The 57,008-nt window shown below is 43.2% G+C and carries 59 protein-coding genes and 1 tRNA gene (1 of these 60 running past the window's edge); 31 read left to right on the top strand and 29 right to left on the bottom strand.

Going from position 1 to position 57,008, the window contains the following annotated elements; genetic code table 11:
- From tamB to G5S32_RS01605, 3 genes are all read left to right on the top strand, one after another.
- A protein-coding gene (tamB, locus tag G5S32_RS01595) for an autotransporter assembly complex protein TamB (protein WP_165310172.1) crosses the window boundary here: on the top strand, positions 1 to 20 show its end. Its footprint begins 3,745 nt before the window's first position; 20 of the gene's 3,765 nt are visible here — the last part of the coding sequence; its start codon lies off the left edge, out of view; the stop codon is at positions 18 to 20.
- Between the two features lie 27 nt (positions 21 to 47).
- Complete coding sequence (locus tag G5S32_RS01600; RefSeq protein ID WP_165310173.1) at positions 48 to 395, top strand: gamma-glutamylcyclotransferase family protein; 348 nt, start codon at positions 48 to 50, stop codon at positions 393 to 395.
- A gap of 93 nt (positions 396 to 488) precedes the next feature.
- Positions 489 to 818 (top strand): DUF2799 domain-containing protein, encoded by a 330-nt coding sequence (locus G5S32_RS01605; RefSeq protein ID WP_165310174.1) that lies wholly within the window; start codon positions 489 to 491, stop codon positions 816 to 818.
- Between the two features lie 66 nt (positions 819 to 884).
- Here the strand turns inward: G5S32_RS01605 and ppa are convergent, their stop codons facing one another.
- On the bottom strand, positions 885 to 1,415 hold the full coding sequence (ppa, locus tag G5S32_RS01610) for an inorganic diphosphatase (protein WP_165310175.1): 531 nt from the start codon (positions 1,413 to 1,415) through the stop codon (positions 885 to 887).
- 256 nt (positions 1,416 to 1,671) lie between these two features.
- Entirely contained in the window at positions 1,672 to 2,682 is a 1,011-nt protein-coding gene (fbp, locus tag G5S32_RS01615) for a class 1 fructose-bisphosphatase (RefSeq protein WP_165310176.1), read from the bottom strand.
- 262 nt (positions 2,683 to 2,944) lie between these two features.
- Here fbp and mpl point away from each other — a divergent pair, with 262 nt between their 5' ends.
- From mpl to thiQ, 5 genes are all read left to right on the top strand, one after another.
- Positions 2,945 to 4,303: a UDP-N-acetylmuramate:L-alanyl-gamma-D-glutamyl-meso-diaminopimelate ligase gene (gene mpl, locus G5S32_RS01620; RefSeq protein WP_165310177.1), complete on the top strand. Its 1,359-nt coding sequence runs from the start codon at positions 2,945 to 2,947 to the stop codon at positions 4,301 to 4,303.
- Positions 4,304 to 4,317: 14 nt separating this feature from the next.
- Complete coding sequence (locus G5S32_RS01625; protein WP_165310178.1) at positions 4,318 to 4,938, top strand: flavin prenyltransferase UbiX; 621 nt, start codon at positions 4,318 to 4,320, stop codon at positions 4,936 to 4,938.
- Positions 4,939 to 5,184: 246 nt separating this feature from the next.
- Complete coding sequence (gene thiB, locus G5S32_RS01630; protein WP_165310179.1) at positions 5,185 to 6,192, top strand: thiamine ABC transporter substrate binding subunit; 1,008 nt, start codon at positions 5,185 to 5,187, stop codon at positions 6,190 to 6,192.
- Between the two features lie 28 nt (positions 6,193 to 6,220).
- Entirely contained in the window at positions 6,221 to 7,819 is a 1,599-nt protein-coding gene (thiP, locus tag G5S32_RS01635) for a thiamine/thiamine pyrophosphate ABC transporter permease ThiP (protein WP_165312693.1), read from the top strand.
- Positions 7,813 to 8,517: a thiamine ABC transporter ATP-binding protein gene (thiQ, locus tag G5S32_RS01640; RefSeq protein ID WP_165310180.1), complete on the top strand. Its 705-nt coding sequence runs from the start codon at positions 7,813 to 7,815 to the stop codon at positions 8,515 to 8,517. The genes thiP and thiQ overlap by 7 nt, the downstream gene beginning before the upstream one ends.
- A gap of 55 nt (positions 8,518 to 8,572) precedes the next feature.
- Here thiQ and yjgA read toward each other — a convergent pair whose 3' ends face one another.
- Positions 8,573 to 9,103: a ribosome biogenesis factor YjgA gene (gene yjgA / locus G5S32_RS01645; protein ID WP_165310181.1), complete on the bottom strand. Its 531-nt coding sequence runs from the start codon at positions 9,101 to 9,103 to the stop codon at positions 8,573 to 8,575.
- Between the two features lie 317 nt (positions 9,104 to 9,420).
- Between yjgA and pmbA the strand changes: the two genes are divergently transcribed.
- On the top strand, positions 9,421 to 10,764 hold the full coding sequence (gene pmbA, locus G5S32_RS01650) for a metalloprotease PmbA (protein ID WP_165310182.1): 1,344 nt from the start codon (positions 9,421 to 9,423) through the stop codon (positions 10,762 to 10,764).
- 256 nt (positions 10,765 to 11,020) lie between these two features.
- Here pmbA and mgtE read toward each other — a convergent pair whose 3' ends face one another.
- The 12 genes from mgtE to G5S32_RS01710 form a co-directional block, all read right to left on the bottom strand.
- On the bottom strand, positions 11,021 to 12,376 hold the full coding sequence (mgtE, locus tag G5S32_RS01655; RefSeq protein ID WP_165310183.1) for a magnesium transporter: 1,356 nt from the start codon (positions 12,374 to 12,376) through the stop codon (positions 11,021 to 11,023).
- Between the two features lie 227 nt (positions 12,377 to 12,603).
- Positions 12,604 to 12,882 (bottom strand): HPr family phosphocarrier protein, encoded by a 279-nt coding sequence (locus tag G5S32_RS01660; RefSeq protein WP_165310184.1) that lies wholly within the window; start codon positions 12,880 to 12,882, stop codon positions 12,604 to 12,606.
- A gap of 10 nt (positions 12,883 to 12,892) precedes the next feature.
- Positions 12,893 to 13,753 (bottom strand): RNase adapter RapZ, encoded by an 861-nt coding sequence (gene rapZ, locus G5S32_RS01665; RefSeq protein WP_165310185.1) that lies wholly within the window; start codon positions 13,751 to 13,753, stop codon positions 12,893 to 12,895.
- 9 nt (positions 13,754 to 13,762) lie between these two features.
- Positions 13,763 to 14,230, bottom strand: a complete 468-nt coding sequence (gene ptsN, locus G5S32_RS01670; protein ID WP_165310186.1) for a PTS IIA-like nitrogen regulatory protein PtsN — start codon at positions 14,228 to 14,230, stop codon at positions 13,763 to 13,765.
- A gap of 2 nt (positions 14,231 to 14,232) precedes the next feature.
- Positions 14,233 to 14,520 carry a ribosome hibernation promoting factor gene (gene hpf, locus G5S32_RS01675; RefSeq protein WP_165310187.1) on the bottom strand — a complete coding sequence of 96 codons (288 nt, stop codon included), beginning with the start codon at positions 14,518 to 14,520 and terminating at the stop codon, positions 14,233 to 14,235.
- Between the two features lie 23 nt (positions 14,521 to 14,543).
- Positions 14,544 to 16,007: an RNA polymerase factor sigma-54 gene (locus G5S32_RS01680; RefSeq protein WP_165310188.1), complete on the bottom strand. Its 1,464-nt coding sequence runs from the start codon at positions 16,005 to 16,007 to the stop codon at positions 14,544 to 14,546.
- A gap of 44 nt (positions 16,008 to 16,051) precedes the next feature.
- Positions 16,052 to 16,777, bottom strand: coding sequence for an LPS export ABC transporter ATP-binding protein (gene lptB / locus G5S32_RS01685; RefSeq protein ID WP_165310189.1), 726 nt, complete (start codon positions 16,775 to 16,777; stop codon positions 16,052 to 16,054).
- Positions 16,778 to 16,779: 2 nt separating this feature from the next.
- Positions 16,780 to 17,277 carry a lipopolysaccharide transport periplasmic protein LptA gene (lptA, locus tag G5S32_RS01690; RefSeq protein ID WP_165310190.1) on the bottom strand — a complete coding sequence of 166 codons (498 nt, stop codon included), beginning with the start codon at positions 17,275 to 17,277 and terminating at the stop codon, positions 16,780 to 16,782.
- Entirely contained in the window at positions 17,258 to 17,821 is a 564-nt protein-coding gene (gene lptC, locus G5S32_RS01695) for an LPS export ABC transporter periplasmic protein LptC (protein ID WP_165310191.1), read from the bottom strand. Before lptC ends, lptA begins: the two co-directional genes overlap by 20 nt.
- A complete protein-coding gene (kdsC, locus tag G5S32_RS01700; RefSeq protein ID WP_165310192.1) occupies positions 17,818 to 18,375 on the bottom strand; it encodes a 3-deoxy-manno-octulosonate-8-phosphatase KdsC in 558 nt (185 codons plus the stop codon). The genes lptC and kdsC overlap by 4 nt, the downstream gene beginning before the upstream one ends.
- On the bottom strand, positions 18,375 to 19,349 hold the full coding sequence (gene kdsD / locus G5S32_RS01705; protein ID WP_165310193.1) for an arabinose-5-phosphate isomerase KdsD: 975 nt from the start codon (positions 19,347 to 19,349) through the stop codon (positions 18,375 to 18,377). The genes kdsC and kdsD overlap by 1 nt, the downstream gene beginning before the upstream one ends.
- Before the next feature lie 12 nt (positions 19,350 to 19,361).
- Positions 19,362 to 20,327, bottom strand: a complete 966-nt coding sequence (locus tag G5S32_RS01710; RefSeq protein ID WP_165310194.1) for a calcium/sodium antiporter — start codon at positions 20,325 to 20,327, stop codon at positions 19,362 to 19,364.
- A 326-nt stretch (positions 20,328 to 20,653) separates the two neighbouring features.
- Here G5S32_RS01710 and mlaF point away from each other — a divergent pair, with 326 nt between their 5' ends.
- The 8 genes from mlaF to G5S32_RS01750 all read left to right on the top strand — a co-directional run bounded on the left by mlaF (position 20,654) and on the right by G5S32_RS01750 (position 26,053).
- Positions 20,654 to 21,457 (top strand): phospholipid ABC transporter ATP-binding protein MlaF, encoded by an 804-nt coding sequence (gene mlaF / locus G5S32_RS01715; protein ID WP_165310195.1) that lies wholly within the window; start codon positions 20,654 to 20,656, stop codon positions 21,455 to 21,457.
- Positions 21,447 to 22,238, top strand: a complete 792-nt coding sequence (gene mlaE, locus G5S32_RS01720) for a lipid asymmetry maintenance ABC transporter permease subunit MlaE (protein WP_165310196.1) — start codon at positions 21,447 to 21,449, stop codon at positions 22,236 to 22,238. The genes mlaF and mlaE overlap by 11 nt, the downstream gene beginning before the upstream one ends.
- 2 nt (positions 22,239 to 22,240) lie before the next feature.
- Entirely contained in the window at positions 22,241 to 22,729 is a 489-nt protein-coding gene (mlaD, locus tag G5S32_RS01725) for an outer membrane lipid asymmetry maintenance protein MlaD (protein ID WP_165310197.1), read from the top strand.
- Between the two features lie 18 nt (positions 22,730 to 22,747).
- On the top strand, positions 22,748 to 23,371 hold the full coding sequence (locus tag G5S32_RS01730; protein WP_246201072.1) for an MlaC/ttg2D family ABC transporter substrate-binding protein: 624 nt from the start codon (positions 22,748 to 22,750) through the stop codon (positions 23,369 to 23,371).
- Complete coding sequence (locus G5S32_RS01735; protein ID WP_165310199.1) at positions 23,368 to 23,685, top strand: STAS domain-containing protein; 318 nt, start codon at positions 23,368 to 23,370, stop codon at positions 23,683 to 23,685. The genes G5S32_RS01730 and G5S32_RS01735 overlap by 4 nt, the downstream gene beginning before the upstream one ends.
- A gap of 3 nt (positions 23,686 to 23,688) precedes the next feature.
- A complete protein-coding gene (gene ibaG / locus G5S32_RS01740) occupies positions 23,689 to 23,943 on the top strand; it encodes a BolA family iron metabolism protein IbaG (protein WP_042485365.1) in 255 nt (84 codons plus the stop codon).
- A gap of 9 nt (positions 23,944 to 23,952) precedes the next feature.
- Entirely contained in the window at positions 23,953 to 25,218 is a 1,266-nt protein-coding gene (gene murA, locus G5S32_RS01745; protein WP_165310200.1) for a UDP-N-acetylglucosamine 1-carboxyvinyltransferase, read from the top strand.
- Positions 25,219 to 25,327: 109 nt separating this feature from the next.
- Positions 25,328 to 26,053: a 1-acylglycerol-3-phosphate O-acyltransferase gene (locus G5S32_RS01750; RefSeq protein ID WP_165310201.1), complete on the top strand. Its 726-nt coding sequence runs from the start codon at positions 25,328 to 25,330 to the stop codon at positions 26,051 to 26,053.
- A gap of 74 nt (positions 26,054 to 26,127) precedes the next feature.
- Here the strand turns inward: G5S32_RS01750 and G5S32_RS01755 are convergent, their stop codons facing one another.
- From G5S32_RS01755 to G5S32_RS01775, 5 genes are all read right to left on the bottom strand, one after another.
- On the bottom strand, positions 26,128 to 26,517 hold the full coding sequence (locus G5S32_RS01755; protein WP_165310202.1) for a RidA family protein: 390 nt from the start codon (positions 26,515 to 26,517) through the stop codon (positions 26,128 to 26,130).
- Positions 26,518 to 26,662: 145 nt separating this feature from the next.
- Entirely contained in the window at positions 26,663 to 27,130 is a 468-nt protein-coding gene (pyrI, locus tag G5S32_RS01760; protein ID WP_165310203.1) for an aspartate carbamoyltransferase regulatory subunit, read from the bottom strand.
- A 12-nt stretch (positions 27,131 to 27,142) separates the two neighbouring features.
- On the bottom strand, positions 27,143 to 28,072 hold the full coding sequence (gene pyrB / locus G5S32_RS01765; RefSeq protein ID WP_165310204.1) for an aspartate carbamoyltransferase: 930 nt from the start codon (positions 28,070 to 28,072) through the stop codon (positions 27,143 to 27,145).
- Positions 28,073 to 28,320: 248 nt separating this feature from the next.
- On the bottom strand, positions 28,321 to 29,325 hold the full coding sequence (gene argF / locus G5S32_RS01770; RefSeq protein WP_165310205.1) for an ornithine carbamoyltransferase: 1,005 nt from the start codon (positions 29,323 to 29,325) through the stop codon (positions 28,321 to 28,323).
- 116 nt (positions 29,326 to 29,441) lie between these two features.
- On the bottom strand, positions 29,442 to 30,818 hold the full coding sequence (locus tag G5S32_RS01775) for a PhoH family protein (protein ID WP_165310206.1): 1,377 nt from the start codon (positions 30,816 to 30,818) through the stop codon (positions 29,442 to 29,444).
- A 422-nt stretch (positions 30,819 to 31,240) separates the two neighbouring features.
- Between G5S32_RS01775 and rapA the strand changes: the two genes are divergently transcribed.
- Positions 31,241 to 34,150, top strand: a complete 2,910-nt coding sequence (rapA, locus tag G5S32_RS01780; RefSeq protein ID WP_165310207.1) for an RNA polymerase-associated protein RapA — start codon at positions 31,241 to 31,243, stop codon at positions 34,148 to 34,150.
- A gap of 298 nt (positions 34,151 to 34,448) precedes the next feature.
- On the opposite strand, the gene G5S32_RS01785 is transcribed toward rapA, so the two are convergent.
- A complete protein-coding gene (locus G5S32_RS01785) occupies positions 34,449 to 35,723 on the bottom strand; it encodes an Nramp family divalent metal transporter (protein ID WP_165310208.1) in 1,275 nt (424 codons plus the stop codon).
- A gap of 269 nt (positions 35,724 to 35,992) precedes the next feature.
- Between G5S32_RS01785 and G5S32_RS01790 the strand changes: the two genes are divergently transcribed.
- The gene (locus tag G5S32_RS01790; RefSeq protein WP_165310209.1) at positions 35,993 to 36,730 is read left to right on the top strand and encodes a pseudouridine synthase; all 738 of its coding nucleotides are present in this window, start codon (positions 35,993 to 35,995) and stop codon (positions 36,728 to 36,730) included.
- A 30-nt stretch (positions 36,731 to 36,760) separates the two neighbouring features.
- A complete protein-coding gene (locus G5S32_RS01795; RefSeq protein WP_165310210.1) occupies positions 36,761 to 37,723 on the top strand; it encodes a D-2-hydroxyacid dehydrogenase in 963 nt (320 codons plus the stop codon).
- A gap of 60 nt (positions 37,724 to 37,783) precedes the next feature.
- On the opposite strand, the gene G5S32_RS01800 is transcribed toward G5S32_RS01795, so the two are convergent.
- The 3 genes from G5S32_RS01800 to pepA all read right to left on the bottom strand — a co-directional run bounded on the left by G5S32_RS01800 (position 37,784) and on the right by pepA (position 42,794).
- A complete protein-coding gene (locus G5S32_RS01800) occupies positions 37,784 to 40,645 on the bottom strand; it encodes a valine--tRNA ligase (protein ID WP_165310211.1) in 2,862 nt (953 codons plus the stop codon).
- Between the two features lie 127 nt (positions 40,646 to 40,772).
- A complete protein-coding gene (locus tag G5S32_RS01805; RefSeq protein WP_165310212.1) occupies positions 40,773 to 41,222 on the bottom strand; it encodes a DNA polymerase III subunit chi in 450 nt (149 codons plus the stop codon).
- Between the two features lie 63 nt (positions 41,223 to 41,285).
- Positions 41,286 to 42,794, bottom strand: a complete 1,509-nt coding sequence (pepA, locus tag G5S32_RS01810; protein ID WP_165310213.1) for a leucyl aminopeptidase — start codon at positions 42,792 to 42,794, stop codon at positions 41,286 to 41,288.
- A 191-nt stretch (positions 42,795 to 42,985) separates the two neighbouring features.
- Here pepA and lptF point away from each other — a divergent pair, with 191 nt between their 5' ends.
- Both lptF and lptG read left to right on the top strand, forming a co-directional pair.
- Positions 42,986 to 44,089 carry an LPS export ABC transporter permease LptF gene (gene lptF, locus G5S32_RS01815; protein ID WP_165310214.1) on the top strand — a complete coding sequence of 368 codons (1,104 nt, stop codon included), beginning with the start codon at positions 42,986 to 42,988 and terminating at the stop codon, positions 44,087 to 44,089.
- 3 nt (positions 44,090 to 44,092) lie between these two features.
- Positions 44,093 to 45,163 (top strand): LPS export ABC transporter permease LptG, encoded by a 1,071-nt coding sequence (gene lptG, locus G5S32_RS01820; RefSeq protein ID WP_165310215.1) that lies wholly within the window; start codon positions 44,093 to 44,095, stop codon positions 45,161 to 45,163.
- Positions 45,164 to 45,213: 50 nt separating this feature from the next.
- Here the strand turns inward: lptG and G5S32_RS01825 are convergent, their stop codons facing one another.
- Positions 45,214 to 45,687, bottom strand: coding sequence for an RDD family protein (locus tag G5S32_RS01825; RefSeq protein WP_165310216.1), 474 nt, complete (start codon positions 45,685 to 45,687; stop codon positions 45,214 to 45,216).
- Positions 45,688 to 45,876: 189 nt separating this feature from the next.
- On the opposite strand from G5S32_RS01825, the gene G5S32_RS01830 reads away from it, so the two are divergent.
- Both G5S32_RS01830 and G5S32_RS01835 read left to right on the top strand, forming a co-directional pair.
- A tRNA-Leu gene (locus G5S32_RS01830) sits at positions 45,877 to 45,961 on the top strand.
- A 400-nt stretch (positions 45,962 to 46,361) separates the two neighbouring features.
- Positions 46,362 to 47,921, top strand: coding sequence for an ATP-dependent nuclease (locus G5S32_RS01835; RefSeq protein WP_165310217.1), 1,560 nt, complete (start codon positions 46,362 to 46,364; stop codon positions 47,919 to 47,921).
- A gap of 55 nt (positions 47,922 to 47,976) precedes the next feature.
- On the opposite strand, the gene G5S32_RS01840 is transcribed toward G5S32_RS01835, so the two are convergent.
- On the bottom strand, positions 47,977 to 49,530 hold the full coding sequence (locus G5S32_RS01840; protein ID WP_165310218.1) for a helix-turn-helix domain-containing protein: 1,554 nt from the start codon (positions 49,528 to 49,530) through the stop codon (positions 47,977 to 47,979).
- 431 nt (positions 49,531 to 49,961) lie between these two features.
- On the opposite strand from G5S32_RS01840, the gene G5S32_RS01845 reads away from it, so the two are divergent.
- The 4 genes from G5S32_RS01845 to G5S32_RS01860 all read left to right on the top strand — a co-directional run bounded on the left by G5S32_RS01845 (position 49,962) and on the right by G5S32_RS01860 (position 52,764).
- Positions 49,962 to 51,200, top strand: a complete 1,239-nt coding sequence (locus G5S32_RS01845; RefSeq protein ID WP_165310219.1) for an integrase family protein — start codon at positions 49,962 to 49,964, stop codon at positions 51,198 to 51,200.
- A 102-nt stretch (positions 51,201 to 51,302) separates the two neighbouring features.
- The gene (locus tag G5S32_RS01850; protein ID WP_020329565.1) at positions 51,303 to 51,686 is read left to right on the top strand and encodes a hypothetical protein; all 384 of its coding nucleotides are present in this window, start codon (positions 51,303 to 51,305) and stop codon (positions 51,684 to 51,686) included.
- A gap of 44 nt (positions 51,687 to 51,730) precedes the next feature.
- Positions 51,731 to 52,231: a hypothetical protein gene (locus G5S32_RS01855; protein ID WP_165310220.1), complete on the top strand. Its 501-nt coding sequence runs from the start codon at positions 51,731 to 51,733 to the stop codon at positions 52,229 to 52,231.
- A 101-nt stretch (positions 52,232 to 52,332) separates the two neighbouring features.
- Positions 52,333 to 52,764 (top strand): DUF2787 domain-containing protein, encoded by a 432-nt coding sequence (locus G5S32_RS01860; RefSeq protein ID WP_165310221.1) that lies wholly within the window; start codon positions 52,333 to 52,335, stop codon positions 52,762 to 52,764.
- 538 nt (positions 52,765 to 53,302) lie between these two features.
- Here G5S32_RS01860 and G5S32_RS01865 read toward each other — a convergent pair.
- From G5S32_RS01865 to G5S32_RS01870, 3 genes are all read right to left on the bottom strand, one after another.
- Positions 53,303 to 53,770 carry a hypothetical protein gene (locus G5S32_RS01865; RefSeq protein WP_165310222.1) on the bottom strand — a complete coding sequence of 156 codons (468 nt, stop codon included), beginning with the start codon at positions 53,768 to 53,770 and terminating at the stop codon, positions 53,303 to 53,305.
- 196 nt (positions 53,771 to 53,966) lie between these two features.
- Positions 53,967 to 54,092: a hypothetical protein gene (locus G5S32_RS21625; RefSeq protein WP_281347258.1), complete on the bottom strand. Its 126-nt coding sequence runs from the start codon at positions 54,090 to 54,092 to the stop codon at positions 53,967 to 53,969.
- 298 nt (positions 54,093 to 54,390) lie between these two features.
- Positions 54,391 to 55,272, bottom strand: a complete 882-nt coding sequence (locus tag G5S32_RS01870) for a helix-turn-helix transcriptional regulator (RefSeq protein WP_165310223.1) — start codon at positions 55,270 to 55,272, stop codon at positions 54,391 to 54,393.
- A 269-nt stretch (positions 55,273 to 55,541) separates the two neighbouring features.
- Between G5S32_RS01870 and G5S32_RS01875 the strand changes: the two genes are divergently transcribed.
- From G5S32_RS01875 to G5S32_RS01885, 3 genes are all read left to right on the top strand, one after another.
- Complete coding sequence (locus G5S32_RS01875) at positions 55,542 to 55,787, top strand: hypothetical protein (RefSeq protein ID WP_165310224.1); 246 nt, start codon at positions 55,542 to 55,544, stop codon at positions 55,785 to 55,787.
- A gap of 146 nt (positions 55,788 to 55,933) precedes the next feature.
- A complete protein-coding gene (locus G5S32_RS01880) occupies positions 55,934 to 56,131 on the top strand; it encodes a hypothetical protein (protein WP_165310225.1) in 198 nt (65 codons plus the stop codon).
- 561 nt (positions 56,132 to 56,692) lie between these two features.
- Entirely contained in the window at positions 56,693 to 56,992 is a 300-nt protein-coding gene (locus G5S32_RS01885; RefSeq protein ID WP_165310226.1) for a hypothetical protein, read from the top strand.
- The last annotated feature ends 16 nt before the right edge of the window (positions 56,993 to 57,008 follow it).

Below are 57,008 nucleotides of genomic sequence, written 5' to 3' on the forward strand. Positions count from 1 at the left end.
ATCAATTTGAGTTGAATTAAGGTTTGTTAAAACCAAAGGAGAAGGAAGTGCAACATTTAGTTTTTGTTTATGGCACTTTACGTCAAGGAGAAAGCAATCATAGCTTTTTGGTTAACAGTCAATTGTTGGGACAATTTGTTACCAAGCCAGAGTACGCACTTTACGATCTCGGTCCATATCCGGGTCTAGTGGGTGGGCACCATACTATTTCTGGGGAAGTTTATCTGATTGATGAAGAGACATTGGCAAAGTTAGATATTTTGGAAGATGTTCCTGTGGAATATCGCCGAGATACTATTGAAACCCCTTTTGGTACTGCGTGGATATATATTTACCAAGATGCGACTTCACAAGAAGCACTCATCGACTCCGGAGATTGGTGTCAACGAGTGTAAAGTAAAGCTTTACTCTTTTTTACAGTAACTGTACGGAAAAATACATTAGCAAGGGCTAATATATAGATGGTTACTTGATAAAGGAGATATCTTATGAAAGGGCTATGGTTAGTATTGATTGCTGTTGCTGTTATTGCTGGTTGTAGCACGCCACCTAACTCTGCGGGGAGTTGGCTTGTGAATGGTTATGAAGATGGTGTGACTGGCCGCACACAAATCACAAAGGTGAGTAGCAAGTATCAAGCAAGCTACCTTGAAGGTTATGAACTTGGTCGCCAAGAATACTGTGAACAAGATGCGTTTGAGCTTGGTAAATTACGCCGTCCTTATCGAGGCGTTTGTGACGAGTTAGATCCTGAGTTCCGAGCAGCTTACGTTGAAGGTACTTGGTGGGATCACGGAACAGATATTTTTTCTGATTAATGTACGTGCTCAGGCAAATAAAAAGCCAGCGACAAGCTGGCTTTTTCTATTACTCTCTTCGGACGCTTATTTTTGTTGAGCGCGTTCGTAAGAAGCTTTGATCTCTTCACGAGCAGCCGCTGCGTCTTCCCAACCTTCAACCTTAACCCATTTACCTGCTTCAAGGTCTTTGTAACGCTCGAAGAAGTGAGTGATTTGTGCTTTTAGAAGCTCAGGTAGGTCGTTTACATCTTGAATGTGGTTGTATTCTTTAGATAACTTTTCATGCGGTACCGCAATGACTTTCGCGTCTTCACCAGACTCATCGCTCATTTTTAGTACGCCAACTGGTCGGCAGCGAATGACTGAACCAGGCATTAGAGGGAATGGTGTTGGTACCAATACGTCTACTGGGTCACCATCTAGAGATAGTGTGTGGTTCACGTAACCGTAGTTACATGGGTAGAACATTGGTGCAGACATGAAACGGTCTACGAATACAGCGCCAGAATCTTTGTCTACTTCGTATTTGATTGGATCTGCGTTAGCTGGGATTTCGATGATAACGTAGATATCGTCAGGAAGAGATTTGCCTGCTGGCACATTGTTTAAGCTCATTAAAGGTTTCCTTTTCGTTAGCCGGACTTCAAGAATCAAGACTTATTGTTATACATGTTATGCGTGGGCTATAAACGGCCACTGCATTGCAAAGGCTAGAGTTTACCCGCAAATGCGGCGATCCCCAAGCAAACCTAAGTCTAATTGATGCAATTGTAGGTTAAAAATTGTGTAATTGACTGATGAAAGAGAGATAAAAAAAGCGCCAATGTGCGGCGCTTTTCTGTAATTGATTGCTTTTTGTAAGCGATAGGTATCAGTCTGGGTAATTCTCTAGAAACTCTTCGACTTTGTTAACCATATTAGGACTACCAACAAAGAAAGGTACACGTTGGTGTAGTTCAGTTGGTTTGAGATCCAGAATACGATTTTTACCATCAGAGGCGATACCGCCAGCTTGTTCCATCAAGAATGCAATAGGATTGCATTCGTAAAGAAGTCGGAGTTTACCTTTAGGGTGGCTTTCAGTACTAGGGTACATGTAGATACCGCCTTTCAACAGGTTGCGGTGGAAGTCTGCTACCAAAGAACCGATATAACGAGATGTGTATGGGCGATTGTCTTCAGGTACATTTTCTTGACAGAACTTAATGTATTTTTTCACGCCTGTAGGGAAACGAATGTAATTACCTTCGTTGATTGAATAAATCTTGCCGTTTTCAGGAATACGCATGTTCTCGTGCGACAAACAGAAAGAACCAATCGAAGGATCGTAGGTAAAGCCATTCACACCATTGCCTGTTGTGTATACCAACATGGTTGAAGAACCGTAGATAACATAACCGGCTGCTACTTGCTTGTGACCTGGTTGTAGGAAATCTTCAGCGGTAGGCGGCCCACCAACTGGAGATATGCGACGATAGATAGAAAAGATAGTACCTACTGACACGTTTACATCGATGTTCGAAGATCCATCCAGTGGATCCATCAGTACTACGTATTTTGCATTTTTGTTGAGTTCTTTATTGAACGCAACAGCTTCATCTTCTTCTTCACTTGCTACGCCACAAACTTGGTCACGTGCTTCTAACGCTGCTTTGAATTTATCGTTAGCATAAACATCCAGCTTTTGCTGTTCTTCACCTTGCACGTTGTCTTGACCAGAAGCACCGGTAATATCAGCAAGACCAGCCTTGTTAATCTCGCGGTTTACAATCTTTGCCGCTAGACGAATTGAAGCCAGTAAGGAGGATAGTTCACCACTTGCATGGGGAAAGTCGTGTTGTTTCTCAACAATGAACTCACCAAGGGTGCGCATCTCAGACATGTAATTTCCTTAACACTCTATTTTCGGGGGGATTTTTGTGGGGCTGTGAGGTGTTCTCTCACGGAACTTCATTTTGACACATGCGCCCGCCAAGAGTTTAGGTCTTTAATCTTTTTACGGGTACTGAAGTAACTGATTGAGTTCTCATTTTTTATGTCGAGTTATTACAAAATTACATTGCCCTGATCTGTGATGCTCGCTTTTACAACGTGAATCAGGATAATGGAAGACAATACAATAAAGCGTGAAGAGATTAAGCTCTATGCATATTCATATCTTAGGAATTTGTGGCACATTCATGGGTGGCGTAGCGATGTTAGCCCGTCAATTAGGCCACAAAGTTACTGGTAGCGATGCCAATGTTTACCCGCCAATGAGTACTATGCTCGAATCACAAGGCATAGAAATTATTGAAGGTTTTGATACAACACAATTTGAGCCAAAGCCTGATCTGGTGGTGGTTGGCAATGCAATGAGCCGTGGAAATCCGTGTGTTGAATATGTGCTTAACAACAACCTACGCTATGTTTCTGGACCTCAGTGGCTACAAGAGTTTCTTCTTCATGACCGTTGGGTATTAGCTGTATCGGGAACACACGGTAAAACCACCACATCCAGTATGCTGACATGGGTACTTGAACACTGTGGGTATCAACCTGGCTTCCTTGTTGGTGGTGTGTTGGGGAACTTCGGCATCTCAGCTCGTTTGGGAGAAAGCATGTTTTTCGTTGTGGAAGCTGATGAATATGACAGTGCTTTTTTCGACAAGCGTTCTAAGTTTGTTCATTACCACCCGAGAACGTTAGTTATGAATAATCTTGAGTTCGATCATGCTGACATCTTCGACAATCTTGAAGCGATAAAGCGTCAATTTCATCATTTAGTAAGAACTGTACCAGGTAATGGTCGTATCTTTGCACCACTGCAAGATGAAGCATTGAAAGATGTTTTACAGCGTGGTTGTTGGAGTGAAACTGAGTTCACTGGCGAAAATGCAGACTGGCAAGCAGAAAAAATCACCAAAGATGGTTCTCAATTTCATGTTCTGTACAAAGATACACGCGTCGGCACGGTGAAATGGGATTTAGTGGGCGACCATAACGTCAGTAACGCACTGATGACGGTTGCAGCGGCACGACATGTGGGGGTGACTCCAGATCTGGCATGTGACGCATTAGGGCATTTTGTGAATACCAAACGTCGTTTAGAGTTGAAAGGTGAAGAGTCTGGTGTGGCTGTGTATGATGATTTTGCTCATCATCCGACAGCAATAGAACTCACTTTGGACGGATTACGTAACAAAATGGGTGATAAGAAAATCATCGCGGTATTGGAACCTCGATCAGCCACTATGAAGCTTGGTGTGCACAAAGAAACTCTCGCGCAGTCACTGCATACAGCGGATTCGGTTTATTTATTCCAGCCAGCAACGATTCCTTGGTCAGTACAAGATGTGGCAGACCAGTGTGCTCAATCTGCTCAGGTTAGCGATAATATTGATGAGTTCGTTGCGATGATTTGTACTGAGGCACAAGCGGGCGACCAAATTCTGGTGATGAGTAACGGTGGCTTTAATGGTATTCACGATAAGCTACTTGCCGCACTAAAAGCAAAACAGTAAAGAGTTTGAACCATATGAAGCCGACTAAAGCCATTACCTTAGCTTGGACTGGAGCTTCAGGTGCGCCTTATGGTATGCGTCTGTTGCAGTGCTTGCTTGCAGCAGATTACACCGTGTATCTGCTGATCTCCTCTGCTGCGCGTGTTGTGTTGGCAACTGAGCATAATCTCAAATTGCCTAGTGGGCCTGATGCTGCGAGAGCTGCGTTGGTTGAACATCTGCAGTGTGATGCGGATAAATTGGTTGTTTGTGGCAAAGAGGATTGGTTCTCTCCGGTTGCATCTGGTTCAGCGGCGCCCAAACAGATGATTGTTTGTCCTTGTTCAACGGGTAGTGTTGCAGCTATTGCTCACGGCATGTCTGATAATCTTATTGAGCGAGCGGCTGATGTGGTAATGAAAGAGCGCGGACAACTGTTGTTAGTGGTTCGGGAAACCCCATTTTCTACTTTGCATCTAGAGAACATGCACAAGCTGTCACAAATGGGAGTGACCATTATGCCTGCCGCTCCGGGTTTTTATCATCAGCCGAAATCCATTGATGATCTGATTGATTTCATGGTCGCTCGTATTTTGGATCATTTAGGCATTGAGCAAACTCTTATACCACGTTGGGGGTATGAACAACGTAGTTAACGTACAAGTAGCATCTCTTTTCATTTACATTTACAATCCACCTTACTCACGGGGGGCTAACCATTCATCAAATGAGTGGCGCTGAGATCAAGCTGAGCTTGGGACCCGCAGTCCATTATTATTTTAATAGTGGTATTTACCTGAACCAGATAATGCTGGCGTAGGAATTGAGTTGGGAATGTTATAATCGAATCACGGATTATTCTTGTCCTCCCTCAAGCCTGTCAGCTCTGAGGAGAGCGAGCCTTGAACATCAAACTTTCTGCCATTGCTTTGGCAACTTTATCCTTTACTACAATATCAACGAGTGCAGCCTTCGCTGCTGATAACACTCTCACTGTCTATACCTATGACTCATTCGCTGCAGAATGGGGGCCGGGTCCTGCTATTGAAAAAGCATTTGAAGCACAATGTGGATGCGATTTGAATTTTGTCGCTCTGGATGATGGCGTTTCTATTTTGAACCGTCTGCGTTTAGAGGGCGATAAAACCAAAGCAGACATCGTATTAGGTTTAGATAACAACCTTATGGTCGAAGCGAAACAAGCGGGTTTGTTAGCTCCACATGCAGTGGACACCAAATCACTTCAAGTACCAAATGGTTGGAACGACGACACTTTTGTTCCTTTTGACTATGGTTACTTCGCTTTTGTTTACAACAAAGATAAGCTGGCTAATCCACCAAAAAGCCTAAAAGAGTTAGTTGAAAGCCGAGATGACCTAACAGTTATTTATCAAGACCCGCGTACTTCAACGCCAGGCCAAGGTTTGCTACTTTGGATGAAATCTGTCTATGGCGATAAAGCTACTGATGCATGGAAACAGTTAGCGAAGAAAACGGTAACGGTAACCAAGGGTTGGTCTGAGTCATATTCGATGTTCCTGAAAGGTGAGTCAGATTTGGTGTTGTCGTACACCACGTCTCCGGCTTACCACCTGATTGCGGAAAATGACGCACGTTTTGCTACCGCAGATTTTGCAGAAGGTCACTACATGCAGGTTGAGGTTGCGGCTAAGGTTAAGAGCAGTCAACATCAAAAACTAGCAGATGAGTTTATGAGTTTTATCCTTAGTAATGATTTCCAATCGGTGATTCCAACAGGGAACTGGATGTATCCAGTAACCAAGACTGAGTTACCAGAAGGTTTTGAGTCTTTATCTGTACCTCAGAAATCTTTAAGTTTTAGCGCAGCCGAAGTAGCGAAAGAGCGTAAAGTTTGGATTCGTGAATGGCAAAATGCTCTAACTTTCTAACGTATACGTTTTTAAGGTTTAAGTGAGTTTGAACACTGTTCCTAAAATTGGTATTGGGGTCGCGATAGCCGTCGCGACCTTTGTCATTTCTGCACTTTGCGCTTTGCTTCTCCATGCACCTAGCCTGAACTTTGTGCAGGTTTGGCAGGATCCGTTCTATCGCCATGTGACTCAATTTAGTTTCTATCAAGCAAGTCTATCTATGTTGCTGAGTGTCGGCTTTGCAGTTCCGGTTTCCCATGCGTTATACCGAAGACATTTTTGGGGAAGAGGCCTGCTTATCAAACTCTTTGCTACTACGCTTGTACTGCCAGTGTTAGTCGGAGTGTTTGGACTACTAGAGATATACGGCAACAGTGGCATACTGGCTAAGACGTTAGGCTGGTTTGAGTTGAAATTACCTTTTTCCATTTATGGATTAAATGGCATTTTGCTGGCGCATTTCTTCTTCAATTTACCTTATGCGAGTCGCTTATTGTTGCAAGCATTAGAATCCATTCCTGAAGAGCAACATAAGCTCTGTGCGCATTTAGGTATGAGCCACTGGAATAAGTTTCGTTGGGTGGAATGGCCTCGTATTCGTCAACAGTTACCACATGTTTGTGGCTTAGTGTTTATGCTGTGTTTTACCAGCTTCGCTACAGTGATGGCGCTAGGCGGTGGGCCCAAATCAACCACCATTGAGTTAGCTATCTATCAAGCGATCAAGTTTGATTTTGACCTGCAAGCGGGTGCGCTGTTAGCTCTCTGGCAGATCATTCTGTGCAGTGTTTTGTATTTATCAATTCAGAAACTGGCTAAGCCAGTTGCGGTTACAGCAGGTAATGTAGCTACCTATCACGTTGTTAGTCGAGATTCATTCAAAGCGCGTTGTTGGGACTGGACATGGATACTGTTTGTTATTGCGCTTGTCGTCCCACCTTTGTTGATGGTGGTGTTAAGCGGCATTAATTCGCAAGCTTATGCAGTATTAACTGATAGCAAATTCTGGCATGCGTTTTTAGCATCCATACAGGTGGCTTTACTGGCTTCATTGTTTGCTTTGGTTGCTGGGATCGCCATTCTCATCACAACAAGATTTTGGCGTATCCGTTATCAAACAACAAAAGCCAGCATGCTTGAACTGACGGGAACTATCATTCTTGTTACACCAGGATTGGTGGTGAGTACGGGACTATTCTTGTTATTGCGTAGCTTTACCGATGCGTTCAGTTTTGCGTTTTGGGTCGTGGTGGCGGTGAATGCTTTGATGGCTTTGCCCTATGTGTTAAAAAGTCTGGCTCAACCGATGCTGCATATTGAGCAGCAATATCAGTTTCTCTGTGCATCGTTAGGGATTCGCGGTTGGCATCGAATAAAGTGGATTGAAGGAAAAGCGCTGAGTAGACCTATAGCACATGCTTTTGCTATCAGCTTTCTGCTTTCAATGGGCGATCTCAGCGCGATAGCGCTTTTTGGTAGCCAAGATTTCCGAACTCTACCCCTTTACCTGTTCCAACTGCTTGGTAGCTATCAAATGGAATCCGCAGCGGTGGTGTCACTGACTTTACTGGTAATGAGTGTTAGCTGCTTTGCCGTGATTGAAAAACTGTTTATTGCTCATTCTTCTCGAGGTCGTGAATGTTAGTTTTAGAAAACGTACGTTATGAATATCAAAATGAGTGGTTTGAGTTTTGTTTGAATGTACCTCAAGGCGCTATTGTGTCCTTGATGGGACCAAGTGGGGCTGGCAAGTCGACACTGCTCAGCTTAGTCGCAGGATTCATCGAACCTAACAGCGGAGAGATGCGTGTATCGGGAGAGTCGCTTCTGGATAAGGAACCTTATCAGCGCCCATTTTCGATGCTGTTCCAAGAACACAACTTATTTGCTCATTTAACTGTGCGTGAAAATATCGCGTTGGGGTTGAACCCAAGCTTGAAATTAACCGCTCAACAGAAAGAGCTTGTTGATATTGCTGCAAAACAAGTGGGAGTGGATGAGTATTTAAATCGTCTTCCACAAAGTCTATCTGGTGGGCAACGCCAAAGGGTGGCTCTTGCTCGCTGCTTTGTCCAACCTCATCCTATTTGGCTACTTGATGAACCTTTTTCTGCACTAGATCCTTTGCTGCGTGAAGAAATGCTCTGTTTGGTAAAACGCTTGACCACAGAGCGCAATATTACTGTGATTATGGTGACTCACCACTTAAGTGATGCTAAAGCCATTGCCTCACATTTTGCATTTTTGGCTGAGGGGAAAGTACAAGTTTTTGACGAAGTTTCAGCACTGTCTTCGTCACATTCACATCCTTTGCTCAGTGACTTCGTTAGAGCCGGTGAATAATAAAAAGCCTCACACAATTGGCATTGGTGAGGCTTTTTCAATACAACAAATAGCGTTACAAAATCGATGTGTCGTTGTGCTCTTTAAGTACTTGGAAGATTTCACGAGAAGCTTTTGGCGGCTTATTGCCTTCTTTCTCTTTCTTCGCTTGGCGAGCTAGTTGACGTAGACGTTGGCGATCCATATCCGGATAGAGATCCATTGCGTCGTTAATTGCGTCATCCCCTTGCTCAACAATACGGTCACGCATCTGTTCGAGCTTGTGTAATACCGCAGTATTTTGTGAGTGCTTGTTACGTAACTTGTCCAGCGCCGCTTGGATTGGCTCAGGATCGATGGTTCGCATCATTTTACCGATGTATTGCAGTTGACGACGTCTAGCTTCCATGTCGAAACGTTGCGCATCTTTGATCGCTAATAGCAGATCTTCAGGCATCGGGATTTTTGATAACTGTGATGATTTCAAACCAACCAGTTCTTCACCGAGCTTTTGCAGCGCAGTCATGTCATTTTTCATTTCGGTTTTACTAACCCAAATGATCTCCTCTTCTTCTTCCCAAGGAGCTTTTTGGTTTTTACGTGCCATTTTCTTCAACTATTGAGGTGTATATGTCAGCTATTTTAGCAAGAATCGTGGGGAGAAAGCGAAATTCTTGTTACTCTATAGCCAATAAACCTGAACTCGGGATAATCTAAGCCTCTCATCACCGCACTTTTAGCGCCTGATGTCGTTAAAATTGGCGCAGTAGATTGGCTATTGCCTTATGTTTTTGCTTCGTTTTGCATCTAAAATTGCAGTACTGAGTGATGTGGGATTTATAAATCAGAAATCAAAAGCTATCGTCTTTCTTATCCCAAGTTCAGGTTAAGTCATTATTCGAAAGCTCAATAGTTGGATGAGATATGGATTTAAAACAGCAAGTCGCTATGCAGCGCACCGAACTTGAAGCCGCAGTTGCTAAAGCGCTAGACATGGCATCAGCCAGTGCAGATGCTGCTGAAGTTGCGATTACAAAGAGCACAGGATTAAGTGTCTCTACTCGTATGTGTGAAGTGGAGAACGTTGAATTCAACAGTGATGGCGCCTTAGGCATTACAGTCTATCGAGGGCAGCGCAAAGGTAGTGCTTCTACTTCTGATCTAAGTGAGAAAGCGATTCAGCAAACGGTATTGGCTGCACTAGATATCGCGAAATACACATCAGAAGATCCATTCGCTGGACCAGCACCGAAGGAGTTGATGGTCAAAGAGATCCCTGATTTGGATCTGTTTCACCCAAATGCGATTGACCCTGACAGTGCAGCTAAAATTGCCATTGCTGCTGAGCAAGCTGCACTGAATGTTAGTGACAGAATTAAGCAAAGTGATGGCGCAAGTTATGACAGCCATTATGGCGTTAAAGTGTATGGTAACAGCCACGGTTTATTGGGTAGCTACGCGTCTAGCCGTCATAGCATCAGTTGTTGTGTGATTGGTGAAGGCAAAAATGGTGAGATGGAACGTGATTACAGCTATACCGTTGCTCGACATTGTGATGATTTATGGGTGCCTGAACGAGTTGGTAAAGAAGCCGCGGAGAAAACAGTAAGCCGATTGGATGCACAAAAGCTTAAGACGGGCAAATTCCCTGTAATGTTTGCCGCAGATGTTGCTACAGGCTTGTTAGGGCACCTAGTGATGGCTATCAGTGGCGGTAACTTATACCGTAAGTCATCGTTCCTGCTTGATCATCTAGGTAAACAGATTCTTCCGAGCTGGTTTAACGTCTCTGAGCGCCCTCATATTTTACGTGGTCTTGCTTCAAGCCCATTTGATAGTGAAGGTGTTAGAACCGTGGATACGGAAATCATCACTGATGGTGTATTGTCTACTTACCTTCTGACGAGCTACGCAGCAAGAAAGATGGGGATGACACCAACAGGTCATGCTGGTGGTATTCACAACTGTTTTGTGAAATCGACAGGACAGAACTTTGAGCAAATGCTTAAAGAGCTAGGTACTGGTCTATTAGTGACAGAAGTGATGGGGCAAGGCGTGAACATTGTCACTGGTGACTATTCACGTGGTGCCGCAGGTTTCTGGGTTGAAAATGGTGTGATTCAGTATCCTGTGTCGGAAATTACCATCGCAGGCAATCTGAAAGATATGTTCAACCAAATTGTGGCCGTGGGTAGTGATGTAGAAACTCGCTCGCAAATCCAAACAGGTTCTATTTTACTTGAGTCGATGAAAGTGGCAGGCGAATAGCCAACGGATTTCTTAACAAACGAAAAGCGCTGATGAAATGTCAGCGCTTTTTTTATGTTTGTCTTTCAGATAAACAGATCTTTTATACCATATCCTAGATAAAAATATGATCAGACAGAGCATCGGTAGAACAGCGAATAGGCGTCAAACGCAAACGCGCATTCATTCGTCCCTGAAGCTCCGCCGAGCCATCCATGGCTCGGAGGGTTTGCTTATCGACGCCTATTCACTGACCAGGAAATTATCCAGAATGGTATTAGATGAAAAGGGTAGCTAAACCTAAAAATACGGATAGTCCGACGACGTCAGTAATGGTTGTGAGTGCCATACCTCCGGCCAAAGCAGGGTCGATATTCATCTTCTTCAGAATGACTGGAATCATTACGCCAGCGACACCTGCAACAAAGAGATTGGTCATCATCGCGGCAGAGATAATGCCGCCTAGCATCCATTCTCCTTTCCAAGCAACGACAATAGCGCCAATGATCAGTGCCCATAGAATGCCGTTTAAAAAGCCGATGGAGGCTTCTTTGAGTAGCAACTCGCGCTTGTTACTGTCCCCGATGTGACCCAAAGCTAGACCGCGAATGACCAGTGCTACCGTCTGGTTGCCTGCCACACCGCCCATTGAGGGGACGATGGTCATCAGAACGGCAATCGCTGCCATTTGATCGAGTGTCGCTTCAAACATGTTCGATACCGACGCTGCTGCTAGAGCGGCTAATACGTTTGCACCAAGCCAGATACTGCGTTTTCGCGCAGACTTAACTACAGGAGCAAAGGTATCTTCGTCGTCGTCCATACCTGCCATACTCATCATTGAGTGCTCAGCGTCTTCACGAATAACGTCAACCACGTCATCGATGGTAATACGACCAACAAGGTGCTGGTTTTCGTCCACAACAGGGGCCGATATCCAGTTACGACGTTCGAACAGGCTCGCGACATCTAAGTCTTTGGTGTCAACTTTAATTGCTTCGTCGGCATCTTCCATAATATCGCTGACAGACACATCCACTTGTGCTGTGATAAGTGCGGTTAGCGATAAGTGACCAATCAAACGACTTTCTTCATCGATCACGTAAAGTGCATCGGTGGCTTCGGGTAGTTCACCTTTCATTCTCAGATAACGCAAAACTACGTCAACATCGACATCACTACGAATCGTAATAACGTCGGTGTTCATCAATCCACCAGCAGTATCTTCCGGATAAGACAGTGCTGTTTGAACACGATGTCTATCCGCTGCATCCATTTGAGCAAGAACTTCACGAGAGAGATCGTCGGGTAAGCTACGAAGTACGTAGGCCACATCATCGGTGTCCATACCTTCTGTTGCTTCTGCCAACTTCTCTGGTGCCATTTTAGATACTAAGGCATCTTTGACGTCTTCGTTTAGTTCATCAAGAATTTCACCGTAATCTTCAGGATCGGTCAGTTGCCACAATACATTACGTGCTTTGCGAGGCGAGGCTTCAAGTAGGTGTGCAATGTCTTCCGGTTCCATGTCTTGTAGTTGTCTACGGACATGGACGAAGCGACCATTATCTAATGCTTCTGTGATTTCTTGGAGGGTGTTATGTGCTTGGTCAAACTCGATTTGCTCGGCCATGGCTTCCTCCTCGTGATTGAATACTTACAATGCGCAGAATATTAACTTAATTCTATGCCTTATTTAATAGTAACTTGCTGGCAAAGATTAATTATTTGTGTGCTTATGACTCTATGCTGACTTTGGAACTGTTATTTCTATGCTTTGTGTTAATAGGGTTAGTTAGGTTAGTTGTTTTATTGATAGAACTTATCTCAACATGCTCAGATAAACTCAATTTTGGAGAGTTACTCGTCTTCGTCGAATTTAACTTCAATCAGATGACAAACCGCATCTAAAGCTTGTTCTGCTTGAGAGCCTTCTGCTGAAATTGTTACATTCTGACCTTGAGCGGATTCAAGCATCAGAAGCCCCATAACGCTATCTGCAGTGGCTTCTTTACCTTCTTGATTTTGAATTGTCAGTACCGCTTCAAAGGACTGGGCTAATTCCACTAGCTTGACTGCCGCGCGAGCGTGTAAACCAAGGCGATTTTGGATAAGAACGGTGCGGCTAGATTGTGGCATAGGGAATCCTCTAAGAGTGATTTTTTTCTAATGACGTATGACGGATTTGTACCTGATGCCCCAACAAGGAAAAGTATTCTCCAAGCTGTTGCGTCAAATAGACTGAGCGGTGTTTACCACCTGTACAGCCAATAGCAATGGTTAGGTAGCTGCGATTATTTTTCTCTAGCAGTGGCAACCATTGTTCAAAAAAGTGTTGAATCTGCTGTTTCAGTTCGAGCACTTCACTATGGCTTTCTAAAAATGACTTAATCGGAGCATCTAGACCTGTCAGTGGGCGAAGTTCCGGTTGCCAATGTGGGTTCGGTAAGAAGCGAACGTCAAACACGTAGTCGGCATCACTGGGTAAGCCATATTTAAAGCCAAAGGACTCAAAAACCATCACAAGTTTTTTGCGTTCTCTTCCCTCAATGCGCATTCTCACCGTTTCACTTAAATCGTGTAGTGATTTACCTGTGCTATCTAGCAGCAAATCAGCTTGCTCTTTAAGTGGTTCCAATAAGCGTTTTTCAAGCTCAATGGCTTGTTCCAGAGTTGGCTTCTTATCACTTAGTGACAGCGGATGAATGCGACGAGTTTCGCTATAGCGTTTAAGTAAAGTCTCTTTGCTTGCATCAAGAAACAATACGCTGACATCGTTATTCTGTTTTAGCTGCTGCAGGATATCTTCAACTAAGGTTGGTTCTTTGGGCAGATTACGAATATCAATGCTAACGGCTACGTTCTGTTTGCTGTCTTGTACAGACTGTATAAACGAGTCCAAGAGCACTACAGGCAAGTTATCAACACAGTAATAACCTAAGTCTTCCAGAACTCTTAACGCAACACTTTTACCTGCACCTGATTGACCGCTAACGACGATTAAACGCATAAGGCATACCTACTGTGGTTGTTGAACCATTGGCGGTTGAACCATTATGTTGTACAGCTCTTCGTCGCTTTGAGCATTACGAAGTTGCTTTAATGTTTGTTTGTCGTTCAAACGTTCCGCCATGCAAGAAAGCGTTTTCAAATGCTCTTTGCACTGTTCTTCAGGAACCAGTAGGGCAAATAGAAGGTCGACAGGGCGGTTATCGATAGAATCAAATTCTATAGGTTCTTCGCATTGGAGTAATACCGCAACGGCATTATCACTTGATGCCATTCGAGCATGTGGAATGGCAATACCATTACCAATACCTGTACTACCCATCTTTTCACGACTGAGCATACATTCGAATAGTTCTGTGGCATTTTGACCGGTGTATTCGGCAGCGATTTCGCTGATGATTTCGAGGGCTCTTTTTTTACTAGAGCATTGAACTGCACTTTTTGTGCAGCTCAATGAAAGTACTTCGCTTAATTGCATGATTAATGGCTACTTAGCTTTTCTTTATGCTTGTTGAGTTGTCTAACGAGTTTATCCACTAGGCCATCTATCGCTGCGTACATGTTTTCATCATCCGCAGTGGCGTGGATCTCTCCTTGATTTACGTGGAGCGTAGCTTCAGCGATCTGGTGTAATTTTTCAACACGTAAAATCACTTGAATGCTGTTTATATGATCAAAAAATCGTTCTAGTTTATCGAATTTGGAGTGAACATAGTCTTGCATTGAATCGGTAAGATCAATGTGATGGCCTTGGATATTGATTTGCATAGACTTTCCTTCTCTGTTAGGCCTTAAAGCAGGCGTTTACGCTGACTAGAGGGGGCAATCCCTAAAGATTCACGGTATTTCGCAATCGTTCGTCTTGCGACCTGAATCCCCTGGTCAGCAAGTAGAGCCGCGATTTTACTGTCACTCAACGGTTTTGCCGGGGTTTCCGCAGCAACCAGTTTTTTGATCAGTGCACGAATCGCGGTAGATGAACATTCTCCACCATTGTCAGTGCTGACGTGACTAGAGAAAAAGTACTTCAGTTCAAATATACCTCGTGGGGTATGCATATATTTCTGTGTCGTAACACGTGAAATGGTTGATTCATGCATTTCCACTGCGATGGCAACATCATTTAAGACCATCGGTTTCATGGCTTCTTCGCCATATTCGAAGAATTCACGCTGGTGTTCAACTATGCATTTGGCAACTTTGAGCAAAGTCTCGTTTCGACTTTCTAAGCTTTTGATTAACCATTTTGCCTCTTGCAAATTGGTGCGGATATAGTTGCTTTCAGCACTGTTACCACGGCCAAGGTTGGCGTACTGCTGGTTCACTTTCAATTTTGGAACGCTATCTGGATTGATGGTGACAATCCATTTGCCATGCTCTTTATACACTGATACATCAGGAATTACATATTCAGCATGTTCCGAAGCAATGCGGCTACCTGGTCGTGGATCTAACTGTTGAATCAGTTGAAGCACTTCGCGTAAGTCTTCTTCTTTGAGTTTAGTCTCTTTCAATATGACTTTGTAATCGCGATTACCAAGTTGATCGATATGATTAGCCAGTATCTGTTTTGCACTGTCTAACCAAGGAGTATCTTCAGGGTAGGTTGCCAATTGTAAAAGTAGGCAATCTTGGAGGTTGAGAGAAGCAACACCGAGAGGATCGAATTGTTGGATACGCTTTCGTACCGCTTCAATTTCATCCAGCTCAATTTCTTCACTGTGGAAATTTTCTTGAATGTCTTCTAACGAAACGGTTAGGTAGCCGTAGTCGTCAATCGCATCGATTAATGCTAAGGCAATTGAACGGTCGTTATCGCTAAATGGCGTCAGATCAAGCTGCCACAAAAGGTAATCTTGCAATGTTTGCGTTGTTTCGCCTTGGTACACAGGCATATCGTCATCTAATGCAATACCTGTACTGCCAGTATTAGCACTGTATACGTCTTCCCAAGTCGTATCGATTTCTAACTCAGCACTGATTTCAGATTTCTCAATCAGATCAGAGCTATCTTGTGGTTCAATCTCTAAGGTCTCAGTACTGTTGTCTTTTTCCTCATGGCTACTGGTCAAACTTTCAGCTGATGACAGTTCGTCTCCTGGTTCTTCAACATCCAATAGAGGGTTAGAGTCCAACGCTTCTTGGATCTCTTGTTGCAGATCGAGTGTTGACAGTTGCAATAAGCGAATCGCCTGTTGCAACTGTGGTGTCATAGCTAACTGTTGGCCTAACTTAAGCTGTAATGAGGGTTTCATTCAGTAACGACTACCTTGTTGTTAGAATTGTCTATGATTATTAATCATAGACGGAATTGTTCACCGAGATATACCTGCTTCACTTGTTCGTTATTCAGTACTTCTTGCGGTGTTCCTTCAGCGATGAGCTGCCCTTGACTTACAATATAAGCCTTTTCACATACGTCCAATGTTTCTCGTACGTTGTGGTCAGTGATCAGGACTCCCAGTCCACGATCTCTTAAATGTTCAATAATTTTTTTAATGTCAATAACGGAAATTGGGTCTACGCCAGCGAAAGGTTCATCCAATAATATGAACTGTGGATTCGCAGCTAGAGCTCGAGCAATCTCTACTCGGCGACGTTCGCCGCCTGACAGTGCCATGCCAGCACTGTTTCGGATGTGCTGAATATGGAATTCATCAAGCAAATCTTCAAGCTTGTCTTGACGTTCTTCTTTGCTCAGTTCTTCACGAGTTTGCAGTACTGCCATAATGTTATCTTCCACAGAAAGTTTGCGAAAGATAGATGCTTCTTGTGGCAAATACCCAATCCCCATTCTTGAGCGACTGTGCATTGGCAAAATACTGATGTCTTTATCATCAATGCTTATAGTGCCTTCGTCTCGCGCCACCAAGCCTACAATCATGTAGAAAGAGGTGGTTTTCCCCGCACCGTTTGGTCCAAGTAATCCAACGATTTGACCTGATTCGACCTTTAGGCTTACGTCAGAGACGACTTTTCTTTTTTTATAGCTTTTCGCTAAGTGTTCTGCTTTTAGGATCGCCATAGTTATTCTTTTGATGCTGCTTGTGGCTGAAGAACGGTTGATACTCGTCCACCGCCATTGCCGTCAGCAATAAGTTTTTGCGATGAAATTTGATAACGAATTTTGCTGCCACGAATTTCGCTATCATCTTGAGACAGCAAAGCTTTATTTATCATAGTTAATTCATCAGCTGACATCTTGTAATACAGCTCTTTTGCTTCTCCGTACAACGTTTTTCCGTCATCGGTGAGCTGAGAAAAAGTCACTACATTTCCATAGCCTTCAATTTCTTCAATTTGCCCCGTTTTCGCGTCACGAATAACAATCAGTTTATCGGCATTGATATTAATACTGCCTTGTTTCAGCTTCACATCACCACTGAAAGTCACACGGTTACTTTTCATATCTAACTGTTGGCTATCAGAATCAATGTACACAGGTTGTTGGCTATCGGTTGATAAAGCCAGAGCCTGTCCTGAATTCAGTAAGCAAGCAATAAGACTAAGGTGCGAGAGTTTCATATCTACCTTGTACATGGTTGTAAAGAACGGCCGAATGATCACTAAAGTTACCTTTCATTGCCTGTCCATTAGTTTCAAATTGAGGACCGTTCAAACCTACCGGATTATCAGCCCAAAAATCACGATTCTTGAGGTTAATACTCAGCTCTGACGTCGAGAGCTTATCAAAACCAGAATCATCTAGTAAATTTTTCACGATAACATCATCATACAGCGTTAATACGTTATCTTTAGCTAAAATACCGTGCTTTGCTGTGATCTCCCACTCTTGATTGGTTCCTTCGCGGAAGATTTTTAATATTGGGGTGTCAAACTTGGTGCTGCCACTTTTAGCATAGTGATCCAAATGTGCAGACTTGATCACATAACTTCTTACTCCACTTTCGTTGTAAGAAACGTTATCCAAATTCATTCCACTAAACATCGGTAGCTCCGTGTTAGGTGCTACTTGAATATCTGCAGTTTGTTCCTTGTCGTACAGGTAATAAGCTGACCATGAAGCGACAAAAAAAAGTATCGTATAAAGAATACGAGACAAACTCATATACTTAAGCCTTTATGTGTGTCTAACTCATTACGTGCTTGTAGGATTACATCGCATACTTCACGTACTGCGCCGTGCCCGCCTTTAATGGTTGTTACATAATTAGCGCGTTTAGCTAGTAATGGATGTCCATCGGCAACACACACTTTGAGTGCAACTTTTTCCATTACAGGCCAGTCAATTAAGTCATCACCAATATAGCCTGTATGTTCAGGTTGGATCGCCAGTTTTTGGCAAATATCGTGATAGGCCTTAACTTTATCATCTTGACCTTGATAGATGAGTTTTATGCCAAGTGCAGTCATTCGGTTTTCGACGATTTTTGATTGACGACCAGTAATAATAGCGATTTCAATTCCGGCATTCATCAAGGATTTCACACCGTAGCCATCGCGAGTATGGAATGTCTTTAGTTCTTCGCCGTTATTTCCCATATAGACAAGACCATCTGAAAATACACCGTCGACGTCGCAAATTAACAGTTTTATTTCCTTTGCGATAGCAAGAATGGAGGCATCAATCTCGCCGTATAGGGTTTCAACCGTTTGAGACATTACATCACTCCCGCTTTTAGCAGATCATGCATATTAAGCGCGCCGACAACTTTTCCATCTTCAACAAGAATTAAGCCGTTAATGCGCTTTTCTTGCATTAAGTTTAGACCTTCTACTGCGAGTATATTTGGTGAAGCGACAGTAGGGTTTTTCGTCATGACTTCACTGATTGTTGCGGTATGAATATCAATGCGTTTATCTAGAATTCTGCGCAAATCACCATCTGTGAAAATGCCGATTAAGTGATCGTCTTCATCTGTCACCGCTGTCATACCTAAGCCTTTCTGGCTGATTTCTAACAGCGCTTCTCTAACTAGTGCGGTCGGTTTTACTTTTGGTAGAGCTTCTCCGAAATGCATGATATCAGCGAGCTTCATGAGTAGCTTACGGCCAAGTGCTCCACCTGGATGAGAAAGGGCAAAATCTTCGGCTGTAAAGCCACGTGCTTGTAACAATGCTACTGCTAATGCATCACCCATCACCAATGTTGCTGTAGTACTTGATGTTGGGGCTAAACCTAGAGGGCAGGCTTCTTTAGGAACAGTCACTTGCAAATGGATATCTGACAGCTTTGCCATGTTCGACTGAGGGTTGCCGGTCATACTGATGATGCGGTTATTCAGTCGCTTTAGTACCGGAAAAAGTGACAAAATTTCCGCAGATTCGCCAGAATTAGAGATAGCTATGACAATGTCGCCTTGCTCAATCATCCCCAAATCGCCATGCGAGGCTTCACCTGGATGGACAAAAAATGCTGAAGTACCTGTGCTTGCAAGGGTTGCTGCTATTTTTTTGCCGATGTGGCCAGATTTACCAATGCCCATAACAACAACTTTGCCGTTTTTGTTGTCTAGTATCATGTTGCAGGCGCGGCTAAAGTCTTCATTTATGTATTGGTCTAGCTGTTGTAGTGCTTCGATTTCCGTTGTCAGCACTTGCTGAGCAACACTACGGTAGTCAAAGTTTTTAGACATATTAAGCTCCAATTACGCTGCCATATTCATAAATAGATAAGTTTGGTACGCCAAAAAGGTCATGCACAGGATCGTTCCTTCAATGCGGTTAATACTGCGTGATTTACCTAGCGCCATCACCACAAGAAGAAGTGATACGCCAAGCATTACCCAGAAGTCCCTTCCCATTGCATGTTCACTTAACATTGAAGGATTCAATATTCCAGGGATACCCATAACTGCCAAAATATTAAATACGTTTGAGCCGACGATATTACCTACAGCCATATCGTCTTCGCCTTTAAGGACACCAGCTACGGAAGCGGCAAGTTCTGGCAGACTTGTACCGACAGCAATGATTGTCAAACCGATTACAAGATCACTCATACCGAAATATTTGGCGATAATTACCGCGTTATCGACCAGTAAACCTGCTGATATAGGTAATAAAATTAAACCAATAACGATCCACATTGCAGCTTTAGGGTTAGTGACGTCATTAGGGATTTCAGATTCTTGCTCTTCTAAAAGAAGATCACCGTTTTTTTGTTCATTACGGCTAATTTTCAACATGGCTATGATGAATACACCGAACAGAGCAAACAATAAGACGCCTTCGTAGAAGCCCAAGTGGTTATTCCACATGATAGCACCTGCTAGAAGAGTAACCGCTATCATTAGTGGGAATTCTCTACGAAGAACTGGCGAGCTGATGGATAGTGGTTTAATTAGAGCTGTGATACCTAGAATCAAGGCGATATTTGCGATGTTGGAACCTAGCACGTTACCCACCGCTGTATCTGTTTTGCCGTTGAGAGCAGCGGTTGCTGAAACCATCATTTCTGGAGCAGAAGAGCCCATAGCGAGAATCGTCATGCCGATGACTAGTGGCGAAATACCGAAGTTGCGTGCTAATGCTGCAGAGCCGAAGACTAATTTGTCGGCACTCCAAACCAAAATGATTAGACCTACAAGAAGAAAGGCAACAGCTTCGATCATGATGATTCCTATACTTAATCTGTGACTAAAATGTGTAACCGCCGATTTTGACGCTTTGGGGGGGAAAAGGGAAGCTGAAGTTCCAAATTATTGTTTTTAAATTTGAAGCAAATTTGTATACAAATGTCGCGTCAATGAACACTACATTTAGCGTTGAACACGAGTAAATAGATAGCTTCTAAATGAACTAACTCTTCTAAAGATCAAGGATATTTATGTTTACACCTAGATATTTTTTGTAATTGAACAGTGCTTTTAATTTAAAAGGAATATGCTTATTATGACTTATTACCTAGATGAAAATCGCAAAGTAGCGAATAGCCAGTATGCCTAACACTGACTTAATTACGATCAATAATTTAACCTTTTCCAGAGCTAACCGAACAATTTTCGATAATATAAGCCTTCACGTTCCAAAAGGTAAAATTACCGCGATTATGGGACCTTCAGGGATTGGTAAAACCACACTGTTACGCCTTATTGGAGGGCAACTATTACCCGAGAAAGGTGAAATCTGGTTTGATGGCAGTAATATACCAACCCTAGGGCGGAATAAATTATACAAAGAACGTAAAAAAATGAGCATGTTGTTTCAGTCTGGTGCTTTATTTACGGATCTTAATGTATTCGATAACGTCGCATTCCCTATCAGAGAACATACTGATCTAGATGAGTCTTTGATTCGAACTTTAGTGTTGTTAAAACTTGAAGCCGTTGGGCTTCGAGGTGCAGCCGATCTGATGCCTAGCGAACTCTCTGGTGGTATGGCAAGACGAGCCGCTTTAGCTCGTGCTATTGCTCTTGACCCTGAACTTATCATGTATGACGAACCTTTTGTTGGCCAGGACCCTATCACTATGGGGGTATTGGTGGAACTGATTCGTAACTTAAACCAAGCTCTAGGTGTGACTTCTGTTGTCGTTTCTCATGATGTTCCTGAAGTTATGAGTATCGCTGATTGGGTTTATTTGCTGGCGGAGGGTAAAGTGATAGCTCAAGGTACTCCGCAAGATTTGTATGAAGCTAAAGATCTTCGTGTACAGCAATTTTTAAATGGTGAAGCGGATGGGCCGGTTCCTTTCCGTTATCCAGTTCAACCAATTGAAAAGGATCTTTTCCATGTTGGCTGATTGTTTGAAATGGGTGAGCCAGCTAGGCGCTCGTTCTTTAGCTATTTGTGAATCATTGGGTAAAGCTAGCCTAATGGTCTTTGGTGCGATATTTGGCCGACCTCATCCCATCAAAAATTTTCCACTGCTTGTTAAACAGCTTTATAGCATTGGTGTCCAATCATTAGCCATAATCATAGTGTCAGGGCTGTTTATTGGCATGGTATTGAGTTTACAAGGCTATGTCATTCTTGTGGATTACGGTGCAGAAACTAGCTTAGGCCAAATGGTTGCTTTGTCATTATTACGTGAACTTGGCCCTGTTGTGACAGCACTACTATTTGCTGGACGTGCTGGTTCAGCTTTAACTGCCGAAATTGGCTTGATGAAAGCGACCGAGCAGATCTCCAGTTTAGAGATGATGGCGGTTGATCCATTGAAACGAATTATCGCTCCTAGATTGTGGGCGGGTTTAATATCTATGCCATTGTTGGCAATGATTTTTATGGCCGTGGGTATTTGGGGAGGGCAGTTGGTTGGTGTTGAATGGAAAGGCATCGATCACGGAAGCTTCTGGTCAACCATGCAGTCGTCAGTCGAATTGGGTGAAGATATTGGTAACAGTATGATCAAATGTATTGTGTTTGCCATTACAGTGACTTGGATCTCTCTGTTTAATGGCTATGACGCGGTTCCTACCTCAGAAGGTATCAGTCGTGCAACTACGAGAACAGTTGTACATTCATCCTTAGCTGTACTCGGGTTAGATTTTGTATTAACTGCATTGATGTTTGGGAATTAAGCATGCAACAAACACGTAAAATAGAGTTTTGGGTAGGCAGCTTTGTGCTAGCAGGAATTTGCGCAATTCTGGTAATGATATTTCAAGTCGCTGACGTAAAAGGACTGGGATCGAATGATACTTACTCACTTCAGGCAGAGTTTGACAACATTGGTAGTTTAAAAGTAAGAGCTCCAGTTAAAGTGGGTGGTGTTGTTGTTGGCCGAGTTTCGTCTATCGTATTGAACAGAGATAGCTTACTTCCAGTTGTGAAAATGGCTATTGATAGTCAGTATGATCAGTTCCCTGAAAACTCCAGTGTGCATATATTGACGTCTGGTCTAATTGGCGAGCAATACATCAGCCTCATACCCGGCTTTGTTTTTGAAGATGAAGAGATGCTTAAAGATGGTGATCTTATTGAAGACACGAAATCTGCCTTAGTATTAGAAGATTTGATCGGTCAGGTGCTTTATAGCGTAGGTGGTTCTGATAGCAAGGATAAGGAGTAGGCCATGTTGAAACGTTATATGACCATAATATTGGTATCGTTTTTTTCGTGGATAGTGAATGCTCAGGAAATTGATCGCACCGATCCTTACAAGATGATGAAGCAAGTCGCTGAGCAATCATTTAGCCGTTTGAAAGCTGAACAGCCGAAGATTCAGCAAGATCCTGATTATTTAAAAGTGATTGTTGAAGAAGAGCTTATGCCTTACGTCAACGATCAGTACGCAGCTTTAAAATTACTTGGTCCTAATTTAAAAGGGGCTAAAAGGGAAGATGTGGGCGAGTTTGTGACTGCTTTTAGAGCTTATCTGGTAACAAACTATGCTCAGGTGCTGACTCAATATACCAACCAACAAATTGAGTTTGGACCTGAACCTCAACTAGAGGATGATCGCCGAATTTCAAGCATCAAGGTGGATATTATTGATACACCGCGTCCGAACATTAAGTTGGAATTTAAGTTACGTAAAGAAAAGTCGGGTGACTGGAAAGCGTTTGACATGATTGCAGAGGGAATAAGTTTACTCTCAAGCAAACAGTCTGAATGGAATGGCAAAATTCGCCAAGAAGGTATTTTATCTGTGGCGAAAGAGCTAGAAGCTTTGTCGCAACAACCGATTCGATTTGAGAGTAAAGCGCAATGATGCATCCGCAGTGGCAGACGGTTAATTCAGGAATTGCGAAGCTGACCGGAGCGCTGGATCGTGATAAGGTGCCGCTCTTGTGGAAAACATTGCAGCAATGGCAACCAGAAACAGAACAGTTTGAAGTCTCTTTACAGAACGTTGAACGTATTGATTCTGCTGGGATGGTGATGTTGATTCACCTAATAGAGCATGCAAAAAAACGAAATTGTCATATAATGCTCAGCTTTGTGCCAGATCAACTACGCACACTGTTTCAGCTGAGCAATGTAGATGAGCTGATGGCTCAACATATAAAAATTCCAATGGGGTGAATTGTGGATAGCACACAACTTAAAGAAATCTTGGATCAAGCACTCAACCTTCAAGAAATACATTGTAAAGGTGAGGGTAGTCACTACGAAGTGATCGCCGTGGATGAATGCTTTGAATCAATGAGCCGTGTGAAGAAACAACAGCTAATATACGGTCCATTAATGGAATATATTAAGCGTAATGATGTTCATGCCGTTTCTATTAAAGCGTTCACGCCAGCAGAGTGGGCTCGCGATAAAAAATTGATGTCACTTTAAGGTTAGTGAATGGATAAGTTTCGAGTAATTGGGTCAGATAAACCACTACAAGGTGAAGTGACCATTTCTGGTGCTAAAAACGCAGCACTACCAATTTTGTTTGCGTCTATTTTGGCAAGCGAGTCAGTTGAGGTGGCTAACGTACCTCACTTGAGAGACATTGATACTACAATGGAGCTACTTAAGCGCTTAGGTGCGAAAGTAGAGCGTAACGGTTCTGTTCATGTAGATCCGAGTCAGATTAATCAATTCTGTGCTCCATATGATTTAGTCAAAACCATGCGCGCTTCTATTTGGGCTTTAGGCCCGCTAGTTGCTCGTTTCGGTGAAGGTCAGGTATCTCTACCTGGTGGTTGTGCTATCGGTGCTCGTCCAGTGGATCTTCATATTCATGGTCTAGAGCAATTAGGTGCAACGATTGTTTTAGAAGATGGCTATGTAAAGGCGAGTGTTGATGGTCGCTTGAAAGGCGCGCATATTGTGATGGATAAAGTGAGTGTTGGTGCAACGATCACTGTCATGTGTGCGGCAACATTAGCTGAAGGTAAAACCGTTTTAGATAATGCAGCGCGTGAGCCTGAAATTGTCGATACGGCTAAATTCTTAAATCAACTTGGTGCGAAAATTACTGGCGCAGGTACGGACACGATAACTATCGAAGGCGTTGAGTCTCTAGGTGGTGGTAAACATACTGTTGTAGCTGACCGTATTGAAACTGGGACATTTCTTGTTGCTGCGGCAGTGTCTAAGGGTAAGATCGTTTGCCGTAAAACCAATGCAAAATTGCTAGAAGCGGTGATAGCGAAACTTGAAGAAGCTGGAGCAGAGATCGAAACTGGTGATGATTGGATTAGCCTAGATATGACAGGTCGCCAACTGAAAGCGGTATCTATTCGTACGGCGCCACACCCGGGTTTCCCAACTGACATGCAAGCACAGTTCACTTTGCTGAATATGATGGCAAAAGGCGGTGGTGTGATTACTGAAACCATTTTTGAAAACCGTTTTATGCACGTGCCTGAACTAATGCGTATGGGTGCTAAAGCGGAAATCGAAGGTAACACAGTAATTTGTGGCGATGTGGAGTCGTTAAGTGGTGCACAAGTGATGGCAACTGACCTTCGTGCGTCTGCAAGTTTAGTGATTGCTGGTTGCATTGCTCACGGTGAGACCATCGTAGATCGTATTTATCATATTGATCGTGGTTACGAGCGTATTGAAGATAAGCTTTCAGCTCTAGGCGCAAATATTCAGCGCGTACGTGCAGCGAGCTAGTTTTTAGTTTAGTTTATAGGCCGAAGTCTAATGATTTCGGCTTTTTATTTTGACCTGAGCTTTATTTATTACCTGAACTCAGGTTGTTAAGCTCCTTTGGAGAAAACAGATGATTGCATTACTTCGTATCATTGCTGTCGCTATCTTTGCTGTAGTGATGTTTGTATTCGGATGTGGTTACTGCTTACTAAGCCCTCGTAATCCGAAGCATGTCTTCACGTTTGGCCGTATGTTCGCTGCGATGTCGAAAGTGTTTGGTATCAAGTTGGAACTTCGTATACCAGAAGATGCTTACGAGCGTGGTCAAGCGATTTATATCGCTAACCACCAGAATAACTGGGATCTTTTCACGGTTTCTTCTGCGGTGACACCAAAAGTGGTGACAGTTGGTAAGAAAAGTCTAGCGTGGATGCCATTATTTGGTCAGTTATACTGGCTAACGGGTAATATTTTGATTGACCGAGCAAACAAAACGAAAGCGAAAGGTACGATTAATCAAGTGGTTGATAGCATTAAAAACAGCGACGTATCAGTATGGATGTTTCCTGAAGGTACTCGTTCTCGCGGTAGAGGTCTATTGCCATTTAAAACTGGAGCTTTCCATGCGGCTATGGGCGCGGAAGTGCCTGTGATTCCAATCGTTTGCAGTTCAACTCGCCATTTGAAGTTAAACCGCTGGAATAATGGTCATGTGATTGTTGAAATGCTTCCACCAGTGTCTTACGAAGAATACAAAGACAAATCTGTACGTGATCTTTCAAACCAGTGCTATGAAGCAATGAAAGTAAAACTTGCTGAGCTGGATAACGAAGTCGCTCAGCGTAACGCGAAATAATACCGCTTCTGACTGGCGAATAAAAAGGGTTGCTTAGGCAACCCTTTTTGCTGTTTAGTGGTGTTCAAAAGAGATTACTTACGAACAGCGATGGCTTCAATTTCGATACCCACATCTTTTGGCAGGCGAGCGACTTCAACACATGAACGAGCAGGGTAGTGAGCAACATTGTGTTCATCGAAGAACTTACCGTACACTTGGTTAACTGTACCGAAATCGTTCAGATCTTTTACAAAAACGGTCATTTTTACGATGTCGCCAACAGTTAAACCTGATGCCTCAACCACAGCTTTTACGTTGTCTAGAGATTGGCGTGCTTGAACTGCGATATCGTCAGAAACTTCACCAGTTACTGGGTTTACTGGAATTTGGCCAGAAGTTAAAACCATATTACCAAGGTCAACACCTTGAATGTATGGGCCAATTGCCGCTGGAGCAGATTCTGTGTGTAAAACTTTTGTCATGGTTCTTATTCCATTTATTATTCAGGTAACTAACAATGTCAGTGTGATACCGTAGAACTGACATTGATATAAAAAGGGTCTGTATACCGAGTTGGAAACAGACCCTAGCAGTTTGCCTCTTATACCTGAAGAGGTAAAGGCTTGATTAACCTTCGCGTTCCGTCACGATTTCTCGAGAGAATACTTTCTCGCAGTACTTACATTTCAAACGAACATCGTTATTCTTCTCGAAAATACGGAAGCTACTTTCTACGGGTTCATTGTGTGAGATACAGTTGCTGTTTGGACAAGCAAACACACTGTTGATTTTCTCTGGCAGTTCCAAAGCAAGCTTCTTCACGACTTCGTAGTTTTCGATTTGGTTTACCGTAGCATGCGGAGCATAAAGCGCCAGTTTGTTCGCTTGTTCTTCGTTGATGAACACATTCTCAATCTTGAGTAGATCTTTATGTCCAAGTGCAGATGACGGTAAGTTCAAGCCGATAGTCACTCGTTGTTGAGTGTTATGCATATCAAACAGTTTAAGAACCTTGATGCCCACTTTGGCCGGAATATGGTCAATCACTGTGCCATTTTTGATGGCTTCGACTTGCAGTTTGGTTTCTTTACTCATGACAGTCTCCAATTACAGTGATTCGTTCAATACAAGGGCTAACAGTGCTTCACGTGCATAAACACCGTTGCTCGCTTGTTGGAAGAAATAAGCGTGAGGTGTTTTATCTACGTCAGTGGTGATTTCGTCCACGCGAGGAAGTGGGTGAAGCACCTTCATATTCTCACGAGCGTTCTCAAGCATCGCAGCAGTCAAAACGAAAGCGGACTTAATGTGTAAGTATTCAGATGGGTCAAAACGCTCTTTTTGCACTCGAGTCATGTACAGAATATCAAGTTCAGGAATAACGCTTTCCATATCGCTGTGTAAGCTGTATTCCACACCTGCTTCATCTAGCTCTTCACAGATGTAATCAGGCATCGCCAAAGCGTCTGGTGCTACAAAGAAGAAGCGGTTGTTATCAAACTTAGCTAAAGCCTGTGCAAGTGAATGTACAGTACGTCCATATTTTAAGTCACCAACAAAAGCAACATTCAGGTTGTCTAGTCGACCTTGAGTTTCATACAGAGTAAACAAATCAAGTAGGGTTTGAGTTGGGTGTTGGTTTGAACCGTCACCGGCGTTGATAACCGGAACACCATTAGAAAACTCAGAAGCTAGACGTGCGGCACCTTCTTGCGGATGACGCATAACAAAAGCATCAACATAAGAAGTTATGATTTGAACTGAATCAGCCAATGTTTCCCCTTTGTTTGCTAAAGAGGTATTACCGCCGTTATCAAAACCGATGACACTGCCACCGATACGTTGAATAGCCGTTTCAAATGATAAGCGCGTACGAGTAGACGGCTCAAAGAAACAGCTTGCAACGACTTTGTTTTTAATCAGTTCAGGTTTTGGTTCAGCTTTAAGCTGGCCTGCAGTTTGAACAATCAATTCCAATTCTTGTCTTGAAAGCTCAGAAATGGAGATGATGTGCTTTTTATAAAGCGAGTTAGCCATGATCTTCTTCCCTATCATTTTCTTAAAGTCATAAAAAAGCCCCCCAATAAGGGAGGCTTTAAAATTCAACAACGGGGGAAAACAGTGTGCCCTGTAAGCGTACTTGCTTACCGAAATCTTTAGCTGCACGATAGTCAATATGCATCAATTTCATTGGGCCCCCCTAGACAAATTGTTGGGGATTATACGCTTTGTTTCCAGTGACGCAAGCGATTACGCCATTAATCACTTAGCTAATCGTCTAGCGTTTAATCGCCTAGCGTTGCAACCATCACCGCTTTGATGGTGTGCATGCGGTTTTCTGCTTCATCAAACACGATTGAGTAGTCCGACTCAAATACGTCTTCGGTAACTTCCAAGCCTTTCATGCCGAATTTTTCAGCGACTTGTTTGCCAATAGTGGTTTCATCGTTGTGGAATGCTGGTAAGCAGTGCATGAACTTCACATGAGGATTGCCGGTAGCCTTAATCACATCCATATTGACTTGATATGGCTTCATTAGCGCGACACGCTCATCCCAGGCTTCTGGTGCTTCACCCATAGAGACCCAAACGTCGGTATAAAGAAAATCGCAACCTGTGACGCCTTCCACAACATTTTCAGTGAGGGTAATTTTTGCGCCGCTTTCTGCTGCCAATTGTTGGCAGGTTTGCACCAAATCGGCGTCAGGCCAGTATGCTTTTGGTGCAACTAAACGGATATCCATCCCCATTTTTGCCGCTCCAACCATCAATGAATTGCCCATGTTATTACGGGCATCGCCAAGGTAAGCGAACTTCACATCGCTCAGCGGTTTACCACGAGAGTATTCCTGCATGGTTAAGAAATCTGCCAGAATCTGAGTTGGATGAAACTCATTTGTTAAGCCATTCCATACCGGAACGCCTGCATATTTACCCAATTCTTCGACTATCTCCTGACCGAAACCGCGGTATTGAATACCATCATACATACGTCCTAGTACGCGAGCGGTATCTTTCATCGACTCTTTGTCGCCAATTTGTGAACCTGAAGGACCTAAGTAACTGACTTGTGCGCCTTGATCAAAAGCGGCGACTTCAAATGCGCATCGAGTACGAGTAGAGGCTTTTTCAAAAATGAGAGCGATATTTTTGCCGATGAGTTTTTTTTGCTCTGTGCCCGCTTTTTTTGCTCGCTTTAAATCAGCAGAGAGATCCAATAAAAATTGGATTTCTTTCTGCGTAAAATCAAGCAGTTTAAGATAATTGCGGTGACGTAAATTGAAAGCCATGACTCAGTCCTTAGATACAAATAACGAGTACGGCTATTTATACATAGAAATGCTATAAAAGTGAATAATTATTTTAAATAAAAGGCGAGATGTGTTTAACATCTCACCAAAAATGCTTATAAATTCTCTTCGGCGAATTCAGCTAAGCGGCTGCGAACCACGCCGTTGAGGTGAATGTTGGCGCTACCTTCAAAGTTTTTGAAGCGTTCCACCATATAGGTGAGTCCTGATGTCACAGGGGTTAAGTATGGGGAATCTATCTGTGCAAGGTTACCTGAGCAGACGATCTTCGTGCCTTCACCACAGCGTGTGATGATGGTTTTGATTTGTGAAGCCGTGAGGTTTTGACACTCATCAAGCAATACAAAGGCATCTTGTATTGAGCGTCCACGCATAAAGTTAATCGATTTGAACTGAATGTTGGCTTTATCAACAATGTATTTTAGAGAACCTTCGGTGCAATGGTCATTCTTATGCAGAGCCTCTAAGGTATCGGTAACGGCTGCAAGCCAAGGCATCATTTTTTCTTCCTCTGTACCAGGAAGGAAACCGATAGACTCGCCGATATCAGGAGTATTACGGGTGACGATGATTTTATCGAACATCTTCTTCTCAACGGTTTGTTCTAATGCCGCCGCCATCGCTAGCAATGTTTTACCACTACCGGCAGCGCCCGTCAGAATAACGAGGTCAATTTCAGGGTCGAGCAGAGCATCTAACGCCATTGCTTGGTAGATGTTCTTTGGCATGATATCCCAAGCTTTGCGGTGCATCATGCGCTCTCGGCTCATATCGCGCAGAGTAATTTTATCTTCGGTGATGGTCTCCACTCGAGCTGCAAAATCACTCTCTTCATCGATAACATATTGGTTGATGTAAGTGGGTTCAAACGGCTCGCGATCAAGCTTGTGGTAGGTTTTACCTTCCAATGCATAACTATCTACATTCTCAACCTGATCCCAGAAATTTCCCGCTCTGGTTTGGAAACCTTTGGTTAGGTACTGAACATCATCAATCAATTGGTCAGTACGATAGTCTTCAACATAACGTACACCTGCTCCTTTGGCACGCAGTCGCATGTTGATGTCTTTAGTGATCAGAACAACCGAGCGAGGGGCGCGTTTGTTCTGTAAATGGAGTACAGCGTTAAGTATACGGTTGTCGCCTTCTTTGTCGGTGAAAGCTTTTACGCTCTCGTGGACATCATAGTCGGCTAAGATTGAAATGGTGCCGGTCGCACTGCTTTGTTTGGTAAAAGGAATCCCTTCTGATATCTCGTCTGGTGTCGCATCGTGGAACAAATTCTCCAAAGCTCGAATCGCTACACGAGCATCGCGTGCAACATCGCGTTTGCTGTCTTTGATTCGGTCGAGTTCTTCGAGGACGGTCATGGGTATGACCACATCATGTTCTTGGAAGGAGTAAATGGCTAGAGGTTCATGAAGTAGGATATTGGTATCCAGTACAAACAGTTTCCGATCGGTATCGCCCATAAGCGTCTCCTTGCTATCGTATAGCTTGCTTTCATAGGATGTTTACATCCAGAGGTCGCAACGAATCGTACGCTTTGGGTAGGCTTTCGATCTATTGCGACTTACTGCAAACCCGAGTTGATACTCACTGTTGTGATAAGCAGACTTTGTGCCAAATATTGATTCGGTTTGATCTGTTTACCTGTATTGAGTATAGCAACTTCATAGCTAAGAAATGCCATCGGTTTTTTACAGTTTGATGTCATCGCACACTAGAATAAAAAATGCTGGGATTGAGCGTGACCTGTATCACGCCATCAAGTAAGATTAGCGACCTTTTTCTGCTGCACTCTCCTAAAGCGATCATAATTAGGAGCTGAATTCTTTATGCGGCAGATTTCTACTTATAATTATCCAATCCAAATTGATGAGGTAGTCGATTAATGACTTTTGCTTTGGGGCAACGCTGGATTAGCGATACGGAAAGCGATTTAGGTTTAGGTACCGTCGTAGCAATGGATGCGCGAACTGTTACTCTTATGTTTGCTGCGTCAGAAGAAAACCGAGTGTATGCTCGCAATGACGCTCCAGTAACACGAGTGACATTTAATGTCGGCGACGTTATTGATAGCCAACAAGGCTGGTCACTCAAAGTCGAGCAAGTAGTTGAAGAACAGGGCTTGCTAACCTACCTCGGAACTCGCGAAGACACAGAAGAGTCTGGTGTAGCTCTGCGTGAAATCTTTCTAAGCAACCAAATTCGATTCAATAAGCCACAAGATAAGTTGTTCGCAGGTCAGATTGATCGTATGGACAATTTTGTGTTGCGTTACCGCTCTCTGACTAACCAATTCCAGCAACACAAGAGCCCAATGCGCGGCTTGTGTGGTATGCGTGCCGGTTTGATTCCTCACCAACTGTATATTGCACATGAAGTGGGGCGCCGTTATGCACCACGTGTTTTGCTGGCTGATGAAGTGGGTTTGGGTAAAACCATCGAAGCGGGCATGATCATTCATCAACAGGTGCTTTCTGGTCGTGCAGAGCGCATTCTGATTGTGGTTCCTGAAACACTGCAACACCAATGGCTGGTGGAGATGATGCGCCGCTTTAACCTGCACTTCTCTATCTTTGATGAAGAGCGTTGTGTTGAAGCGTTCTCCGAAGCCGACAACCCATTTGAGACTCAACAATATGTATTGTGCTCTCTGGGCTTTTTACGCAAGAGCCGTCAGCGTTTTGAACAAGCATTAGAAGCTGAATGGGATCTATTGGTTGTCGATGAAGCTCACCACCTTGAATGGTCTCAGGACAATCCGAGCCGTGAATATCAAGTGATTGAAGGTTTAGCTGAACGTACACCGGGTGTGCTTCTTCTAACCGCAACACCTGAGCAGCTTGGCCGCGAGAGTCACTTTGCACGTCTCCGTCTGCTGGATTCTGACCGTTTCTATGATTACGAAGCCTTTGTTCAGGAAGAAGAACAGTATGCGCCAGTTGCCGACGCGGTAAGCGCACTGCTTTCAGGTCAGAAGTTGAGTGATGATGCGAAAAACCAAATAACTGAACTGCTCTCTGAACAAGACGTAGAGCCGCTATTCCGTGTGCTGGAAAGTCAGGCAAGTGACGAAGAGAAAGCTTCTGCTAGCCAAGAGTTGGTTGATAACTTAATGGATCGTCACGGAACTGGTCGTGTTCTGTTTAGAAATACACGTGCAGCGGTGAAAGGTTTCCCAACGCGTAATGTGCATTTGATGCCGATGCCAATTCCATCTCAATATGAGACGTCTATGCGTGTGTCTGGATTGATTGGCGGCAAGATCACTCCTGAAGCTCGCGCGATGAAGATGCTCTATCCAGAAGAGATCTTCCAAGAGTTTGAAGGCGAAAACTCAAGTTGGTGGCAGTTTGATTCACGCGTTAACTGGCTGATTGAAAAAGTAAAAGCAAAACGCAGTGATAAGATTCTTGTCATTGCATCGCGTGCCAGCACTGCACTGCAACTTGAGCAAGCGCTTCGCGAACGTGAAGGTATTCGCGCAACGGTATTCCATGAAGGAATGTCGATCATTGAGCGTGATAAAGCGGCTGCGTATTTCGCGCAAGAAGAGGGCGGTGCTCAGGTTCTTATCTGTAGTGAAATCGGCTCAGAAGGTCGTAACTTCCAGTTTGCTAGTCAGTTGGTGATGTTTGATCTGCCGTTTAATCCTGACTTGCTTGAGCAGCGTATCGGTCGTTTGGACCGTATCGGTCAGCAGCGTGACATTGATATTTTTGTTCCTTACCTTGAAGGTACATCGCAAGGTATTCTGGCTCGTTGGTATGATGAAGGTTTAAATGCTTTTGCTGAAACTTGCCCGACGGGTCGCGCAGTTTATGACGCGTTTGTATCTCGCTTAGTTCCTGCATTGGCGGCTGGTGGCAGCGATGATCTGGAAGAGATCATCGAAGAGTCTGCGAAGTTGAACAAAACTCTAAAATCTCAATTAGAGCATGGCCGTGATCGTCTGTTAGAGATGCATTCTAATGGTGGTGATAGAGCGTTGGAGATTGCAGAGAAAATATCGGCGACAGATGGTGATACCAATCTGGTCACTTTCGCATTAAGTCTGTTTGATACCATAGGTTTGAACCAAGATGACCACGGTGAAAATGCGCTTGTTGTAACACCGTCGGAGCACATGATGGTGCCAAGCTACCCGGGCTTGCCTTACGAGGGTGCGACGATCACATTTGATCGAGATACCGCGCTGTCACGTGAAGATATGCACTTTATCAGTTGGGAACACCCGATGATCCAAGGTGGTATCGATTTATTGATGAGTGAAGGCGTGGGTACATCTGCGGTATCACTACTGAAAAACAAGTCTTTGCCAGTAGGAACGATTTTATTGGAGTTGGTGTACTTGGTGGATGCTCAAGCACCAAAACGCAGCGGTATTTCCCGTTTCTTACCACAAACGCCTATTCGTATTCTATTGGATGCTCGTGGTAACAACCTTTCAAGCCAAGTTGAGTTTGAAGGCTTTAACCGTCAGCTCAGCCCTGTGAATCGTCATTTAGCCAGCAAACTGGTTGGCAGTGTACAAAATGATGTACATCGTTTAATCACGGCAAGTGAAGCGTTCGCTGTGGAAGAGGTAAAAGCGATTCGTGAACAAGCACTGAAAGAGATGGAGCATAGCTTAAACTCTGAACTGGAGCGTTTACAGGGGCTGAAAGCGGTGAACCCAAACATTCGTGATGAAGAGATTGAAGTGATTGAACAGCAGGTTAACGAGCTTTCTGGTTACATCAGTCAGGCTCAATACCAGCTAGATTCCCTTCGTCTGATTGTGGTTGCACACAATTAAGCGATATTTTCAGTAGTCATACCATTCTGGAAAATTTTCTGATCAGTGAATGGGCGTCGATAAGCAAACCCTCCGAGCCATGGATGGCTCGGTGGAGCTTCAGGGACGAATGAATGCACGTTTGCGTTTGACACCCATTCGCTGCTCGCCGATGCTCAATCTGATCATATTTTTATCTAGGATGGTATAAAAAGCTGAGTAGAAAAAGTTAACCAATAAAAAGGCCTTCATCAGAAGGCCTTTTGTTTATCTATTCGTACTCTAACCAAACGACTTGAAATTAAAGTCGCAGGCTAAATTACATCATCCACTTCCACCAGATGAACAGTGCAAGGAAACCAAATAGATACACTAAACCAAGAATAGACAGTGCTTTTAGTTTTGGACCTACAGCGAGCTCTTTCGGTAGTGCCGTTTTCGTCACTAGGATGTAGTTCAACAGTGCGAATACAGGTGTTGTCATGAATGCCATGATCATTGCGAAATCAAGCATTGGGATCAGTGCTGAAGCATAGAACAGAATGATTGCCAATGATGCTGCTGAAACCACAATCATCCACGCTTGAAGCACTTTAGGGCTTTGCTCTTTGTCTTCTTTGATTAGGCGTTGTGATTCTGCAATTACACGTGAGTAACCATCAATAACTGTAATCGTACTACCGAAGATACAGAAGAAGGCGATAACAGCGATTAGGTAACGAGACCATTCACCGATGGTTGATGCGTAAAGACCTACAAGCTGATGCGAGAAGCCCACACCTGATTTAGACAATTCTACACCTGTGCCATTTAGTACCAATGCACCTAGTGCTAGGAACACAACCGCTAGAATTGCAGTACCGATGTAACCAACGTTGAAGTCAAACAGTGCAGATTGAGCTGTTACTTTTTGGTGGCGACATTGAGACTTTAGCCATACAGACGTCAGGCTTGAAATTTCGATCGGAGCTGGCATCCAACCCATTGTTACTACTAGGAAGCCAATGGCTGCTAAAGTCCATGGTGATGGCGTTTCCGCTGCGACAGCGCTCACTGGTGCAGAGTTTGCTGCAGCAATGGCAACAGCAAGTAGTGTAGCAATCGTTAGTACCGCCATGATGACTTTAGATAGCGTGTCTAAAGCTTTGTAGTGGCCAGCGAATAGAATCACTAGACAGGTTACTAATACAATGCCACATAGCACTGGTAATGACAGTTCAAATGGCACGAAGTAGCCAAGCAAACTTGCACTGAACATCAGGAGTGCTGCGGTGTTTACTACAGCTGAGAAAACCGCAAGGATTGTGAATACCCATAGGTAAGGTTTACCGAGCTTCGCATAACCTTCGACAAGGCTTTGACCTGTGCCCATGGTGTACTGAACACCTGCTTTAAAAAATGGGTATTTAAATAGGTTTACCAGCAGAATCAGTATCGCTAATTGCCAGCCATAAATAGCACCGGCTTTGGTCGATGCAACGAGATGTGAGCCGCCAACAGCAGCGGCAGCCATCATTATCCCAGGCCCTAGAGAGCGTAATAGTTGAGACAAAGATAGCCGTTGTTCTGATGGATATGATACGGCGTTTTCCATTCTTGTTATTCCTTAAAATTGTGATGTTGTGTTGTATATATTTTTTATAGCCCGCCAGCTTAACTGGTCAGGATGACTTTAATGTCAATACCACACATGAATATCATAGTTGTTTTTTGTGTCAATTTAATTTTACAAAGTATTTGAAACTTTTTTCGTATTCCGTATGGTTGAAGTATTCCGCGCTGTAATCGTTACTTCATTTTGCAGATAACAGTGGGCTTTTTAGCTGCTATAATGCGCCGATTTTTTTATTTGAGATGACTTTCATGGCGATGACTGAATACCACCCACCAACGGATCCGTGGATTGATGTGGTATATGAGGATGACTACATTATTGCGGTTAATAAACCGTCTGGATTGCTGTCTGTTCCAGGTAGATTGGAAGAGCACTATGACAGCATGTGGAGTCGCTTGGTCGAGCAATACCCAGATGTGAAAGTCGTTCACCGCTTAGATATGTCGACGTCCGGCTTAATGCTGTTTGGCAAGAACACCTATATGGAATCGGCGTTGAAGAAGCAGTTCCAATATCGCCTGACACATAAAATCTATTACGCCCGCGTGTGGGGAATTGTAGAGCAGGATGAGGGTATGATTGACTTGCCTTTAATTTGTGATTGGCCAAACCGTCCAAAACAAATGGTTTGTTTTGAAAATGGTAAACCGTCGCAAACAATGTTCCATGTGGTTAAGCGTGAAGAGAAAACAACAGTCGTTCGTTTGCTTCCAGTGACTGGACGATCTCATCAATTACGTGTTCATATGATGGCATTAGGTCATCCAATTGTTGGTGATGAATTTTATGCGCCACAGGAAGCGATTGATTTTACAGACCGTTTGGAGCTGCACGCTGCCGAGTTGAGTTTCTATCATCCTCGCAGCCATTGGTTACGAAGTATTTTTGTTCCTTGTGACTTTTATCCCGAAGCACAGGAAGAAATTTTGCAGCACTTCGATCCTGAGAGAAAATTGCCAGATTATAAAACGCTGCCTAAATCGTAATGCTTATTAGGTGGCTATAAAGGAGTAAACATGTCAGTCCCTAAAATCGTCTTCCTTGATCGAGTTACTATCCCCAAGCATATCGAGTTACCGCCTCTTGCCATTGAACATGAATGGCAAGAATACGACTTTACCAATCCTGAACAGGTATTTGAGCGCATTTACAACGCAGATATCGTGATTACCAATAAAGTGGTGATTAGCGGTGACATCTTGGCTCAGCTACCTCAGATTAAGCTAATTGCTGTTTCTGCCACGGGCGTGAATAACGTGGATACTGAGTATTGTCGAGCGAACAAGATTGCAGTTTGTAACGTTCAAGGATATGCGACCCGTTCCGTGCCAGAGCACGTCATTGGAATGATGTTTGCCCTTCGCCGTAATCTGATGGGTTATCACCATGATATCGCTGCTGGAGAATGGCAGCGTAATAAACAGTTCTGTTTCTTTACTCATCCTATCGGTGATATTGCTGGTTCAACTATGGGCATTATTGGCAGTGGGGCTTTAGGTAAGGCAACTGCTGAGCTGGCGAAAGCCCTAGGTATGAATGTCGTTTACGCTGAACGTAAAGGGGCTTCGGATTGTCGTGAAGGATACCTGTCATTTGAAAAAGTATTGCAGCAGTCAGATGTGATTTCGCTGCATTGCCCTTTGAGTGAAGCCACTCGAAATATTATTTCGGAGCAAGAGTTTGCTCAGATGAAACCTAATGCGATTCTGATTAATACCGGTCGCGGTGGATTGGTTGATGAACTCGCACTGGTGGATGCGTTGAAGAAACGTCAAATAGCAGGAGCTGGTGTGGACGTATTTACTCAAGAGCCGGCTGATATTGATAATCCGCTGTTAGCAAATATGGATCTGCCAAACTTACTGCTGACACCTCATGTCGCGTGGGGCAGTGATTCTGCCATCAGTCAGTTAGCAAAGATTCTGATGAATAACATTGAAGCATTCGTTGCAGGAACAGATCAAAACCGAGTGGTTTAGAATTAATAGATAAACAAAAGGCAGCCTAGGCTGCCTTTTTAGTTTGGTTGTTAGCTTAGATTAAAGCGCAGCAATGGTTGCTTTCTGCTCTTCTAGCTTCGCTAGAGTATCTTTGTAACCATCAAGCTTTTCACGCTCTTTAGCAATAACTTGCTCAGGTGCTTTAGCAACGAAACCTTCGTTACCTAGCTTACCTTCGATACGTTTGATTTCGCCTTCAGTTTTCGCCACTTCTTTCTCTAGACGAGCCAGTTCTGCATCTTTATCGATTAGACCAGCCATAGGGATCATCAGCTCAGATTTCGCTACCAGTGCTGTTGCACATGCTGGCGTTGCTTCACCTGCTGCAAGCACGCGAACGCTTTCCAGTTTCGCTAGAGAAACCAGTACTTGTTTGTTCGCTTCAAGACGCGCAGCATCTTGCTCGCTTGCCGCCTTCAGCATCACTTCAAGTGGTTTACCTGGGTTGATGTCGTACTCTGCGCGCAGGTTACGAATCGCCGTAATAAAGCTTTTTACCCATTCGATGTCGTCTAGCGCTTCTTGGTTGAAGTTAGCAGCATCGTACTGAGGTAGAGCCTGTAGCATGATAGTGTCGCCTTCAACACCATCGACTAGTGGCTTGATGCTTTGCCAGATAGTTTCAGTGATGTACGGCAATACTGGGTGAGCAAGACGTAGTGTCTTCTCTAGTACTGTGATTAGCGTGCGACGTGTTGCGCGTTGCTGCGCTTCAGTGCCTTTCCACAATACAGGTTTCGTTAGCTCTAGGTACCAGTCACAGAATTGGTTCCAGATGAATTCGTACAGCGTGTTTGCTGCCATATCCAAACGGTAGTTGTCGATATGCTCGTTGAACGCTTTCGCAGCGAGTTCAAACTGAGATTCGATCCACTTATCCGCTAGAGAGTATTCAAGCTCTGCACCGGCTGCGAAGCCACAGTCTTGTTCTTCTGTATTCATCATTACGTAACGGCTAGCGTTCCATAGTTTGTTACAGAAGTTACGGTAACCTTCAAGACGCTTCATATCCCAGTTGATATCGCGACCTGTAGAAGCCATTGCTGCTAGGGTAAAGCGTAGTGCGTCAGTACCGTATGGTTCGATACCGTTTTCAAAAGTTTTACGTGTGTTTTTCTCGATCTTCGCAGCAAGTTGCGGCTGCATCATGTTACCAGTACGCTTAGTTACTAGTGACTCAAGATCAATACCATCGATCATATCGATAGGGTCAAGCACGTTACCTTTCGATTTCGACATCTTGTCGCCGTTTTCGTCACGGATAAGACCAGTCACGTAAACGGTTTTGAATGGTACTTGTGGTTTGCCGTCTTCATCTTTGATGAAGTGCATGGTCATCATGATCATACGAGCAACCCAGAAGAAGATGATGTCAAAACCAGTCACCAATACTTCTGATGGGTGGAATACTTTCAGTGCATCTGTTTTCTCTGGCCAGCCAAGTGTGCCGAATGTCCAAAGCGCAGAAGAGAACCAAGTATCCAGAACGTCTTCGTCTTGGTTAAGTGCTACATCAGCAGCAATGTTGTTGTCCGCACGAACTTCTTCTTCAGTACGGCCTACGTATACATTGCCTTGTGCATCATACCAAGCCGGAATACGGTGACCCCACCAAAGCTGACGAGAGATACACCAGTCTTGAATGTCACGCATCCAAGAGAAGTACATGTTTTCGTATTGCTTAGGTACGAATTGAATATCGCCGTTTTCAACCGCTTCAACAGCTGGCTTGGCAAGAATAGCTGCGCGCACATACCATTGGTCAGTTAGCATTGGCTCGATAACTACGCCACCACGGTCACCGTAAGGAACGGTTAGATCGTGATCTTTAATTTCTTCTAAAAGACCAAGTTGTTCAAATTCTGCAACGATCGCTTTACGCGCAGCAAAACGTTCAACACCTTGGTATTTTGCAGGAATGTCAGTTCCGTATGCAGTGCTCGCTTCACCGTTAGAGTTGAATACTTCTGCTGCGTCACGGATGTTCGCATCAAAAGTGAATATGTTGATCATTGGTAGCTGGTGGCGCTTACCCACTTCATAGTCGTTGAAGTCGTGCGCCGGTGTGATTTTCACACAGCCAGTACCTTTTTCCATATCAGCGTGTTCGTCACCCAAAATAGGGATACGACGACCCACGATAGGAAGGATGATTTCTTTACCGATAAGATCTTTATAACGAGGATCTTCTGGGTTAACGGCAACACCTGTATCACCAAGCATGGTTTCAGGACGAGTAGTTGCAACAACGATGTAGTCTTTACCGTCAGCAGTTTTAACACCATCAGCTAGAGGGTAGCGGAAGTGCCACATGTTGCCTTTAACGTCTTTGTTTTCAACTTCAAGATCAGAGATTGCTGTGTGCAGCTTTGGATCCCAGTTAACCAAACGCTTACCACGGTAGATAAGGTCATCTTTGTATAGACGAACGAATACTTCCTGAACCGCTTTGTAGAAGCCGTCATCCATAGTGAAACGTTCACGATCCCAGTCAACAGATGCACCTAAGCGACGAAGCTGTTTAGTGATTGTGCCACCAGACTCGTTTTTCCATTCCCAAATTTTATCGATGAATGCGTCACGGCCGTAATCGTGCTTAGTTTTGTCTTCTTCTGCTGCGATCTTACGCTCAACAACCATTTGAGTTGCAATACCAGCGTGGTCAGTACCCACTTGCCAAAGGGTGTTTTTGCCCTTCATGCGTTGGCAACGAATCAAGGTATCCATAATGGTATCTTGGAATGCGTGACCCATGTGAAGGCTACCAGTGACGTTCGGTGGCGGGATCATGATGCTGTATGCGTCTTTTGATGTGTCACCGTGAGGCTTAAAGTAGCCTTTTTCTTCCCAAGTCTTATACAGATCTTGTTCGATTGATGTTGGGTTGTATGTCTTTTCCATAGTGCTCTTAAATGGATACTTGATGGTTAATTTAAGTTCTATATTTGGGTAAATCGCTATAAGTGAGTTCTCTTGAGTAAGAGAGCTTAACTATAAGGATGAACCTTTATATGTTATCCCTTTAGGTTTAGGGATACTGGATTTCAATTGTCTGCAATTGATAGCCAGCTTGGCGGTACAATTTATAACGTTCACGCGCCAATTGTTTTGCTTTTTCTTCGCAGGGGACGAAGTCTACCACCTCTGTGAAGGCGTTCGCAAAGGTTGTATGATTATCGGCCAAATTTATTACCAGTTGGCGGTTCCAAGAAGGTTTCACACGTACATGACCAATCTCTATGTGAGTGCCGTATTTCGGACCTTCTCCCACTAGATTATGAGCAACAAAATCACTCGCTTCCACTTGCCAAAAACATTCCGCAACTCTCTCTGCATGAGCTTTATCATTACATTGCAAGTACACCTTAGCTCCCTGACGGGTAAAGTGTTGGCAGAGATAAACCACATAATCATTGAACCCTTGCTCAGAGCTCTGTTGGCTATCTTCTTTAACAATGTAGAACGTTGCTGTAGACATAGTGCTTATATTTAGAACCGTATTACTAAAAAAGGGCCTTACGGCCCTTTTTATCAATGAGGATTATTCCTCGGTCTCTTGGCCACTGCGGTTTAGCAAGAATTGGACAAGCATTGAGACCGGACGACCTGTAGAACCTTTCGCTGCGCCAGACTTCCAAGCAGTACCTGCGATATCTAGGTGTGCCCAGTTGTATTTCTTCGCGAACTTAGACAGGAAACAGCCAGCTGTAATTGCGCCACCCGGACGACCACCGATATTTGCCATATCCGCAAATGGGCTCTTTAGCTGTTCATGGTATTCGTCAGCCATTGGAAGACGCCATGCACGGTCACTTGCTTGCTCTGAAGCATTCACAAGTTCGTGAGCTAGAGGGTTGTGGTTAGATACCACGCCACTGATGTGGTGACCAAGGGCGATAACACACGCGCCAGTGAGTGTTGCTACATCGACAACACAGTCTGGTTCGAAGCGCTCCACATAAGTGAGTGCATCACAAAGCACCAAACGGCCTTCAGCGTCGGTGTTCAGTACTTCAACGGTTTGACCCGACATCGTCGTTAAGATATCACCTGGACGGTAAGCATTGCTACCAGGCATGTTTTCACAACCAGCAAGAACACCAATGACGTTTAGGGGGAGGTTCAGTTTCGCTAATGCTTTCATGGTACCGAATACAGAAGCTGCGCCACACATGTCGTACTTCATCTCATCCATGCCTTCGCCTGGTTTAAGAGAAATACCGCCTGAATCGAATGTTAGGCCTTTACCCACAAGAACGATTGGTTTCGCTTCTGCATCAGGGTTGCCCTTGTACTCAATGATGGACATCATTGATTCATTTTTCGAACCACGGCCAACGGCTAGGTATGAACTCATACCCAGTTTTTCCATCTCTTCTTCACCGATGATTTTTGTTGTCACCGTTTCGTAATCGTCAGCAAGACGACGAGCTTGAGAAGCCAAGTAAGCTGGATTAGCTACGTTTGGCGGCATGTTGCCCAAATCTTTACATGCTTTCACACCTGACGAAATCGCTAAACCGTGTGCAATTGCGCGTTCACCTAGGCTTAGTTCACGACGAGTTGGTACGTTAAATACCAATTTACGCAGTGGACGGCGAGTTTCTGGTTTGATCGTCTTGAATTGGTCAAAGGTATATAAGCCATCTTTGGTTGCTTCAACAGCTTGACGAACTTTCCAGTAAGTATCACGACCTTTTACGTGCAATTCAGTCAAAAAGCACACAGCTTCCATTGAACCTGTCTCGTTCAAAGTACTGATGGTTTTTTGGATAATTTCTTTGTATTGTCGCTCACCTAGTTCGCGCTCTTTACCGCAACCAACGAGTAATACGCGCTCAGAAAGTACTCCTGGTACTTGATGCAGAAGTAGCATCTGACCTGGTTTACCTTCTAGGTCACCACGGCGAAGCAGTGAACTAATATAGCCGTCGCTGATTTTATCTAGCTGTTCTGCGACTGGAGAAAGGCGACGTGGTTCGAATACCCCAACAACAATACATGCACTGCGTTGTTTTTCAGGGCTACCACTTTTAACACTGAACTCCATGCGTACTCCTACATATTGAAGACAAATAGAACTAAATGTTAGATAATGTATCTACACTTGCTTAATCCTTAACAGGATATCATCTCTTTTAAGTGTACTAACAGTTAGTCAAAAATTAAAAAAATAAAAGATTCAACGAGAAATTATAGTGATTCCATCAAAAAAACAAGTTTTGTATAGGTAATTTCAGCGTGATTATTGTTAGATATTTGATCCGCGAGACACTAAAAAGCCAATTTGCGATATTTTTCGTACTTTTTTTAGTGTTTTTAAGCCAAAAATTTATTCGTGTTTTGGCTGAAGCATCCGACGGTGAAATTCCAGCTCGAATGATTTTATCCATTGTTGGTTTAAATATGCCAGCAATGGGGTTATTAATGCTTCCTTTAAGTCTTTACATCGGGATTTTGCTTACTTTTGGGCGGCTATACGCTGAAAGTGAAATTACGGTAATGAATGCAACTGGTATCGGCAACAAGTTTCTGGTGCGCGCTGCCTTGTACTTAGCTCTTATTACCGCAAGTGTGGCAGCTTTTAATTCAATGTGGCTATCTCCGTGGAGTCAAGATAAAGAAGCCCAATTGATGGAACAGCTTGCGTCGGAAAATAGTGTTGATTTATTGCAAAAAGGTCAGTTTCAACGTTCTCCTGACGGTTCATCTGTTGTTTTTATCGATAATATAGAAAACCGAAAGCTTTCAAATGTGTTTGTAGCACAATTAGCACCGCGTGATTCAATCCTGCCAAGTGTGATGTTTTCAAATTCAGGAAACGTGAAAGAGTTAAGTGATGGTCGACAAATGATCAGCATGTATGAAGGGACTCGTTATGAAGGCGTTCCCACTCGTGTTGATTATATGGTAACAAGATTTGACGAATATGAAGGGTTAATCGGCCAGCGCGAAGTGAAACAAAAAGGGCGTGATTGGGAGGCGATTCCGACTCTTGAATTAGTCAAAAATCCAGCTCGTAAAGCGAAAGCAGAGCTACAATGGCGCATTTCTCTTATCGTCTGTATCCCATTGTTGACTATGCTGGTTGTGCCATTATCGGCAGTAAATCCACGCCAAGGGCGTTTTGCCAAGATGGGGCCTGCAATATTAATTTACCTGACTTATTTTTTAGCTATCAGTGCAACGAAATCTGCAATCGAAGATGGCAGCATTCCTGCTATCGTGGGAATGTGGCCGATTAACGCAGCGCTGCTGGTAGCTGCTATTACGGCTAACGTTCTCGATAGTGTTGCTGTGAGAAGGTTGAAAGACAAATTTAAACAAAAGAAAAAGGTAGCTTAAGCCGTGTTTAAGATTTTAGATTGGTATATAGGACGAACAATCATAGCCACGAGCACCTTAGTACTGGTTACTTTTGTGGGTTTGTCTGGAATCATTAAATACGTAGAGCAGTTACGTAAAGTTGGAAGTGGTAGCTATGATTTGCTACAGGCATTACTTTTTGTATTACTCAGTGTTCCGCGTGATATTGAAATGTTTTTCCCTATGGCCGCATTACTGGGCGCTCTTATTGGTTTAGGCGCATTGGCTGCAAGTTCTGAACTTGTGGTTATGCAAGCTGCTGGTTTTTCAAAGTTAGATATTGGTTTGTCAGTTTTAAAAACTGCGGTTCCTTTAATGATCATCGTGACTCTTTTGGGGGAGTGGGGAGCACCACAAGCACAAAAAATGGCTCGAGATTTGCGCTTATTTGCAACATCAGGGGGAAAAATTTTATCTGTTCGCACTGGTGTTTGGGCAAGAGATGCTAATGATTTTATTTTTATCGGGAAAGTAGAAGAAAATCGTCTTTATGGTATGAATATGTGGCGCTTTGACGAAGATAAACATCTGCGCCAAGTGTTTTTAGCAAAGCAAGTCGATTATGTTGGTGAAAATGATTGGTTAATGAAAGATGTTATCGTTACAGACATGAATGACGATATTGTGATTTCCAAGCAATCGCTTCCTGAATACCGTTGGAAAACCGCTTTGGCGCCGGACAAGTTAGCCGTTGTGACGGTAAAACCGGAAGAGCTAGCATTAAGTGGTCTTTATGATTATGTACATTATCTAAAAGCTTCTGAACAAGATGCATCCCGTTACGAGTTGGCGTTTTGGCGTAAAATTTCTCAACCATTTTCTATTGCTGTTATGATGTTGATGGCGCTCTCATTCATCTTTGGTCCGCTTCGTAGTGTGACGATGGGCGCGAGAATTCTATCTGGCGTAATCGCGGGCTTTACGTTTTACATCTCCAGTGAATTTTTTGGTCCTCTGAGTTTGGTTTATAGTATTCCACCAGTGTTTGGTGCAATCGCGCCAAGTTTGGTGTTCTTAACTATTGCACTCTTATTGTTAAGGCGAAAACTCTAAATAAAAAGGAAGGCTTAGCCTTCCTTTTTTGATCGTCAGTTGACTGTGTCCTAACGAACCTTGGGGAGTACAACCACTTCAGTTTTTGCCCACATATCTTGGAAACTGCGTTTTTGAGGATCAATCAGAACGGTCAAGTTGCCTAGGCCAAAACATGATGTAGTGAGCCGAATCAGAGCTTGAGTAACCGTAATTCTGTTTCCATCGGTACTTCGAACAATAATCTTCCACGCTCTCATGCCGAGGGTTTGCCCAGCACGCGTCCAGAAATAGACGAAGAAATATATCCAAGCGAAAGCAAGGTAAAAAGTATAGACAGGGCTCCAAATAGGATGACCAGTTAACAGGTCACTAGCATCTTGATATGGTGAATAACTCATTAAGCCAGCAGCAACGAATGCTTCCATGATAGCCACGACGATTCCACCTGCAATCATCAGAATGGCCATCACGATTAATGAATCATAAATTAACGCGCCTAAACGGCGAAAAAAGCCAGCTGGTGGCAAAGTTGTTGTATTCATAGCGAACGAGTCTTCCTAATTAGATGGCCGCAAGGATATAGGTTGCAATCAGAGCTGAAAAGAGAGCCAGTGCACAGGTTCAGGTTTTATGGCGAAATATTCAGCAAACGATTTTGTTTTCAATATATTGCTATTGCACCAGTTAGTTTCTTACGTATAATGCCAATCATCAAAGGCAATAGCCTAGATGCCGGTATGGTGAAATTGGTATACACGACGGATTCAAAATCCGTTGCCTTCGGGCGTGGCGGTTCAAGTCCGCCTACCGGTACCATAATTCATACAACAAAGCCTCGACGTAAGTCGGGGCTTTGTTGTATCTAGGCTAATCAAAAGCTTACCTCAGTTTTCCTTTTCTACTATCGCTCCTTTTCTCGCCCTAATAGACTCACTTTATCCGCCTTGAAAAATCTCCCATGGTCCATTCATGGTTCATCGCATGACGAATCTGTGCCCAAGGGAATCCTAGTAAATCCAACAAACTCCGGTGACTGCTAACTCGCAAGCTAGTATTACCAAGGGTTGCGGGCTGGAAGAACCATGGTCGTACCATGGTGACTTTACGGTGCTATAGAAGTTATTGCGTTAGATAAGAGTTTATATACATAGAGCTTCACTAAATGTATATGTATACATTAACATTTGTCATCGTTTTTATATCTCAGGGTTTTACTATGAAGTATGGAGAAAGTCACTTAGATAGAAATTTGCGTAATTGGTTTACTAATGATTTTTCATGTGGGTTGTTACGCCAAGTTGTTCTGGCAGAGGGACGTTTAAGAGGACTTACACCATTTTCCTTGGACATTGACTTTCCCATAACTGCTGTCGCTGGAAAAAACGGGGCTGGAAAATCAACGTTATTAGCCATGATTTGTTGCGCATTCCACAATAGAAAAAATGGATTTTATCCTTCCAATAGGCGGCAGAACTACTACACATTTGCTGATTTTTTTATTCAACATATTGAGGATGTTCCACATTCAGGGATCAAAATCGATTATAAAATTGCCCATGATAACTGGAGAAAAAGTAAAGAATGTCCGTCTGGAGTCGGAATCTTTTACCAAAATCGGAAGAAAAAACGTGGTGGAAAGTGGAATGACTATTCAGGAAGAGTAGATCGCAATGTAGTCTATATGGGAATTGAACGTATTGTTCCGCACGTTGAAAAAAGCCAGTCCAAAAGTTATGTAAGATCATTTGCTCAGGGAGAAGAACAAGGTTGGGAGTGTGAAGTAAGAGATGTAGTCGGAGGAATATTAGGAAAATGCTATGACGAATTTAAGTATGTTAGTCATTCAAAATATAGATTACCTATTGTATCCGTAGCAGGCCATCGCTATTCAGGCTTTCATATGGGAGCCGGAGAAAACGCCCTTTTCGAGTTGTTTTCAACCATGCATGCTGTACCTAAAGGTTCTCTATTAGTAGTGGATGAGATAGAACTAGGTCTCCATGCAGAAGCTCAGTATAAGCTAATTAATGAACTAAAAGAGCTCTGTAAAAAGAGGAAACTACAAATTGTATGTACAACACATTCGAGAGAAGTTTTTTCATGTTTACCAAGTGACGCTAGAATTTTTTTAGAAAATATAAATGGGAAAACTATCGTTAGTCAGGGAATCTCACCAGATTTTGCATTTTCTAAAATGAATAATAGATATCTAGTAGAGCTAAATATCCTAGTAGAGGACGATGTAGCAAAAACATTATTGCTTTCAGCATTCCCACGAAATTTGCGTTCAAGATTATCTATAGAAGTTATTGGTTCTGCTGCAGCACTATCTAGACAACTCGCTTCAGAGTTTATTCGAGAGAATAAATCAAACATATTTGTAGTATTCGATGGCGACCAGAGAAAGCTTGAGAAGAATAATGTCGAACATGCATACAAAATGTCTGAAACTTCTTGCGAAATTCAATTTTCAGAATGGGCTAAGGAACATATGAGTTATTTGCCGGGGGAATCTTGGCCAGAGAAGTGGATTGTTGAAACGGCCATTAAGAAAGAAGATCCATTAGCAGCACTACTAGGTACTGACACTGACGAGTTGTTGGATATTTGTCACAAAGGACTGCAATCTGGTAAACATAGAGAATTTTTCACGATAGGAAACGAGTTGGGCTTATCTAGGGAAGAGACAATGCAGCGTTTTTGTCTACATTTATCTCAGTCATTCCCAGAAGAGTTTGACCAGCTCAGGGATACTATTAGGCAGAGACTCCTTTAGATGAATGAAGTAACCATAAGCACGAAATATCTATTGTGCCTATGGTTGCCTATTTTTAACCTAGAACTTCAACATCACTAAACATGTAGCCATGTTCTAGCAGGGATTGTTTAACTGAATCTCTTATATCGTCGTCAATATGAGTGAGTAATTCTTCAGCTGCTAATTTAGGTTCTATTGTTAAGAGCTGTTGGTCGCAAATGCTAGCTTCTTGAAGAAGAACTAGGTCATTATTGTTTAGCGAATATATCAAGGTCTTTCCTTTGGTTTCTCTTTCTTTAGAGAAGACTAATTGACCACCTATTTGAACGGGATGGATGATTGGCTCTGGTGTTAGATCATTGAGCATTTCTTTGAGTCCGTTTAATAGCTCTAATTCATATTTTTTCCCATTTAAAGCTATTGGTAGTTTGTCTGATTTCAAAATGCTGTCTGCAATTACCGCTAGGTTGCTCAGACGTGTATCTTGTACACCAAGTTCTTTACCAGATGCTAGAGCCTCACAAACCTTTTGGTGGAATACTTTGCCGCTACCCAGCTTGGAACAGAGCTCCAGTTCTTTCTCTTTGAGTTTGAAAAGAGCGGAGTAGCGTTCTTGCTGTTCTTCGATGAACTTTTCAAAGTCGCCTTGAAGCTTTTTAGCAGAATCAATTGCGAATTCGATATCATCAAATTCGATAAAACCTTCTGGTTTTTTAATCGAGTCAGAGTAATACATATTCTGACCATCTAGTCGCATTGTGCCGTACTTAGGTCCAAATTGACTGTCATCGAGAAACTGAGCAACTCTCTCCATAGTACGAATAAGCTCAGAGAGCGGATGGGAGAAATATGAACCTGAATATTGAAAGTCCTCTAGTGCTTTATGTATATGAGTAAGAAGCTCTTTCTGTACATTTTCAAGGTTTATGTCAGCGTTGGCATGAAGTGCAAAACTTCTTTGTAGAGTGTTTGAAATCGAATGTTCAACGGTGCTTCTGAAGAATTTTTGATTTTCTTGTTCTCGATGTTGTTTCTTTACTATCTGTTCTTCTGCCTCTTGAATCGCTTTTTTAAGCTGTTCGAGTACTGAGTGCATAGTATCTTGGTAACTTGATGGTAATACGCCAAATGGTTTTACGTATGGTGCCATTTGATTAAACACATGTTCTTGTCTTTTAGTGAAATAGAGGTCAGAATCAACTTCCTTGCAAACATACAAGTGATACTGAGTCGCGATAACCTTATTTAATGATTCTAATGACTCTGCACTATCGAATTTCTCCCGCAACTCGAAGGGAAGTGAAGGAAGCTCTCCTATAAAGGCTTTCATTTGCGACACTAGAAATAGGTCTAGATCTTCTTTAGCTAAAGCTAAACGCACCGATTTGGAAACCTTGAATGTTGCCGCTTTTTGGTTTGGTAAGCGGAGGTTTAACAATGCTCTTAGCTTTTGAAGATTTTCACTACCCGCTTTTTCTCCATTTTCCCATCCATTAATTCTGGACTGATTGACCCCACATCTGCGGGCTATTTCTGATCTAGGGATATTCAAAGATACTAGTTGCTCGACAATGCTTTTAGCGCAGTCCTTATCAAGTTTTTGATTATGGATTATTGATTCTGACATAAACACCTCTGTTTAGGTTATTGGGTTAAGCCTGAAATGACTATAAATGCATATTATGGTTAGATAAAAGGAAATTTTACGGAAGTGTTTAATTTTAACTTATTGAAATTAATGGTTAATTATTTTTATTTGTAAAATTATCGAAGAAATTTAGGCTGTTTTTAGGGCGATTTTTGCGGAAGATTACCTTGTGAGTTGTCTTTTTTAAGCGGTGTTTGTGCATGAAAAGCGAGTTTTTGATCATGTTGTGCTATTTACGTAAATATTAAGTAACTACATCTTGTTAATGCCCTTTTTATTGGTGGTTTTTTATTACTATCGCGGAAGTCTTGCGTAATTATTGTAATATCGCTAGTAGAAGCATGTACCAGTAACAAACAACCATTCAAACAAATATTAACGAATTGAATATCTAGTTAATGGAGGTTTGAATGAGTAAATCACAACGACTCACCACCACATTCTTAAACAACCTTAAACCCAATGCCAAAACCGCTAAATCCACTGATTACGAAGTAAATTTGTCAGCTATGAAAGATAGTGGACTGCCTATTGGTGTTCGCTGCTTAGTGGGAAAGTCTGGAGGGAAACGGTTCTTACTGAGGTATATCAGTCCTCAGATCCCCGGAAGGAAATCAGCGATTAGCCTTGGCCGACACCCTGAGACTGACCTAGTGACCTTGAGAAAGATTGCTAAAGAGTATCGCCAGAAGATCCTTGAAGGCATTGATCCAAAGCTTGAGCGTGATAATCAAACTGCTGAGAAGACAATGACCCTAGCTCGGTTTTTTGATGAAGTGTACCTGCCATTGGCTAAACAGAAACGCAGTTGGAAGGACGACGCAGCGCGATTTCGTTTAGCAAAATCGATACATCATATCTCGATTCACGACCTAACCGCCGCCGATATCATCAAAGTACAAATGGAGATGCAAAATACCGTTACGATTAAAGGGACTCCGTATGCTCCTGCTTCGATAAATCGCGTTTTGGCTCTATTGAAAACTATTAACCGTCAGGCATACAAGTTGATGGATACACCGCTTATCGCGGACAAGGTGAGCTTGTTGAAGGAAGATAACGTTCGCACTGGCTACTTATCGGAAGCACAGCTAAAGGAGTTCATAAGTCACGCCTTGAACCATGAAGATAAAAGTATCGGCGCGTACCTAGTTCTGCTGTTTTTGACTGGCGCGAGGGATAAGGAACTTCGTTTGCGCTTGAAATCCGATGTGAATTGGGAAGAGAAATCTCTCACTATCCCACATACGAAAAATGGTAGTAGCCACATTATTTATCTGAGTGATTACATGCTTGAGATTTTGAGGTCGGTTCCGCATGTGGCAAATAACCCGTATCTCTTTCCTGGACGCAAAAAGGGTAAACCAGTAGGGCAACCTAGGCATGCTTTCAAGGCTATTAAAGCCAAGATGGGACTGCCCGACATACCCGGAGATAAAGCGAATCTAACCCTGCACAGTGCAAGGCATACTGTTGGTAGTCTTCTGGCATCACAAGGTGTTTCGTTACACGACATAGCCAAGCAGCTCAATCACGCTGACTTGTCATCAACAAGGCGCTATTCGAAGCTGACTGTTGGGCGTCGGAGGGAGATTGGCTCTCGTTTGTCGGATATGGTAACTGCGAAGCCAGAGATACGTTGGGAATGAAGAAGTTAGGTTTAACCAGTTAATTTAGAAATGACATTAGAAAAGCCCCTGTTTAGCGATGAGCTAAACAGGGGCTTTTTCATTATTAGAAGGAAATTCACGATGAAAACAGTAAACAAGTTTGAAGACATCCAATCACTACCAATGCCTGATGGTGTGAAAGCAAAACTGCTCGAACACCTGATAGAGCCATTCGGTGATGAAGAAAGCACGAAAGCGTTCTGGGATGAGGTCGGTACTACCTTGTACTTGATTGAGGAAGCCGATACAGACGAAACGTTAGGTGAGCAATCCGAAGAAGACCAGCATTTTCTACGATTTGTATCTGAATACCCTGAATGGGTGCTAATTCTTAACTCTCCTGACTGTCCTTGGCTATTAGCGGTTGCCATAGTGACCATGGAAGGCGGTGGCGTGTACTGCTGCGCTCCTATGAACAGTCCAACGTTCCCTGTCGCCAAGTTAGCTGATCAAGCTGAATCTTAAAACCAAATTAAACCTGAACAATCCCATCTTAAAGGAGGTGTCCTATGGCACGTAAATCAAACCAACAACAAGAAACGGCTCGACCTGAAATCCCAGAGAGCAATGAACAAGTAACAGTCGTGGAAGAGTTACCAGTTGACCATTTCACTAATATAGTACGAGAGGGTAAAGCGAAGAAGTTATCACCCAAAACCGAGAATCATGTGTTCTATGAAATCGCCTTACATGACGAGGAAACCGAGCTCTATACCCGCATGTCGGGCAATGAAGGTGGCGGTCTACACAGCAAGGAATGGATCCCCCTTAAAGATATCACCGCAGTTCTGGATGTGCAGGGTGATAAGCCGTTTAAGAGCTCTGTGATGCGGTGTGTGTTTTCCGGACAGTCAGCGAACAACGCGGGTTTTATGGCTGCTTGTTGCAGGGGGCTTGGTCTTATCATCCAGTCGGAGAAATCGGTGTTTCTCCACGTTCTAGCGCCAGACTACGAGCAACGTCGTGATGAACTGCTGTCATTCGTGGACGCTGAAACCAAAGCTGAATAACCCCCTAAGCACATCAATCCTTACCCACTAAGCCAATTCTGGCTTTTCATACCGAGCACCTAACAAGAGTGCTTCCTTAGTAAACTAAACGAGATTTTATTATGAGCTTAGTCTTTAACACTGAGAGATTTTTGCTGCCTGTCAGTATCGATCTTCAAGATGCTTTAAACCGAGTGATCAGCAAATCAGGCAAATGGACACCCATGATCCAATCGGTCGTGTTTAACTTCCGAGATTCATCCTACAGTTCGGAAAACGGTGGCTTTCATCCTATCGAGATCAGACTTGTCCGCTGCAACGACCAGTGGATCTTTGATTACATCACTGACTTTGCGTATTGCGGTGGTCCTTATCCCGAACTGGTTAAAGAGGTGAATTTTAACTTCTCATCTGAAACAGCCAGTTTTTCCTATGTTCCGGATTTACCGATAACGAGTAATGACGTTGCTGAGTTTTATTCGATGTGGGAAACCAACTTCCTTAGCTACGTGGAAATGGGCGTGTTCGATGAGATAAAAGTCACCGTGGATTAGTCCATTCGTCCGGAACCAAGTTGAAAGCACCGTATATGAACCATAAAATTGGTTACTCACTTCCTAGTGACTCAGAGGCTTCCTATTGCTCCATGTTAATCATGGCGTGATGGGAAGCCTTTTTCATTGGGGTAAGTTTTAGCAACGTTTACCCAATCCGTTGCCTTCGGGATTCAGAGGAGATTGAGTTGCTGGATTGCGATGGACGGTGGAAACACCAAGGAAGGGAGTCTTAATTTTAACGAGTTTGGTTGGTTTGTTCAGGTGTTTTGTTATTAAAAGCTCCCATTGCTATGTCGAAGCAATGGGAGCAGTAAGGGATGGGAAGCCTATATAAAATACCGAGAGAATGATTTGTCTGATGCTATCTCTGCTACTAGGGGGTAAAGGCTTCCCTTAATATCAGCACCAAGAGTGCACCCTTAGTAAATAGTTCGTAGTTCGGTGCGAAAACTTGGACATTTTCAACGTTACCATTTGGGATAACCTAGTTTGATGTTCTTAGGCAGTGCTTATGGTTACGTTGATATGAGAAAACCTATTGAGACAGTTCCTCAAGCATACTTAAAGATAGTTGCTCTTTTTCGTCCAGGCTCGAAGGTAGTACATGCTTCTTGATATTAGGCAAGGTGTTCAGGTAACTAAAGAACCCCTTAACAGTCATTGGAGAAACTGGCTCAAAGTATTCCTCTTTATCCTCATCCTCGTTTCCAAATGAAAACTCAACACAGTGAATCACTAGATCTTCTTTCTCGTAGATGATGGCGATAGAGCGAGAATGTTCACAATCGCTATACGCTTTGAACTCTAGAAACAATACTTCTTGGCCTTCATAGTTTTCTAGGTATTCAGCACCTGCTTCGATAGTGTAATGGTCTTCGTCAGCATAGAAGGCGGCAATAGTAGTAATCGCTTCATGAGCATGAGCCGCTGCTGCACATTTGGCGATTTTTTCACTTTGGCAGCCATTGTGTAACCAATCTAATTTATTGAATGGAATAGACATTTTAGTGTTCCTAGTTGTTGTTTATTTTGAGGGAGGGATTAAACATGTTTGAAATAAATAATTCTAGGAAAATACTCGTTGAATGGATTTCTTAGTCTAACTTTTCACTCTTTTTGCAGTAGGAGAACATTTGTCCTTGGTTAAAAAAGGAACTTGTCACTGGAATCTATAGTGACAAGTTCAATTTATGGCTCAGTTATCCGGTAATCAAGCAAAGTAGATAGCCAATGCCAGCAAAGCTTAACAAGTTGGCTATATCAACAAGGAAAAGATACGGGCTTGAGCTAGCGAGTTGGAGCAGAGTTCGTGCATCAGACATCATGGTTTTACCCCCTATTTAATTGCAGCTTCCTTCGGAACTATTTTAGTGTTTTCTAATTAACGACGAAAAACAGCATCATTTTGAGTTTTACCTTTCTCGGTATCGGTTTGTGATTCTGCTAAATGAGTCACTTTCCATACCCAACATAAATAACTTAAAAATCAGCGCATAGTGGTAAGTTCTTGGTGAGGGTGGGCTGTAGTGGCCCAGTGAAACAACATTATGTCGCTGTAACTGGACAGCACAGCGTTCCACCATCAAGAAGTCCCTGTTTACCGTCAATCAGTGCGCTAGCTTTCTACTTGGTTGAGTCCAGATAGGTTTGTAACTCTTGCTTTAACAAGTAACGTATCCAGTCAGGTGAGAGTACTTCGGCATGAGGAAGCCACGCTTTGAGCTGGCGTAGTAACCGAGGAATGTTCTTGGTTTGGTGGCTGATAAGCAGGCTGCCCGAATCCAGTTCTTTCAATACTTGGAAGTCGCCGGTATTACTTTCATTCAAGAATGCGTCGGTCATTTTACTGCTCATCTGTATAAGAACCTCAACGGGATTGAGTAACTCCCCTTCATATTCTCGACCAGTGAGCCTCTGTTCAACGCTAGGGTCGGGAGAATATTTATCTTCGTAGCGGATTAAATCACGAATTTTCACGATTCTGAGTGACTCTAGGCGGTTTCTCTGAGTCCCAGCCACGTACCACAATCCATATTCATTCACCAAGCGGTAGGGGTGAAACTCATCGTAAGTTTTGCCTTCACAGGTAAAGCTGATGACATTTCGCCTCTGGACCGATTCAACCAGTTTCTCGAATACATTAGAGTAATCACTGATGTCTTCGATTGGCGGGTTCTTGAATAGAAATGGCGGGGTAGATTTGTTGTTCAGCACGCCGTTACTCAGGTAGTGCTTGCCTGAAAACAGCGTATCGAGTCCCATGTTGGCGAGTAACGTAGATATTTCGTGGTTGGTTTGTCTACCCAGAACCTTTGGGTCAAGAAAGTAACACGCACCTTCGCGTTGAATAGGGAGGTAATTTAAACGCTCATTGAAATCACGCTGCAGGGTTCGTTCACTCACACCGAATTCCCGACTCAGCTCTTCCAGATACAACCGTTCTCCCGTATTCAAACGGGTCAAAATAATACCAAGTCTTTTCGCTAGGGTGTCGTGTTCTTTCATGCTACGCATTGTAGATAGACCACTCGTCAGGGCATGTCGGGCTTTCAGAAACTCTGATTATTTCTAGCGAAACTTCATAAGGTTACTGATATTGCTATCGCTTTTATTGGTCGCCACAGCGTATGTCTGACAAGGCATGTATAACCTGAGTGAAATTGATTCACTCGTCTCGACACAACCTGTCGAACACCCTCTTTAAACTATTAACCATTCTCGCTTTCGGTGCCTTTACCGATGGCGTCATGACGTATTCTCAAGGAAACAACACAATGAAAAAATCAATCATCCTACTAGGTCTATCGTGTCTATTCGCAACCACCTCATCATTCGCTGGCGGTACGTTCGGCGGTAATCCGGCTGACATTTCGAAGATAGAACAATCCTGGAATGGGAAAGCAGGTAAACAAGTTTACTCTCAGTCTGGCCCTCGTATTGAGTGGTATGCCGATGCCTGTGGAACCATGAATGGCAAAGTCATGGATGCAGCGAAATGCCAGCCTAAGACCAATAAGTAATCATTTCGAAAAACAGGTTTGTTGTATTGCTCTAGCTTCTGATTTGAAAGTGGGGACTCTCGGTTAGAACAGAGCAATACGACATCAACAAGGGCGATATCATCAGTGGTATCGCCCTTTCTCATATTTACAGGAAAGGACATACCATGGCGAAAACACATTTTTACTCCAAACCCAAACAGCGATGGGTGAAACCAAGCGCATCTACGGGCATCAAGTTTGCTCAATACGGAGCAACACTCGGCACTCGATATGGGCCTCAAGGCGTTGTAATCGGCGGCGCACTCGGTTTTGTCACTGGTGCTCTTGTTGGTGGTGTACTGGATGAGTTAGACATTATCTAGCTGGAAAGTAGAGACACTATCGTCTCTACTTTTTTCTTGATCGTAATTGGCGGGAGAGAGTTTCCCTTTATCGCATAGGGGGTAACGGTTGGTGTGTGATTAGTTCGATGGGGATAGACAGTAACAACTAATCACATGCTACCCACCGTAGATATTTTGTTCCCAATATAGTTAGCGCAAAAACTATGCGAAATATCCAAGCTCAAAGTGGAGTAAGCACTTTTCTTATAGATTTAATTGGCATTATGTTTTTATTTATAATTCCATTTAGTTATACATGGTTTGGTTGAAAAATCAGAATGAAGGTTACACAAAAAACGAATCTTGGAATTTCGTGGCTTCTTCAAGGCGTAAAACTTTGTGATTGAAATGTTACTACGCTTTTCCAGAAATAGATTGATTTTATCGTTATCTTATGTCTGTGCTTTTGGTCTTAACTTTATGAAAAATAGGTGGTTGATAAAGTTTTTTCAGCGTCTATTATTTCCATGAACTACAACGCGTAGTGATGAGTTTTCTTTATGAAAACGTTTTTTTAATAACATTTTTAGGTAAAAAAATATGAGTATTAATATCGATGTAAATGCTACAGCTGCGAAACTTACAGCTGATGTAAAAGATACTGTTTTGACATCTGAGCCGAAGCATTATTCGGGCAATGCAGACTACTTCACTGGTGTTACAGCATGTGTGATTGATTCTGCTGACTATGAGCTGGGCGATCGCGAATATCTTAAAAACAGTATCGCGTATCGTTTGAGAACAACCCGTGATGCTAAGGGTAAGTTGGTAACAAACTGGGGCTACAAGCGAGTCTTGCAGGTTGTTGAGAAAGCTTTTAAGTATGTGAATAAGCCTTAATAAAGGGCCACATTTC

It is taken from the genome of Vibrio ziniensis, from assembly GCF_011064285.1.
Classification (GTDB): Bacteria; Pseudomonadota; Gammaproteobacteria; order Enterobacterales; family Vibrionaceae; genus Vibrio; species Vibrio ziniensis.

Excerpts from the sequence above, each read along its gene's own strand:
- G5S32_RS01855 (WP_165310220.1), top strand. The coding sequence starts at position 51,731 with ATGGCACGTAAATCAAACCAACAACAAGAAACGGCTCGACCTGAAATC.
- G5S32_RS01865 (WP_165310222.1), bottom strand. The coding sequence starts at position 53,770 with ATGTCTATTCCATTCAATAAATTAGATTGGTTACACAATGGCTGCCAA.
- rapZ (WP_165310185.1), bottom strand. The coding sequence starts at position 13,753 with ATGCGTTTAATCGTCGTTAGCGGTCAATCAGGTGCAGGTAAAAGTGTT.
- pepA (WP_165310213.1), bottom strand. The coding sequence starts at position 42,794 with ATGGAGTTCAGTGTTAAAAGTGGTAGCCCTGAAAAACAACGCAGTGCA.
- G5S32_RS01775 (WP_165310206.1), bottom strand. The coding sequence starts at position 30,818 with ATGGGCGATACCGATCGGAAACTGTTTGTACTGGATACCAATATCCTA.
- thiQ (WP_165310180.1), top strand. The coding sequence starts at position 7,813 with ATGTTAGTTTTAGAAAACGTACGTTATGAATATCAAAATGAGTGGTTT.
- G5S32_RS01660 (WP_165310184.1), bottom strand. The coding sequence starts at position 12,882 with ATGCCACAATCTAGCCGCACCGTTCTTATCCAAAATCGCCTTGGTTTA.
- yjgA (WP_165310181.1), bottom strand. The coding sequence starts at position 9,103 with ATGGCACGTAAAAACCAAAAAGCTCCTTGGGAAGAAGAAGAGGAGATC.
- ptsN (WP_165310186.1), bottom strand. The coding sequence starts at position 14,230 with ATGCAATTAAGCGAAGTACTTTCATTGAGCTGCACAAAAAGTGCAGTT.
- G5S32_RS01845 (WP_165310219.1), top strand. The coding sequence starts at position 49,962 with ATGAGTAAATCACAACGACTCACCACCACATTCTTAAACAACCTTAAA.
- mlaE (WP_165310196.1), top strand. The coding sequence starts at position 21,447 with ATGTTGGCTGATTGTTTGAAATGGGTGAGCCAGCTAGGCGCTCGTTCT.
- G5S32_RS01680 (WP_165310188.1), bottom strand. The coding sequence starts at position 16,007 with ATGAAACCCTCATTACAGCTTAAGTTAGGCCAACAGTTAGCTATGACA.
- ppa (WP_165310175.1), bottom strand. The coding sequence starts at position 1,415 with ATGAGCTTAAACAATGTGCCAGCAGGCAAATCTCTTCCTGACGATATC.
- lptC (WP_165310191.1), bottom strand. The coding sequence starts at position 17,821 with ATGAGTTTGTCTCGTATTCTTTATACGATACTTTTTTTTGTCGCTTCA.
- pyrI (WP_165310203.1), bottom strand. The coding sequence starts at position 27,130 with ATGAGTAAAGAAACCAAACTGCAAGTCGAAGCCATCAAAAATGGCACA.
- G5S32_RS01850 (WP_020329565.1), top strand. The coding sequence starts at position 51,303 with ATGAAAACAGTAAACAAGTTTGAAGACATCCAATCACTACCAATGCCT.
- G5S32_RS01605 (WP_165310174.1), top strand. The coding sequence starts at position 489 with ATGAAAGGGCTATGGTTAGTATTGATTGCTGTTGCTGTTATTGCTGGT.
- G5S32_RS01730 (WP_246201072.1), top strand. The coding sequence starts at position 22,748 with ATGACCATAATATTGGTATCGTTTTTTTCGTGGATAGTGAATGCTCAG.
- G5S32_RS01800 (WP_165310211.1), bottom strand. The coding sequence starts at position 40,645 with ATGGAAAAGACATACAACCCAACATCAATCGAACAAGATCTGTATAAG.
- G5S32_RS01710 (WP_165310194.1), bottom strand. The coding sequence starts at position 20,327 with ATGATCGAAGCTGTTGCCTTTCTTCTTGTAGGTCTAATCATTTTGGTT.
- mgtE (WP_165310183.1), bottom strand. The coding sequence starts at position 12,376 with ATGGCCGAGCAAATCGAGTTTGACCAAGCACATAACACCCTCCAAGAA.
- G5S32_RS01795 (WP_165310210.1), top strand. The coding sequence starts at position 36,761 with ATGTCAGTCCCTAAAATCGTCTTCCTTGATCGAGTTACTATCCCCAAG.
- G5S32_RS21625 (WP_281347258.1), bottom strand. The coding sequence starts at position 54,092 with ATGATGTCTGATGCACGAACTCTGCTCCAACTCGCTAGCTCAAGCCCG.
- G5S32_RS01755 (WP_165310202.1), bottom strand. The coding sequence starts at position 26,517 with ATGACAAAAGTTTTACACACAGAATCTGCTCCAGCGGCAATTGGCCCA.
- lptA (WP_165310190.1), bottom strand. The coding sequence starts at position 17,277 with ATGAAACTCTCGCACCTTAGTCTTATTGCTTGCTTACTGAATTCAGGA.
- G5S32_RS01785 (WP_165310208.1), bottom strand. The coding sequence starts at position 35,723 with ATGGAAAACGCCGTATCATATCCATCAGAACAACGGCTATCTTTGTCT.
- lptB (WP_165310189.1), bottom strand. The coding sequence starts at position 16,777 with ATGGCGATCCTAAAAGCAGAACACTTAGCGAAAAGCTATAAAAAAAGA.
- pyrB (WP_165310204.1), bottom strand. The coding sequence starts at position 28,072 with ATGGCTAACTCGCTTTATAAAAAGCACATCATCTCCATTTCTGAGCTT.
- G5S32_RS01870 (WP_165310223.1), bottom strand. The coding sequence starts at position 55,272 with ATGAAAGAACACGACACCCTAGCGAAAAGACTTGGTATTATTTTGACC.
- G5S32_RS01625 (WP_165310178.1), top strand. The coding sequence starts at position 4,318 with ATGAAGCCGACTAAAGCCATTACCTTAGCTTGGACTGGAGCTTCAGGT.
- argF (WP_165310205.1), bottom strand. The coding sequence starts at position 29,325 with ATGGCTTTCAATTTACGTCACCGCAATTATCTTAAACTGCTTGATTTT.
- hpf (WP_165310187.1), bottom strand. The coding sequence starts at position 14,520 with ATGCAAATCAATATCCAAGGCCATCACATTGATCTTACCGATTCAATG.
- rapA (WP_165310207.1), top strand. The coding sequence starts at position 31,241 with ATGACTTTTGCTTTGGGGCAACGCTGGATTAGCGATACGGAAAGCGAT.
- mlaF (WP_165310195.1), top strand. The coding sequence starts at position 20,654 with ATGCCTAACACTGACTTAATTACGATCAATAATTTAACCTTTTCCAGA.
- pmbA (WP_165310182.1), top strand. The coding sequence starts at position 9,421 with ATGGATTTAAAACAGCAAGTCGCTATGCAGCGCACCGAACTTGAAGCC.
- G5S32_RS01880 (WP_165310225.1), top strand. The coding sequence starts at position 55,934 with ATGGCGAAAACACATTTTTACTCCAAACCCAAACAGCGATGGGTGAAA.
- G5S32_RS01885 (WP_165310226.1), top strand. The coding sequence starts at position 56,693 with ATGAGTATTAATATCGATGTAAATGCTACAGCTGCGAAACTTACAGCT.
- G5S32_RS01750 (WP_165310201.1), top strand. The coding sequence starts at position 25,328 with ATGATTGCATTACTTCGTATCATTGCTGTCGCTATCTTTGCTGTAGTG.
- G5S32_RS01790 (WP_165310209.1), top strand. The coding sequence starts at position 35,993 with ATGGCGATGACTGAATACCACCCACCAACGGATCCGTGGATTGATGTG.
- fbp (WP_165310176.1), bottom strand. The coding sequence starts at position 2,682 with ATGTCTGAGATGCGCACCCTTGGTGAGTTCATTGTTGAGAAACAACAC.
- mlaD (WP_165310197.1), top strand. The coding sequence starts at position 22,241 with ATGCAACAAACACGTAAAATAGAGTTTTGGGTAGGCAGCTTTGTGCTA.
- G5S32_RS01835 (WP_165310217.1), top strand. The coding sequence starts at position 46,362 with ATGAAGTATGGAGAAAGTCACTTAGATAGAAATTTGCGTAATTGGTTT.
- G5S32_RS01875 (WP_165310224.1), top strand. The coding sequence starts at position 55,542 with ATGAAAAAATCAATCATCCTACTAGGTCTATCGTGTCTATTCGCAACC.
- kdsC (WP_165310192.1), bottom strand. The coding sequence starts at position 18,375 with ATGTCTCAAACGGTTGAAACCCTATACGGCGAGATTGATGCCTCCATT.
- kdsD (WP_165310193.1), bottom strand. The coding sequence starts at position 19,349 with ATGTCTAAAAACTTTGACTACCGTAGTGTTGCTCAGCAAGTGCTGACA.
- G5S32_RS01860 (WP_165310221.1), top strand. The coding sequence starts at position 52,333 with ATGAGCTTAGTCTTTAACACTGAGAGATTTTTGCTGCCTGTCAGTATC.
- murA (WP_165310200.1), top strand. The coding sequence starts at position 23,953 with ATGGATAAGTTTCGAGTAATTGGGTCAGATAAACCACTACAAGGTGAA.
- G5S32_RS01735 (WP_165310199.1), top strand. The coding sequence starts at position 23,368 with ATGATGCATCCGCAGTGGCAGACGGTTAATTCAGGAATTGCGAAGCTG.
- G5S32_RS01805 (WP_165310212.1), bottom strand. The coding sequence starts at position 41,222 with ATGTCTACAGCAACGTTCTACATTGTTAAAGAAGATAGCCAACAGAGC.
- mpl (WP_165310177.1), top strand. The coding sequence starts at position 2,945 with ATGCATATTCATATCTTAGGAATTTGTGGCACATTCATGGGTGGCGTA.
- G5S32_RS01825 (WP_165310216.1), bottom strand. The coding sequence starts at position 45,687 with ATGAATACAACAACTTTGCCACCAGCTGGCTTTTTTCGCCGTTTAGGC.
- G5S32_RS01840 (WP_165310218.1), bottom strand. The coding sequence starts at position 49,530 with ATGTCAGAATCAATAATCCATAATCAAAAACTTGATAAGGACTGCGCT.